We start from the raw sequence: 55,212 nt of genomic DNA, 5'->3' as shown, positions 1-55,212 counted from the left end.
TCGCCCGACCAATTGACGCGTATCGAGCGCGAAGAGGAATCACAACACCTGCATGACTGCCTCGACGCCCTGGATGAGCGCGCGCGCGACGCCATACGAACCGCCTTTTTCGATGGCGTCACTTATGCCGAACTCGCCGCGCGCAAGGGCATCCCATTGGGTACGATGAAAAGCATCGTGCGCCGGGGGCTCCTCCAGCTCAGGGGATGCGTCGATGGCGACTGACGCGCACGAGCCCGGCCTCGACATGACCGCCGCCGAACTTGCGCTGGGACTGCTCGACGGGGAGGAGCGCGCGGCGGCGCTGCGCCGCGTGCTCGCCGAGCCCGCCTTCGCGTGCGAGGTCGAGGACTGGCGCCACCGCCTCGCCGGATTGTTCGATGATTATACGGAGGTCGAGGCACCGGAATCGGTCGCCGGGCGGTTGGCCGCTCCCGTTCGCCAAAGCCGCAAATCCTGGCCGTTTATCACCATGCTCACCGCGCTTGCCGCAGCATTCGCGTTCTTCCTCGTCGTAAAGCCACAACCTTCGCCCGTCACGCCGCATCAGGTGATGGTCGCCTCGCTGTTGTTTAGCGACAAGACGGCAGCGGTTCCAGCGGTGGTCGATCTGACGACAGGTGAGATGCGGATCGGAGAGACGGCGGTAGCGCCCGGCGGCAAGAGCGCGCAGCTCTGGATGATCGGCGCCGATGGCGTACCGCAGCCGATGGGGGTGCTCGCGGCGACCGGCCCCTCTCGGATCGCGCTGCCCACCGATACGCGCGCCAGGCTCGCGGCAGGCATCACGCTTGCTATTTCGATTGAGCCTGACGGCGGATCGCCGACCGGCAAACCAACCGGGCCGGTGGTGGCCAGTGGCAAACTTTCCGTTGCGTAATGCGCATCCGGGGGTGAGCAGCGCCCGTATCTCCTGACGCACGCGCCATTTGGCGTGCCGTAGGAGTCAGGCACATGAAGGCAATCCGCAAACTGATGCTCGCGACCGCGCTGGTCGCCGGGGCGACCGCGAGTATCGCCGCAATGAAGGACCCTATGGTGGGTGGCGCCGCCATGTATCCAACCAAAAACATCATTCAAAACGCGGTCAATTCGAAGGATCATACGACCCTCGTTGCTGCGGTAAAGGCGGCCGATCTGGTCGATACGCTGTCCGGCCCCGGACCCTTCACGGTGTTCGCGCCGACCAACGAGGCCTTTGCCAAGCTGCCTGCAGGGACGGTCGACACGCTCCTCAAGCCCGAGAACAAGGCGCAGCTAACCGCGGTGCTGACCTATCACGTCGTACCGGGCCGCATCACCGCCGCCGCCATCGCGGCCAACGCTGCGAAGCATATGGGCAAGGCCACCTATACGACGGTGCAGGGCGAACCGCTGACCTTCATGAAGTCGGGCCGCGCCTGGTGGGTGATGGATGGCAAAGGGGACAAGGGCAAGATCACCATCGCCAACGTCATGCAGTCGAACGGCGTGATCCACGTCATCGATGCGGTGATGATGCCGTAATATTCCGATCGCTCCGGCGCTGCGATCACGTGGCACCGGAGCGATCTTGTATAGTCCGATCGGCGTCCGATGAAAAAATGATTGTTCTCAAAGCCATGGCGCCCATAATCACGTCCGTATCTTTGACAGTCAGGACGTTATTGCGATGCGCGCGCCTTTACGGTCGAACCGCATGAGATGAGCGCAAACCCGGCGCCGCTCGTGCACGATCAACGTGGTAATCTGGCCCGCCTGACGATCGCGCCATTATTCTGCGTTGCGGGCATCGTGCACTTTCGGTGGCCCGACGCCTTCGCATCGGTGATGCCGCACGCCATACCCTACCCCACAGCGTTATTCTGATGACGGGCGCGGTAGAAATCCTCGGCGCTATTGGCCTGTTCGTGCCGGGAACCCGGGCTTTGGCGGGAGGGATGCTCGCGCTCTATGCCATGTGCGTTTACCCGGCGAACATCAGCCACGCTGTCCACGACCTGTCGACGGGGACCGGCCTGGGTTGGGCTTATCATTATCCACGGCTGTTCGTTCAGCCGCTCATCCGCTGGTGGGCCTTGGTCGCGGGCAGGTGTGTTTCTTTGCAGATTTCCGCTACCCGCCGCCGCAATTGATTTGAGGCCGAATGCTCGATCATAGGTTTCCTGCCACCGCACTTGACTTCGATGGCTTTGAATCAACGAAGTTCTTGCGCGCCCTCGGTCAGTCTTGCTCATATCGAGCTATCGGTGCGACCGATCTAGCGATGTCCGGTCTGGACAGACGCTGCTATCCGAGCCGATCGCTCGGAATGACGGTTTAGTCCCCAGATGGCGCCGTTCAACAGAGGGCGGTGGGCGCAAGGTGGACGGGGGTTTTAAGGGACGCGGAGCACACTATTCCACGGCGAAGGATGAGCGCGGGAGGGGGCATATTAGTGGCTCGCGATTACCAATCTGAGCAATACGCCTCGCTGTCGGAGGCGACGATTGCTTCGACGTCGAGTTCGAGTAAACCGAAAAATGATTCACTTTCTCAGTTGGCGGCGTGTTGTCGGTTCTTTGGTTAAGAACGTGTCGTCGCGATAGATATCGCCAATTCGTGAGAAATAGTCCTATAGGAAGCTTGTTTCCAAAAAATTTTAAGCATTTGATGAGATAGGAAGATTAGGATGTCGGAGTTTGGATTATTTCCCGATCATTGGGGTAATTTTCCCGGCATCGGATTTACGCAATAGAAATCAGAGCTACGGAACTTCGGCGACATTGAATCCGGCACCGGCGGTACCCGCCGGCGTCGAATGGTCGCCGCAAATGCGGCGGTGTCTTTGTGGCCTCTCCCGGTGGCGCGGGAGGTGGCCGGCGCGCCCTGCTAGGCCCGCCGCGCCGGGCTGGCCAAGCCTGCGCTGTGCGCAGGCTGCTCCATTGCATTGCGCCCCTTCGGGTGTCGCCCGGCGCTCGACGCGGGCCTTGGCGGTCGCTGTGCCGCCCACCCCCCGCTTCCGGGAGCGGCCATGCGATTTTTGGGGCGGGGCAGGAGGCTTGCAATGCGATCCACCACCTCACGACGCGCGCGTGGCGCGCGCAGAAACCGGGCAATTGTCAATCGGCCCGCCGAGGTAGCGCCGAAGCCCGGCGGACGGCGCGCCGCGCATGGCAGCGCTCCGCGCGGTTCCGGCGGCGACCCGCTGAGCGAGCGCGGCAATCTCTATGACGAAGTGACGCGGCGGATCATCGCCGACCTCGAGCAAGGCCGCGTTCCGTGGGTGCAGCCTTGGGGCAGAACGGGCGGTGCGGTTGCCGGTCTGCCGCGTAACGCGCTCACCGAGCGCGCCTATTCGGGGGTCAATATCCTCATCCTGTGGGGCGCGGTGATAGAGCACGGCTATCCAAGCCAGGGGTGGCTGACCTTCCGGCAGGCGCTGCAAGCGGGCGGGGTGGTGCGCAAGGGCGAGCGCGGCACGACATTGGTTTATGCCGACCGCTTTACCCCCGAAGCCGAGCGCGAGCGCGCCCGCGCAGCCGGCGAGGAAGCCCGGTCGGTGGCGTTCCTCAAGCGCTTCACCGTTTTCAACGTGGCGCAGATCGACGGTTTGCCCGACGCGCTCGGGGCCGATCCTGCGCCGCTGCCCGAACGCGCAATCGTGCCGGTGGCGGAGGAAGTCATCGCCGCGAGCGGGGTGGCGTTCCGGATCGGCGGATCAAAGGCCTTTTACGCGCCAAGCCATAATGTGGTGCAGGTGCCGCCGCAGCCCGCCTTCTTCGACCAGATCAATTATTATCGCACCTGCCTCCACGAACTGACCCATGCGACCGGCCATCGGTCGCGGCTCGCGCGGAACCAGACCGGGGCGTTCGGCAGCAAGGATTATGCCCGCGAGGAACTGGTCGCCGAAATGGGATCGGCATTCCTGTGCGCCGCGCTCGGCATCGTGCCGACCGTCCGCCATGCCGATTATCTCGGCAGCTGGCTGGCGGTATTGAAGGAGGACAATCGCGCGATCTTCCGCGCGGCAAGCGCCGCCAGCAAGGCCGCCGACTTCCTGCTCGTGCTGCGTGATCGCGCGGTCGACGCGGCAAGCAGCGCGGCGATGCCGCACGCGGGTCGGGCGCTGCCCGACTGCGCTGAACAAACGGAGGCGGGGCGATGATCCTCCTGTCCCCCGATCTGCGCGCCGCGCTTGGTGCCAATCACGCCGCGCATCGCGCTGCGCAGACGGTAGGCGCGCCCGCGCCCGACCCGGCCCCGCTGGTCAAATTCTTCTCGCCCGTCGGTGCGGCGACATGGCTCGCGACCGAACTCGCGCCCGATGGCGACACGCTGTTCGGCCTCGCCGATCTCGGCTTCGGCTGTCCCGAACTCGGCTATTTCAGCCTGTCCGAAATTGCGCGCGTCCGGTTGCCGTTCGGCCTCGGCATCGAGCGCGATTTGACCTTTGCCAGCACCGTACCGCTGTCGCGATGGGCCGATACCGCGCGCCGCGCCGGGTCGATCCTGTGGGCCGAGCAGCTTCTCGGTTTGCGCAATCATCCGACACCGGCGCGCGCCGACCCGCCGGACCCCGATCCGCTTCCGCCGTTCGACAAGCGTGGCGGCTGACGCGCGGCGCGTGCCCGCCGCAACCACACCGGTCGCGCTTATCGATCTCCAAACAGACGCGACCGGTACGTACGAAGGAATTGTGCCATGAAACTCGCTTTTATCGCCCTGGACAAGCTCGTCCCGAGCCGCACCAACATGCGCTTCGCCAGACGCGCGCCCGACGTGTCCGATATCCTGCCGAGCGTGCGCAAGCGCGGGGTCATCCAGCCGGTCGTCGTGCGCCCTAATTGCGCGCCAGCCAATGATGAAGCGGGCGGGTTCGAGATCGTCGCCGGGCTGCGGCGGTTTGCCGCCGCGCGCATCGTCGCCGACGAACGCCGCGCCGCTGGCGGCGATGTCGAACCGATGCCTTGCGCGATCCTCGACGACGCCGATGATGCCGATGCGGTCGAGGCCTCGCTGGTCGAGAATATCGGACGGCTCGATCCCGATGAGGTGACGCGCTGGGCGACCTTCACCCGCCTGATCAAGGAAGGCCGCACGCCCGACGATATCGCTGCGACCTTCGCGCTACCCGACCTCGCGGTCAGGCGCATCCTCGCGCTCGGCAATCTGCTCCCGCGCATCCGCGCGATGTACGCCCGCGAGGACATCGACGCGGCGACGATCCGCCATCTGACCTTGGCGAGCAAGCGTCAACAGCAGGAGTGGCTCGCATTGGTCGATGATGCCGAGCAACGTGCGCCGATGGGGCATAGCCTTAAGGCATGGCTGCTCGGTGGGCAGTCGATCCCGGCGAAACTGGCGCTGTTCGACGTAGGCGCGAGCGGGGTCGCCACCGTGGCCGATCTGTTCGGCGACGATTGCTATTTCGCCGATGCGGCGACGTTCTGGGTGGCGCAGGACAACGCGATCGCCGCGCGGCGCGACGCCTATCTCGCCGAGGGCTGGGGCGAGGTCGTGATCGTGCCCCAAAACGAATATTTCCAGACATGGGAATATGAAAAGACCAGCAAGCGCAGGGGCGGGCGGGTCTATGTCGACGTCCGCGCGACCGGCGAAGTGACCTTCCACGAAGGCTATGTCAGCCGGAGGGAAGCCGAGCGCGCCGCACGCGGGGGCAGTGCCGTCAGCGAGAAACCCAAACGGCCCGAGGTCACCTCCGCGTTGCAGACCTATCTCGATCTGCATCGCCATGCCGCCGTACGCGCGGCGATGACCGGACATTCCGGCGTGGCGCTGCGCCTGATGATCGCCCATCTGATCGCCGGATCGCCGCTCTGGACGGTTCGGCGAGAACCCCAGACATGCCGCGACGACGCCACGCGCGAGAGTGTCGAGACGTGTGCGGGCGAAACGCTGTTCGACGAACGCTGCCGTGCCGTGCTGGCGTTGCTCGGGATGGACCCAGAGCGCGCCACCGTGACCGGGGGTAGCGGCGACGACGAAGATCTGGTGCGGTTGTTCCTGCGGTTGCTCGATCTGCCCGACGCGGCGCTCGGCGACGTGATCGTGATCGCGATGGGCGAGACGCTCGCCGCCGGCGGCGCGGCGGTCGAGGCGGTCGGGCTGACGCTCGGGATCTACATGGCGGACTGGTGGCAGCCCGATCCCGCATTCTTCGATCTCGTCCGCGACAAGGAAGTGCTGACCGCGATGGTCGGCGACGTGGCGGGGGCGCAGATCGCCACCGCCAACGCCAAGGAGAAGGGCGCGACGCTCAAACGTATCGTGACCGATCATCTCGACGGTGCGGGTGGGCGGACCCAAATCGAGCGCTGGGTGCCCAAATGGCTGACGTTCCCACCGACCGCTTATACCACGCGCGGCGGGGTCGGCACGGTGCGCGCGAACGCATTGGTCGTTGCCGCCAAGTGTGAGCCGCAGCCCGAGGACGATCCCGATCCGGCTGCGCCCGGCGCGTCGGCGTTGCCACCGGACCCCGACAATGGTGCGGGTGAGGGCGATGTCGAGACGCTGGAGATTGACGCTCTCGCCGCGCCGGAGGCGCTCGCCGCCTGACCTGAGAAGGGCGCGCGGGAGAGAAGTCCTTGCGAGTCCTGTCGGGTGATGGACCCGTTCCAGACCGTCGGAATCCGACCGCGCGCCCGATCCCTCGCCCGGAGGGACTCGGGCTCGGGCGCGCGGTTTTTGTCATGTGCAAGGGTCGTCCGATCGGGGAGCCAGCCGACCAGCCGCTGCCGGGCGCGATTGCTTGAATCCGAGTTTACCGGGCTCCGGATGGCCGAGCCGGCTGAGGCTGGCTGAGCGTTTCGAGCGTGCGGCGACGGAACCGCCATTCTCCGCTCGGCAGGGGGGCGAACGCATCGTTCACCCGGGCGATGATGGTCGGGGCCAGCGTCTGCGGCTGGTCGGTAAGGATCACGACCGACAGCGTTGAAAGTGCGGTCAACTCCCCGGCGCCGCCGCGGCCGAACTGGACGCTCGCGCAAGTGTGCACCGTCCGAAGGTTGGCGGCGGTTCGCCGCCGCATACCAGCGCGTATCGCCTCGATACCGGCCATTTCCTCTCCATTGGCGTTGAGGATGGCGTCTTCGGCGAAGAGATCGGCGATCAGGACATGCTGACCGGTGTCGGCGAGATTGTTGTACGCATGCATGAGGTTGAGGCACGCAAGGCGCGCATCGGCCGAATCATCGGCGCCCACGGGTTGTTGTTCCATCATGCATCCTCCTCGCGACAGCGCCGGCGTGGCCGAGCCACCAGCCGCGCTGATTTTCGTGCCTCACCGATCGCCATTTTCCTTAAAATGCTAAGTGCCAAGCTGGCAAGCACAGCGAGTCCGGGCGCGATCTGCGTCGTGGAATCCTCAAGCGTTGGGTCAGCCAGGCTGGCGCGACCACTGGGGCTCCTGGTCCGATCGGCCGACTATTCCCCACCATGCCTCCGGCGCCGTCGAGGCGCAGGCGGATATGCGCCTCAGGTTTGTCGCGTCACCAGTTTCTCGCCATAGCAGATCGAACAGATGTCGCGCCGGCGCTCGAACCCGTTGGCGCCGGCAAGTTCGCGCGTCTTGTGGTTGGCGTGCTGCGGCACCGACAGATTGAGCTTCTCCGCGACGCAGCTGTCGCAGATCGGGGATGGCGACAATCGCGTGATCAGCGCGCGCACATCATCCAGCACCGTCATCGAAAAATCCCCATCTCAGCGGCGACCCGCCGGGCACCAATTGGGCTTGCGCGTCCCGCGCGGCCACCATCGCGCAGCGCCCGTCTCTACCAGCTGACCCGCGAGGTCGCGACCCTCGATCGTTACGCGCGCGACCGTGCGGCTGTAGCTGCGCCCGACCCTGACAAGGCCGACGGTGTGCCCATCGATCAGCGTTCGCAGCCGGGCGGTAGCCGCTTCGCCCTGGACGATTTCCGCGCGGCATTTCGCCTGATCGGCATGGGTTTCCGCCGCGTCAATTCCCGCGATCCGAATGCGTTCGCCGCTGGTCAGGCGGAACGTATCGCCATCGATAACGGTGCGAACGCGCCCCTGATCCGGCGCGGCGGCGGCAAGCGCAAGGAGTGCGATCGGTACGAAAAGGGCGCGTCGCGTAGCACTTGCAGGTCCTGTCGTCATCCGCACCGTTGCTTTCCCCTGTACGCGCCCCGCCCGTTCATCACGGCGATATGACGGCGGGGCAGGTCTGGCAAATTGGGTCCGCGCGACGGGCGGCGGGCAGGGCGGACACAGGCCCCGGTCGCCGGCTGCCCTGGTTCTCGCGAGGCGTGCGTGCGGTCTCGATGCATGGCGCGCCGCACCGTTCTCGGCTCCTTGGGCGCATGACCTGGGACGGCGCCGCCCTCCCGAAACCATCGCCCGCAGGCTTATTTCCCCGCCCGTGTGCCACGGCCTCCTCGCGGCCGCTTCGCGGTCAAATAAGCCATTGGCTCCGGTCCGCCGCTTGGCGCTCCGGCCTGCCGGTTCGGGTGGTCGTCTGGGCCGTCCCTGTGGTCCGCCCATCGCCCGGAACGGTTCGGGCGAGCATTTGAAGGAGACCTGCAATGTCCGCCATCGGTTACGTCACCCGCGAAGCAAACGGCTTCAAGGGCGAGCTCCGGACGCTCTCGATCCGTACCGGCATCACGATCGTGCCCAATGGTCGCAAGACCGCCGACACCCAGCCTGATTATATCGTCATGGCGGGTGCGGTAGAGCTCGGCGCGGGCTGGAACCGGCGCGGCGAGATGTCCGGCAAGGACTATGTCTCGCTCAGCCTCGCCGCCCCTGAATTCGGGCCGCGCCGCCTCTATGCCAACCTCGGCCGCGCCGCCGGCCAGGACGATGACGACGCCTTCGTCATCATCTGGAACCCGGCCGACTGAACCGGCCCTGCGACCCGCGCCCGGTTCGGGTGCGGGTCGCGAGGCCGGCAGGGTCGAAAACAGACAGGTGCGTTTTCGACCCTGCCGGTGACGGCGCGGAGCGTTCAATTGGGTGTCCGGGCGGCGCGATCCGGCGACCGCCGCGCACGGATACACGAACATGGATGACACCGACGACATTGCGGTTCGCGCGCGCAAGGCGCGCGGGGCCTGCCCGTTCCTCACCACCAAGCAGACCGCGTTCCATCTCGGGCTCGCGCCCGCGACCCTGAAGGGCATGCGCGCCGAGGGACGCGGCCCGATATGTCGCCGCCACGGCCGCGCCTGGTATTATCATATCGACGACATCGAGGCCTGGTCCAACGCCGATCGCAAGGGCGGCGGCCATGGTTGAGCGCCGCGATCTGCCGTTGTTCGCCTGGGGCGACGCGCTCGGCGCCGCCCGCCGCAGGCGCCGTCTGCTCATGTGCCGGGGCGCGGTGACCACGCTAGGCTGCGCGTGTGTCGCGGCAACGATCATCGCGCCGCCGCTGCCCCGGCTGGTGTGGAATGCCAGCGCCAGCGCACCGATCGGTCTGTATCGCATCGTTCCCGGTGCGCGGATCGCGCGCGGCGACATGGTGGTCGCGCGGATGCCGCAACGATCGCTTATGCTCGCCGCGCGGCGGCATTATATCCCGGCCAATGTCCCGCTGGTGAAGCGAGTGGCGGCGCGCGCGGGCGACCGTATCTGCGCAGCCGGGGCGACGATTACCATGAACGGCAACCCGCTTGCGACACGGCGCGCGGTCGATATGCGCGGGCGCCCATTGCCATGGTGGAACGGTTGTCGAACGCTTGGGCATGGCGCGCTGCTGCTGTTGATGGCGGACACGCCGGACTCGTTCGACGGGCGTTATTTTGGTCCGACCCCGGCGGCCGATGTGATCGGCAAGGCGACATTTTTATGGCGCGGTTGAGGGCAATCACGGTCGCCGCGCTGCTCGCTATCGCGTCCCCGGCAAGCGCCGAAACCGTGGCCGACTGGCGGCCGCTCGTCGTCGAGGCCGCACGCCGGTTCGATGTCCCGGTCGACTGGGTCGAACGCGTGATGCGCGCCGAGAGCGCCGGGCGAACCATGGTCGGCGGCCAGCCGATCGTCAGCCGCGCGGGCGCGATGGGCCTGATGCAGCTGATGCCCGGAACCTGGCACGAGATGCGCGCGGCGCTCGGCCTGGGGAATGATCCGTTCGATCCGCGCGACAATATCCTTGCCGGCACCGCCTATCTGCGCGCGATGTACGACCGGTTCGGTTATCCCGGGCTGTTCGCCGCCTATAATGCCGGACCGGCGCGCTACGCTGCCTGGCTTGCCGGCCGGCAGCGCCTGCCGGGCGAGACCCGGGCCTATCTTGCGTCAATCACCGGCGACACAGGCAGCGTGCGCCAGATTACGCCAGCGATGGGGCGCGCGCCGCGCCGCGATATGCTGTTCGTCATGCCGGGTACGACCGTGCGCGGATCAATGGCGGTGCCGCCCGACGCGCCGGCACCCGGCACGATGCTTCAGTCCGGCGGCCCGTTCGCGATCCGCAAACCCTAGTGGATCCTATCCGGCAAAAGCATCCGCCTTTGCCTGAGGGCCGATCCACTAAACCATGGATAAATAGTCTGATTATCCGAAATAGATGCGGGTGCATCTGTTTCGGTCAGACCACTGGGATATCCATGCCGGAAACGCCCGGGCCATCGCGACCGCTATCACGTCGCGCGACGCCTGGGACCGCGTTGCTCGCGCAGCGGCAGATATAATAGTCTGAAATAGTCCTCGGCGAGTTGACGCGCAGTGGCAGGCAGGAGCTTCTTGATGGTTCCGGTAAAGGCGCTGCCCATAAACAGCGGCTTGCCCGGGGCGCCCCTGGCCCGCGCCTGAAATAGCGCGAACAGGGTACGCCCCGGTTCGCGACCCGCATTGTCGTGCAGATAGTCTTCCTCGTCGCAAATCGACCGTGAAGCAATCTCATTGCAGTTCGGCATAGCGTCGCGCCATTCTGACCGTGATCATCGGCTGCCCCCGTTGCTCACAGAAATGATAATGCCGGTCATTGGCAGCGCGATCGCCGCGTTTGAAAAACGCAAATGGTGTATCGGATAATGTTGGCTCGGCGAGCGCGTCGCTGAATATCCCCGGCTCGATGGCACCATATCCGAGCGTCATCAGTCGCTGCGCAAAACGCACGGGATCGCCATCCGCGACAGCCGGTCGCCGGCCGGACGCGCTGGCGATTGCGTCACGAAGGGCGGCGTGCGTCTTGTAACCAAGGCCGAAGGCGATCGCCTCGCTAAGGTGTGTGGATCGGATATCGGGCATGGCGACGCGTAGCGCGGCCTTGGCAAGCGCGACATTCTGTTCGTTCAGGATCAATAAGGGCATGACAAACCGTCCTCGTGAGAAGGCCGCTTATCGCCGATTACAAGACGGCCCGAGGGTCGGTCGTGGCAGGTCTGACGCTATGCTCTGCTTTGACCCGGCGACAGGTCTGGTGAGAGGAACCGCGGCGACATCATAGCAATCGCCGGCGGTTCGGCAACATGGCGCGGAAGGGTCTGCTCGTCACGGGCGGGGAGGGGCTCGTCTCGGATCGTCCGAGCATGGCGGCTGCCGGCGCACCTGTACAAGGCCGGCGGCCCCTCCAATTTTGTTGACGATAAGGAGCGCGCTGCGCGCGCGCTTTGTTCGTCCCGGCGCAACAAAATCGGCTCCTCCGCCGCCGCTCGCGCGGTGCCGGCGCTGCGCGCCGGCAGCCCTGACAGGCACGCCGGCAACCGCCGTCGAGAGGCTGTCTTCGATGAGGAAGACGTGCATGACAGGAGGTTCTCATGACCATGTTCCAACCGGTTTCGGTGGCAGCGGATCGCGTGATGGCGGCGCTCGTGGCGGGGCTCGAACTGGAGTTCGGACGCGGCGCGGCGGAAGGGCTGGCGGCGCGGTTCATCGCGGCGGAAGAGTGCGATTTCACCTGGGATGCACGCATCGAGGAGCGTTGGCTGGGCGCTTACGAAACGCTTGGGGAGGACGATTTCGAACTCGATCGGGTGGCGATGATCGGGCGAATGGACGGCAAATGGATCGTCGCGGTGTGCGTCGTCGATGGCGATGGCCGGGCGCACGGGATCATCGGGCGGCGCAGTTTTTCGCAGGCGCGGGCGGCGCGGATGGCATTCGTGACGCAGCATTGAGGCAATCGTCACGCAGCCGGGTTGTGGTGTCGAAGCGGCATCGCGACCCGGCTTCTTTTGACCTCGGCGGATGGTCGGCGGCTGCTGATGGGGGCGCGTTGAGGGCGTGCAGCGGGGCGGAGGGGCTGGATGTGGAGGAGGGCGCGAAAGGCAAGATTAAGCTATGGCACTGTCGCTCCATAAGTTTTTGTTTGCACATCGTTTTATAGGGGTTTTGTTGGCACTGTCCGCGTCGCGCCAGTGCCGGTTGGCGTGGAATCGCCGCTTTTCCGCGGGTCTCGCCGGCACCGGTTTTCATGAGGCGAGCGGCGCGTCATGGTTCGTCCGAAAGCGTGATGGAACCATGCCATGATCGGCGACGACGAATTCGAACCGCGGCTTGGCCGCATGCGCGGCGCCGGCGGCAAGCGCGCGCGAAAGTATCTCGGCCGCGTGCTGGCGGCGACCAATCTCGCGCGTGGCGGCACAGGGAAAATCGGCGGGCGCGGCGGTGCGTTCAGCGGCAGCCGGATCGGCCGCGGCGCGGGGATCGGGTGCGTGCTTGCCGGGCGTGGTCATCGTGGGGCGTTCGCGGCGCGGCGCGTCATCATCAAGGTGAGCATTGTCAGGCTCGCGGGCAAGGGCGCGGCGGCGGCGGGCGCGCATTTGCGGTATCTCCAGCGCGACGGCACGACGCGCGACGGTGAAGCGGGGCGGCTCTATGGCGCCGATGATGACAGCGTCGATGCCAGGGCATTTCGCGCGCGCGGGAGCGGCGATCGCCATCAGTTCCGCTTCATCGTCAGTTGCGAGGACGGTGATCAATATGAGGATCTGAAGCCGCTGACCCGGCGATTGATGACGCGGGTCGAGCAGGATCTCGGCACCAGGCTCGACTGGGTCGCGGTCGATCATTTCAACACCGGGCACCCGCACACGCATATCATCGTGCGCGGCAAGGATCATCGCGGCGCCGATCTGATCATCGCGCGCGACTATCTCACGACGGGCATGCGCGAGCGCGCGTGCGAACTGGTCGATCTCGACCTCGGGCCGCGCTCGAGCCGCGAGCTCGAGGCGGGGCTGCGCGCCGAGGTCGGGCAGGAGCGGCTGACCTCGCTCGACCGGTCGCTGCTGCGTGACGCCGGCGACGATCGCATCGTCGCCACGACCGGCGCGGATCCGTTCAGCCAGGCATTGCGCGCGGGGCGGCTCGCCAGGCTCGGGCAATTGGGGCTCGCCGAGCCGATCGATGGCACTAGGTGGCGTCTCGCCAGCGGCCTTGGCGAGACGCTTAAACGCATGGGCGAGCGCGGCGACATCATCCGTACGATGCAGCGTGAGTTTACGCGGCGCGGGGTCGCGTGCGCGCCGGTCGATCAGGTGATCTACGATCCGGCGGCGCCCGATGTACGATCACTGGTCGGAAAGCTGGTCGGTCGCGGGCTCGCCGACGAGCATGCCGATCGTCATTATCTGATCGTCGACGGGGTCGACGGCCGCGGTCATTATATCGGCGTCGGCAAGGGCGCCAATCTCGAGGCAATGCCCGAAGGCGCGGTGGTGCGCATCGACGCGCTGCGTGCCGACGTGCGCGAGGCGGACCGCACGATCGCGGCGGTCGCGGCCGCCAATGGCGGGCGTTACGATGTGGACGCGCACCTGCGCCATGATCCGAGTGCGACCGAAGCGTTCGCGCAGGCGCATGTCCGCCGGCTCGAGGCGATGCGCCGGGTGAGCGGTGGCGTGACCCGTGAACCATCGGGACAATGGGTCATCGCCGACGATCATCTCGCGCGGGCCGCGGCGCATGAGGCAAGGCTGGTGCGCGATCGTCCGGTCGCGGTCGAAATCCTGTCGTCGCAGCCGCTGGCGAGCCTGGTCGGCGCCGAAGCCGCGACCTGGCTTGATCGCAATCTCGTGGCGGGGGAGAATATGCCGCTGCGCGAGGCGGGGTTTGGTGGCGAAGTTCGTGACGCGCAGGCGCGGCGCCGGCAATGGCTGATTGCACAGGGGCTCGCCGATGAGGTCGGAGCGGTGACGCGCTATCGTGCGGACCTGCTCGCGACGCTCCAGCGCCGCGAACTGCTGCGGGTCGCGGGACAGCTGTCGGTGGAGCTTGGCCTGACGTTCGTCGACACCGCGCCGGGCGGGCGGGTCGAGGGTATCGTGCGCCGCCCGGTCGACCTCGTCAGTGGGAAGTTCGCGCTGGTCGAGAAGTCGCGCGAATTTACGCTGGTGCCTTGGGCGAAGACGCTGGAGCGCCAGATCGGCAAGCCGGTGTCGGGCGTCATGCGCGGCGATGGGGTTAGCTGGTCGATCGGGCGGGGGCGATCGGGACCGGTAATCGAATGACGTCGTGGCCGGTTTGCGATCGGCGAAGGCAAGGGGTGCTTTCGGTCCGGTCATGACCGGGCGCTGCGGCGACGGATGTATTCGGAAAAAGCAACGACTGGCGTTTGGAGCATATCGCCGACTGTCCAGCGCGCGTTGCACCTTGCCGCATCGCGACTTGATATCGGTCCCGGGCGGCTAGAGCCGCGCGAGATTGGCCGCGATCCGCTCGATCAGCGCGGAAAATTCGGGCTGGCCGCGATAATAGAGCGCGCGGGTTTGACGATAGGCCGTCTCGAACGCGCGACGCACAGCTGCGTCCTCGAGCAGGAAGGCTGGGTTGCGCCGCAGGTTCTTCTCGTCCGCGGCGGGAAACCGCGCCTGTTTGTGGGCCCGATAGGCGTCGGTGCCGATGAACGCCTGCACGCTCTCGTCCGCGAGCAGGCAATAGACATCGTAATAATGGCGCATGAAGTTCTGCGGCAGCTCGCCCGTCGCCTGCCGGCGGCGGAATTTGGTCGAGATGGTCTGCAGCTTTTCGACCAAAGTATAACCGGGCTCGTAGCAATCGACCGCGACCGCGCGATTGTCGATCAGCGCCTCGAGTCTTGCGGCCAGTGCACGGTCATAGGCCCAGGACGAAATCAGGCATGGTCGGTTGGGCGCAACCTGGTCGAACCCTGTCTCGAGCAGGATGCCGGCTTTGACGCCGTCGGGGAGGGGGTTGATCGAGCGATAGTGCAGCCGGATGCCGGCGCTGCGCATACGCTCATCGTCGAAGGCGTGATCGCGTACGGCGCCTGTGAATCCGGGTATCGCAAGGCGCGGCGGCAGCCCATCGTAGAAGCGTCGCCGCGCCGCGATCTGGGCGGGCTTGTTTTGGTTCTTTCCCAACGGCAGATCCACCTCGGCGTGGATCAGTATGTCGATGTCCTCCGAGAAGCGATGGATCAGCTGATACCCCTTCGACAGCGAGGTCCCGCCTTTGAGTTCGAACCGAAACCCCAGTTGCTGCAGGCCCCACAGGGCGTGCATGATCCAATAGTCCTTCTCGACCAAGCCCGGATCGATCGCCAGATCGCGTGCGGTGATCTCGATCAGGTCGCGGAAGTCGGGGCTTTCATGCAACAGCATCCGGCGCGCGATCAGGCGGCCGTGGCGTGGAGCACTGGCGCCAGCAGCCGCTCGGCGCGCGCCGACCCGAAGTCGCGCACCGCACGGGCTAGGCGGCTCCGGTCCATATGGCGTGCCCGGTCGAGCGCGCGCGGCAGTATCGCCGCCTTGTCCTCGGGCAGCCGGTCGAGATTGTGGAGCAGGTCCACGAGCAGCACCTCTTCCGACAGCTGCGTGGGAACGCCCGCGCGCATGCGGAAGTCATACGTCCGGCCATCGAGTTGATAACGACCGTGGCGCTTGCGATTGTAGACGACCGGTTCGTTGTACAGCTGCGTCGTGCCGACCCCCAGGCTGTTGAAGGCGCTTGGCGAGACCATCAGGAAGTGATCGTCGCCGAGAAAGCGCCGTACGAGCTTCTCGGGCGCGGCGGGCGCATTGCCGAACCGCGTTCTGCGCGGCGCGAGATACAGGCCGGCGGACACCTTCTCGAGCCGGCCGTCGGTGACAAGCTGGCGGAGATGGCGATCGACCGCGCTCGACCAGCGCGCGAGATCCTTGCGCCGGTACACCTGGCCCGGGCGAAGTCGCTTGGTGAGTTCCGTCAGCGCCGACATGTCATCTTCCTCTCGAGCGGAGATAGCGACTGCCGTTATTTGTTCAAGTTTTTATTAAAAATTCATGCAAATATGCCGATCGAGCCGGTATCGACTCGAGGTCTCGGGGCGTGCTGTACAACGCCCCGGAACGAGAGCGAACGCGTCTGTCCATGGGCGCAGAGCCCAAGCTGTGGAACTGCGGGTAGCGGATATGGATGGCGCCGCGGTGACCGCGCCAAGGCGGTCAGGACCCATTGGTGTGAGATAGCCCGCTCGTCGTTCCTCTGCAACGCGCCGACGGTGCTGGTCCTGGGGGTGGGAACTCCGTTGATCGCTGCCGTCTGGCCGATGTGATGCGGAGCGGCGAAACGGGGGACTTTCCTGCCCTTACTACGCGCCGCGTCGAACGGCAGGTTTCGATAGGAGCGGACATCCAGCGCTTCCCCGACGAGCCATCGGAGGGCGACTGGAGATGCGCGTCGTCTGCCGCGGATGAAAGGTGGTGGAGTAGCCATTCACGACGGAGGGCCGCCCCGTTTTTGCCATGAACCAAGCCGCGACGCGGGAGCCCGCCTTCTTCAATAGGTCGGTGAAGTCCAGCATCAGAAATAGCTCCGCGTCGGTCGCTCGTATTGATGGTTCGACTATCGAGATTGGTTATACTGCCAGCATGGCAAATCACGAGCATCCGACCATCAACGATTTCCTCGACCGGCTCTACACGATCCGCGACGATGCCGGCGCCCGCGCGAAGGCGGAGGCGAATGCGATCTCGACGCGCAACGCCGCGCGGGGCTTGCTCCGATCGGGAGCTACGCTGAAGGCTATGGCCGAGCTAATCGAGAAGGAGTTCGATACGGCACTTAGCGAGATGCTGGCGACGCTCCGCCATATGAAATCGGTGCCGGACATCGACTATCAGACCTGCCGGGATCAGGCATTCCTGCGGGCACGCGACCTTCTTCCCGTGCTGCGCGGCGCGGCCGAGTTGGATAAATGGATCGAAATGATGGGGCGCGGCACGGCCGGAGATGTCATCAACAAGCGCGTGGAGGCCCTGCTTCCCAAGATCGATTACCGCTTCCGGCAATTTGATGTCGGCATGGATCAGGTCGGGGTTGCGAAAGCTGAGCCGGCGCCACCGGCGGGGTCGGCAGCGTCACCAGCGCTACCAGCCGACCCAGCAGTCGCCGCACTGATCGGACATGAGCCCCGCCCGTATCAGGTGGCGCTGTCGTTTGCGGGCGAGCAGCGCGAGTATGTGCGCGACGTTGCCCGCGCTCTCGTTGCCCGCCACGTCGCCGTCTTCTATGACGAGTTCGAGGCCAATGCCCTGTGGGGCAAGGATGGCGCCGAGCACTTCCACCAGATCTACTCGCGCGGCACACAGTATGTGGTGATGTTCATCTCGGCCGAATACGTCGCAAAAGCATGGACTCGTCAGGAGCGGCGCTCGGCGATCAGCCGTCAGATGAAGGACGAGGCCGAATATATCCTTCCTGTCCGGTTCGACGACACGGCAGTGCCTGGGCTCCCCGATACGATCCAATACCTCTTGGCGAGTCGCTACACACCCGCCGCGCTCGCGGTCGAAATTGCGAACAAGGTCGGGGTCGGGCCAACGTCGGGCAAGGCATCCGACGTCCCTCCTCCTACGTCCGGCGCCATGTCTGGCGAGGTGACGTTCGACTATGGCGCGTTCGACGGGCGGTACGTCATCGGCACCGACGCGTCGGCATTCGAAACCCAGTGGAGCAAGGGAAGCGACACCAGCATCCACCTCTACAACGATCCCCCGTCGATCCACGGCATCGCGGTTGCGCGCGGGGCGACCGCCATCGAGCAGATCACCGATGCGTCGGCTTATGACTTCACCTCCCGCTTACGCACCCTCCAGCCGGGAGAAATCGCTGTCCTTCGCAACACCAACGGCTTCTTCGCGGCGGTCCAGATCCTCGGGATCGATGACGACAAGCGGGGGTCTCCGAGTGATGCGCTGACCATGCGATATCTGATCCTTCCCGGAGGGGAACATGACTTCAGCTCGCGAATTGGCGCGGCCACGATGGCCTGAGCGGATGAGTGGAGAGCCACGCGCGATACCGCAGGCGTGTGATAATTGTGCAAAACAGGGAGGTGACGGGGGCAAACCGCGCTCAGAACTGTGATTGCCCTCTCGCATATCTCTGTCATTTTTGGGCCATAGGTAGTATCTTGCTCGTGGGGGGGTGATGATGCAGAGCAATACGCAGAACCGTTACTGGGATGTGTTCGCTACTATCAAGCGCGACGCGATATACATCAATCGATGCCACGGGAGTGTTGAGGCAACCGATCGCTGGATATCAATATTTTCCGCGGTCACGTCTAGTGCTGCGATAGCCAGCTGGGCAGTATGGTCGCAGTATTCATTTCTATGGGGAGTGATAATAGCGGCTTCGCAAGTTTTGAACGCAGTTAAACCCTATCTACCGTACAAGGCGCGTTTGAAAGCGCTCAGCAACTTTGGACCTGATTTAGATGCTCTTGCGCTGACCGCAGAGACGGACTGGTTTAAGGTTAGTCGTGGTATGCTGCGCGACGACGAAATCTATGGTCTTGCGATGACCCTCAAGAAAAAGTCGCAGCAGGCCCAGAACAAACATTGCAAGGGCCTGTCCATCCCAGAGAGCAAACGGCACCTTGCGTTTGCGAACAAGGAGGCTGAAACCTATATGACAGGTAGCATTCAGGAGAGCCAGTATGAAACCGCCAGTTTACAAGGGATCGATGGTCAAGCCGACGCGGATAGTGGAGGGTTCAGTCCTTCCAACGTCGGAGTTGCGTCCGATTATGCCGAAGGTGGCGGCTCCGAAACCCGCCGATAAAACCGGCAAGTGACGGGCAGTTTCATGAGCGGCGCGAAGAAGTCAGGTGAGCAATTTATCGGCAACGAAGGCTGGGTTGTACCAGTCAAGGAACTAAAGGTACCGATGCCGAAGGTGGTGCCTCCCAAACCTACTGACAAAGCTAGCAAGTGAGGGCGGAGAGAGTTTATGTCTGATCAGAACAAGGCTGACCGGGTAGTTCTAGCCAAAGACGGCAGGGTATTGCCAGTAGCGGAATTGAAGGTGCCAATGCCAAAGGTGGCGGCTCCCGCTCCGTCCACCCCCACTCCGAAAGCGAAGCCCGGCAACTGAAAGCGCTGGCCTGCCTCAGCGGCCATACGGCGAGCTTTATTTCACCTTGTACAAAGCAGAGTACAAGCGTGTCCGCGCTCGCAGAAAACCTTAGATTCCTAGCATTTGCTGCCAATCGTAAATTCCTCTTCTGGGCACAAGCCGTATGTCGGCTGTTGGACGGGGAGCCGCCAGCTCGGAATCACGATTTCAGGGCGCTACCGCCGATGGACGATTAGGGGTGCCAATGGCCGCTTTCGGCCCGAGCGGTCGTTCCCACCCGCTCATGGGAACGGCTTAAGTTGGTCGACTGCCGACAGACTGGGCTCAGAAAGCGGTCCGGCTGGAAAGCGCCCTAATTGTCGCCGTTCCACCGGGGTGCCGCTGATCCCGAAACCCGCCGTTTGATCAGCCAAGGAAACGCGCCGTCCTGCCGGCCGGACGGGGGTGGGGAGCAGGAAGGCAGCTCTCGTTGCGGCGCATGAACTAAGCTGTCATCATCATTCTGATGCGTGACGCATGAAGATGTTTGAGCTGCGACAATGGGCGGAAGAGCACTGGAATAGCTTCGCGGAGATGCAAAGCGATCCCGATGTAATGGCTGACCTCGGCGGTCCGTTTACGAGGGATGGTAGCAGAGAGAAATTCGATCGATATCGTAACGCTTGGAAAACCGACGGCGTGTCACGGGCTGTAGTCGATTGTGTCGGAGCCTTTCTTGGCTACGCTGGGATAATGACCCGCCGCGATGCCGATCATCCGCTCGGTGTCCACCATGAAATTGGATGGAGATTCCGTCGTGATGCGTGGGGCAAGGGTTTGGCGACCCAAAGCGCGCGGCGGGCGCTGTGTCATGCTTGGTCGGTCCTCGATGTGCCGGAAATCGTCTCGTACACAGCCATAGATAACTTGCGGTCGCAGAACGTGATGCGTCGCTTGGGCCTAAGAAGGGATCCGCGTCGTGATTTTACTGCTCGCTATCCAAGGGGCGACTGGTCCGGTCTTGTCTGGGTTGCTGAACGACCGGTTGCGGTAACAAACTCGTGGTAGCGAAATGGCCTGAATTGCAGGGCGTCAACAGCCCGACGGCTACGCGCCCTGATTGCGGTCGTTTGGCTCGTGAAATCGTGATCCCGATAGCCGACGTTCGTAACACGCGCGCGTACAGCTATATGGAACGATCAAGATCGTGGCTTTCCCGACACGCGCCCTCCTCGAGCGGATGCGGCACCCCAACATATCGGACGAAACGAGGGGCAGCGCCCAGTCGATCATGATCGATCGCGGCTATTCCTCGGCGGCGTCAATCCCCGTCACCCAGGTGCCGCAGCGATCGCTTTTTGACGTTGGGTTAGACAGGCGTTCTCTCCTTCCTTTGAGAAAGGAGGCCATGACATCAAAGGGGTGTGCCTTGGGATCGGCACCGGCCGGCTTCAGGACTTGAAATGGCCGGGATTTCGGATTCTAGCCGGATCATGGCCCCCTTCCTGATCCTGTTCCTGATTGTTCTGGGCGTTAATCTCCTACCCGCTTTTGGGCCGCCCACTTGGTCGATCATCGTCTTTTATGGTCTGAACAGTGATCTGCCGATCGCACTGATCGTCATCGTCAGCGCGTTTGCCGCCGCCATTGGGCGGCTGTTGCTCGCATATGGCTTCCGCTTCCTCGGCGGCCGCCTGCCGGAAAAGCAGAAGCGAAACCTCCGCGCTGCCCGCCAGGCGCTGGAAGCGCGGCCGCGCAATATAATCATCGGGCTCGGCCTGTTCGCTCTGTCCCCCTTGCCGTCGGCACAATTGTTCGCCGCAGCGGGGCTGGCGAAAATGCGATTACGTCACTTCACCGCCGCTTTCTTCGCGGGCCGTCTTGTCTCTTATTCGATTTACGCGGCGACCGCCAAAGGGTTACGCGGCACTAGCCTCGGCGATTCGTTCGTAAACACGCTGAAGAGCCCATGGGGCATCGCGCTTCAGATCGGCATGATCGGTGTGGTCATCCTGTTCGCACAACTCGACTGGAGTCGGCTTCTTCGCCAACCCGTCGACCCACATCCATCCGACACGCCGAAGTGACGCAGCCAGCAGGGTGTAAATTGGATACCAATGTTGGCCCTCGATGTTCTTTGAATTTAGTGGGTTATTCGTGCCGATCGGCGCCTAACGTCGAAGCTGATGCACACTTAGCGTCCCGAGGTCGGTGCAAGCCGCGGTCGCCGACGTTTATCGCGGCATCTTCACCCTGTCGTTCGAGACGTTTAAGGAAGCAACGCTGCGCCGTCTCCAGTTGGTATTGCCGTTCGACGCTGGTGTGTGGGGTTCTGGCGTCCATTCCACCAACGAGCTTTTCAGCCTTAGCTCTGTCGACTTGTCCTTCGACACGCTGATGACCTATGCAGCGAAATGGCAGGCCCACGACTTTGTCCGATCGGCAGCCGTCGCGAACCCGGGCCGGGCGCTGCGCAACGAAGACGTGATGCCGCTGGAACGCTACCACGACATCGAAATCTATCTTGGGTTCTCGAAGCCGGCCGGCATCGAGCACGCGCTTGGAATCGTAGAGCGCGACGAGGTCACCGACGTCGGAGACATGGTCTTCCTGTTTCGGGCGGATTCTCAACGCGCCTTCACCGCGGATGACAGCGCCCTCCTTGAATACCTCTCACCGCACCTGGTGGTGGCGTGGGGGCAATGTCAGATCGCGCATCACTATCGGGTCGCGGCAAGCGGCACCGCAGCTGGCTTCCACGACCGCGACGGCTATGCCGTGGCGAGCGATCAAGGCGTCATTCAAGCGGCCGGCGAGGACTTCCGCATCGCCATCCGCGCGGTCGCTCCAGCTTGGCGGGGGCCGAAGCTGCCGCCGGCATTCGACCCGCTGCTGAACGGCGCGCGCGCCGCCGTGGTCCTCGGCGACTATGAATTCACGGTCCAGGCCGCGAACGGGCGTCTTCTCTTCGCCGTCGCCACTCGCGCCGGGACGTTCGGCCTCACCCCGGCCGAGACGCGAGTCGCCCGCCTCTACGCCGGCGGCATGACCCAGCGCGACATCGCGACCCAGGCGGGCGTCAGCGCCTCGACGGTCCGCAACCAACTCTCGTCGGTCTACCTCAAGCTCGACGTCCATTCGAAGATCGGACTGGCCCGCATCCTGAACCGGTCGCGCGGCTGATCGTCACAACGGTCCCGCCTGAGCGCGACGGAGAACGCCTGAAGATGAGTGTCTGCTTCTAAGCGGCGCGTCAAGGTCCGCTTCTGGGGTGACAACGGCCCATCCGGTGCTGGCGGTCGGTTTCGGCGGTGCATAGATAACAGCGGACGATCCGGTTCGGCTATTCCGATCGGCGGTTCGCGACCAGCTATTGCCGTTTCGATGCCGCCCCGGGAAGGTCGGCTCATGCCGGAACCGGTCATTCCCGAGTTCGGCAGCTGCCGGGCAGCAACGCGCCCGACAGCAGTCATTCGATGCCAAAGACCGAAAACCCGACAGCTGTCATTATTGGATTTCTCTGTTAGCGCAGGCGCACAGTTCGATATGCTCAGGTTCATGCAGACACATCGCCACCAGACCAAGCAAGTCACGGCTTCCAGGACGTCGAGAGTCCGGTCCACCATAGCAGCCGTGGACGACGACGGGCGATCACTCCGGTAACGCCGGGTGAGCCGGTCTCATAATTCAAGGTATAGGCCGAACACCGCCGCGCCGAAGCGCGGCGGTGTTCAAGCAACATGTCTCAGTGTCCGATTAATACCATTTGGCGACGCCGCCATGACCGGCGCAGGTGCCCGAGCGATGTGCCGAATGGCTATAGGTGTTGTCGCGGCATTGCGCGGTGGCGCCGTTCGGGCCGCCCGGATTAGTGTTCTGGCCAATGGCTGCGGCCTTCGGCGCTGACTGCGGTGCTGCGCGCGGAGCAGCAGGAGCGGGTGCCCGCGTCGTCGCGGGAGCAGCAGTTGCCGCACTCTTGCACGCCGCCTTGTTCGCGTTGCCGGCCTTGCTGCAATCGTAATTGCGGGCGGCAGCTGGTGCGCGGCTCGCGGGGGCTGCGGCAGCGACCGTCCCCTTGCAGGCCGCCTTATTGGCATTTCCCGCCTTGGTGCAGTCATAGTTCCGCTGCGTTGCGGATGCCGCTGCGGCCGCTGGTTTCGCGGGTGCGGCAGCCACTGTTCCCTTACACGCCGCCTTGTTGGCATTGCCGGCTTTGGTGCAATCATAATGACGGGCCGCTTGTGCCGATGCCGGCACCGCTGCGGCCATTGCGACGATGAAGCCGGCGGCGAACATCCATTTCTTGACCATGAGTTATTTCCCCTTCGATCCATCCATGTCACGCGCCCGTGGCGTGCGGGCGGAAGTGTGCGCTGCATGATACTGATCGTCAAAGATTATCGGTGGGTGCTGTCGACCCAGCGCTCGTCATCAATTTCAAAGTGTAAGGGATACCGCTACGATGGTTTCGTAAGGGGTAATTGCGCCAGAACCTCGCGCCAGGTGACACGCTCACCAGCATGACCGTTGCGTTCTGCATCCGCGAGCTGCTGTTCGGCATATTGTTGCGCGAGATCACCATGGGTCGCGACCAGCATGATCGCCAGCGCCCGGAATTCCCAACGCGCTACCGGCGTTACATCGGGGTCGTTTACCATCTGGATCTGCTCCTGCATCGCCGTTGAAACGAAAAGGTTGCACAGCCACGAACGAGCAGGGGGCAGATGTGTAATCCTGACCTGTTGTTATCGCGGTGATCTCTCGACATTTTTCACTGGCAACGTGAAATTCGGCGCAATCTGCGTGCGTCGGGAAAGGGAAGGGGCCTGCGTTCCGCAACGGCCCGCTCCCCGGCCCAGGGTTATTTCACCGGCTTGGCGCCAGGTGCGCTGCATTTGGCGAACTTACCCTTGGCGTCACGACATTTTGTTGCCTTGGCTACCGGCGTGGTCGGGCATTTGACGAATTTTCCCGTCTTGGCGTCCTTGCACGGCGCGGCGAGGGCAGGCGCACCTGCGGCAACAAGCGTAACGGCAACAAAAGCGGCGACGATCGAACGCATATCCATCTCCTTGCCCCGCTATTCCGGGGAAGAAGCGAGATTATCGTCTCGCCGAAGCAGATCAACAGATACGTGTGCAGTTGCCCGGCCGTTGCAATCTATCCAATACTGCCGCAATCTCGCGAAAGCGTTCCACGCCATCTGCCTCGCCTGCAACGACAAGAGCACCGATACGTTCGGCTACGTAAAGCGCCGCACCCTCTCCATGAATACGCTCGATCGCCAGCGCTTCGGCCAATCGCTCCTGCTCGGATGTCATCAATTAGCTGTCCTTCACCAGCATTTTCTGGAAATGTTTTCCAATGCGAAGGCCCAACGCGATCGAGCTGGAATTTGCGGTGGTGACAATCATCGTCATCGCCGCATTGCTCAGCGGGATCGCAAGCTGGCTCATGGCCGGCTAGTTTCTCGCCTATCTGGTATTCGGCGCGAACAACCAGTTCAGATAGGCAGCGATGCGGATGCCGGCCTGTTTCAGCCGTTCGTCAAGTTCAGCTTGGTGCTGGTATACATAGCTCCATGAAAGTTTCGGGTCGGTGGGATAGATTTTCTCGCGCAAATGCACGCTCTCGGTAATCCACGTCCCCGGGCGCGGGTCGCTCCATGCGATCAGTTGTTCTGGCGTGGTCGAGCGGGCGAGAAAGGCGGCATATTCCGTGTAGGAAAGCTTGCGCTGCTCGATCAGCCCTGAATCCCATAATGAATGCAGGTTGGTCCGCTTGTTGAAGAAGGTGACATGCGTGTCGTTGCCACCGCGATCGTCGCGGCGCCCGGCATGAAGCGGTTGATGCAGATCGCCGATGATATGGACCACGAAGCGCAGCGCGAGCCGCTTGTCTTCCACCGATGCCTTGGGATCGCGCAAGACAGCGGTGAAGCGGGTCAGCGCCGTTATCGCGTCCCCTTCGGCAGGGGCAAGTGATGGCTCGTAGGTGTCGCCCGAAGGCACCGTGACATAATGCCACGGGCTTGCCGTCTTTTGCCAGAAGTCCGCTGGATCAGAGCGCATGTCATCGGGCCAGGTCGACGCTTCGGCCAGCGTTTCCGTACCGATCAACAAGCGGACATTGGCGCGGGTAAGACCGCTGAGATTATCGTCCGCGATCGCGCCGGTGATCCGATGTCCGATCGGTCCCCAGGCTGGTGCGGGAGCTGAAACAGCAAGAGCTGCGACGGTTGCCGCGGTGATGATGAAACTGCGCATCGGGTCTCTATCGCAATTACCACAGCAGATTGCACCTTGCGGGCCGGGAATTGTCACGACACACTCGCAAATGCCGCAGCGCTATGCGGTATCTCTCGGGAGCGCGGTCGATTGCATCACTCCGGCCGCGCTCCTCCTTGGTTGCGCCAATGAACGGAGCAGACAAACCACCTGCGGATTGTGACGAATAGAAAACCGCAGGCGCTATGCCGCGTGGACAAATTCGGAGCGGCTTCCGCCAACATGGCCGCCGTTCCCGGCGGCGAAACGAATCCCTGAAAGCTGCTCTCCGTTCCCCACAACACCGGCCATCGATCGACCGGAACTGGGGTTAACCGACCGGCAGGTTCCGAATGAACTGACTCGTATGGCTGCCTTCGACTACGGGTCCGGACACACGCGCTGGCCAGCATTGGTCGGTCGGACGCGCTTCGGTGACGTCGCAGCCGGCTCAGAGTTTTCGCGTGCCGAGCCACTTCACTTTCTCGGGATCGCGATGGTCGAAGAAGCTGCTGGCCTTCTGGTCGAGCGTCGCGATGGCTGGGATGTCCTCGTGATCCAGCACAAAGTCGAAGATCGCGAAATTTTCGGCCATGCGCTTCTTGCGCACAGACTTCGGAATGGCGACGATACCGCGCTGGTTCAGCCAACGCAGAACCACCTGCGCAGGACATGGTCGGCATCGCGTATCTGCCGGAGGATCATGTCCTGCCGCTTATTGACGATGGTCGTCTCGTCCGTGTGCTTGACGAGTGGTGCCCGCCGTTCCCGGGCTATCACCTCTATTATCCCAGCCGCCGGCAGCATTCCTCGGGTTTTATCGTGTTGATCGAGGCGTTACGCCACCGGGAATAGCCGGAAGTGGCGGCTCTCGGGGGCCGACCTATAGCCCGCGAATGACTGATTCCGGGCAGATTACGGGAAGCAAAAGTCGAATAGCTGGCCTTCCGAGGTGAGCGCAGCGGTGACGGCTTCCGCCAACAGAGTTGCATTCCCGACCCGGGTTCAGCGTTTCGGTAGCTGTCATTTAGTTACCGGTGAGCAGCGTCAGTCCAGGGGCGCGTGGCGCGACTTGCGGTTTTTCCCTCGGCCTGAACCGCGGCCATCGCGGTTGTCCCCATGACACCGCCCAACTGCATGGAATCTAACGCGGTGCTAGGGACAAGGACGATCGTAGAATTCTGTTTCAGTCCCTCGTAGAGCATGTTCATAGCGCGCAAGTGAAGCGCCGTCGGATTATCGACATAGCTCTTGGCGGCCTGCTCGAACTTCTCCGCAACCTGCCGTTCCGAATCGCCCAGAATGACGCGTGCCTGGCGTTCGCGCTCGGCCTGCGCCTGCATGGACATGGCGTCCTCCAGCGCTGGCGGGATCAACACGTCCTTGACCTCGACCGCGATGACGTTGATCCCCCAGGGAGCCGTGCGCGCATCAATGATCCGCTGCAATTCGCCGCTGATCTTGTCCCGGCCTTCCAGCATGTCCGATAGGATCGTCTTGCCAATGACGTCTCTCAGCGCAGTCTGCGACGCCCAACTGATGGCCGATTGATAGTCGGCGACGGCAAGCGCCGCTTTCTCGGGGTCGATCACCTTCCAGAAAAGCACGGCGTCGACATCGACCGGTACGGTATCTTTGGTCAGCGTCTTTTCCGCGTTGAAGGAGGTCGTGATCACGCGGACATCGATCCAATAGACGACCGTATCGACGATCGGGATGATGAAGCATAGCCCCGGCCCCTTCATCGCCAGAAACTTGCCCAGGCGCAGCACGATCAGCCGTTCCCACTGGTTGGGAACCTTGATCGCCAGCCCGGCAAGGCTCGCCAAGATGAACGAGATGACGGCGATCCCCGCGGCGCCGGAGATCGATGAGCCGACCTGGGCGCCGGCAACAGCCAACCCTGCGGCTAAGATGATGAAAAAAATCAGGGGCGGGATCGCACTGCCGGACTTCATCGCTTACTCCCTTCGTAAAGGGTCGCGCCAAGACTATGATTGGTACCGGCCTAGCATACGCCCTTCACGGTTTGCGGTCCACGGATGGAGTGATCGCTGTCGGCGATCGGATCGGCACGCAACAACGCACGCCTATGTCAATGCCCAGGGAGCCGCGCATGAATCACACCGGACGCAAACGCGGCTGCCGCCAACATAGCCGCCGTTCTCGGCGCCAAGCGCACGCATCAAAACTTGCCATACATTCAGGAGCGGTCGGGGCCACTCGGAAGGTCAGAAGTTGGGGACAAACCTGCCTATTCGGTGCGGCAATGGAACGTCCGCTTTAGCCAAGAGTGGTCGTTCGCCCGTCAATTCGGTCGCGATGCAAATCCGCCGCCGAGCAGCGCGCCCGGTCTTCACCGCGCCGGGCGCTGAGCCCCGGAAACGAAAGCACCTATTATCGGATCGCACCACTCTCCCGTAGACTTCTTACCCCAAGCCGGCCAACGATCAGATGATCGACCACATGAATTCCAAGCGGGCGACAGGCGTCAATTAGGCAATTTGTTCGAGAAATATCATTGCGGCCTGGTCGAGGATCGCCAGATGGATGATTGTGGACAACGATGATCTTGGATGCCCCCAGCTCTAGGGCGCGAACAATAATTTCTCGAACATGAAATTCAACGGAATCGATAGATCCTCTATTTTCTATTTCATCACGAACTACACGATCTCCGCCATTAAGATATAGCAATCTTATATGTTCCGATTTTTCGAAAGCCATCTGTATAAACAGGTAGTCACGAAGAGATTCGGTATTTGAAACAACGGGATTTAGGTATATTTCCGCTTTTAGCGCATGGCGAAATGCGGAATTTATTTGTCGAATGATAGATACGGCTTTGTCGCATTTTGCGACTCTGAGCTGCCGCGCATGAGATCCCGCCATCACCGCGCCAAGCGAGCCAAACTCTTCCACCAAGCGTTGCGCAATAACGTCGGCGTCGTCGATGCGGGCAGCAGCGAGTAGCGCCGAAAGATGCGTTACGCATTCCGATCCGGATTTTGTCGGGATCACGGACGGCAAAATCGCCTCCGCACCTGCGGAAATGTCACTGAATATCGGGAGGCGATGGATAGTTTCGCTTGTCATGTTTCATCCTTTGGATGGTCCATGAATATTCCGGGAACCCCCGGAATTTCCGCTGACGGTGTCGCAGTGTGCCAAGCAGCAGCACCATCAGCATCGGGTAGGCGATCTTCCCTGCAATTAACCAATATCCCAATGGCGGTAACGTTGGATCGTACGCGCGAATGCCATGGCTTGCGACAGCGACGAGTTGCAATGCTGCAAGCCACATTGGCCAAAAACGATCGGCGACGAGCGCCAATCCCGCGAGACAACCGAACAACCCGACGTCAATCCAGAATAGCGACCAGTTCAGTGCGCTGAAATGGTAACTGCCGCCAGAGGCCACCGCCATGGTTGCCAGGCCGGCCACGATTAGCATCGCCGCCGCCGAGCGTTCCGGTCCACCACCTCGTAAGAGCGCGAGCGCGGTGACGAGGAACTGGGTGATTGCGAAAAGGATAGCTGGTTTCACTTGAAAGCAAGAACACCTGCAGTTTGCGCCGTCGCCAATCGCTTCAACGACAGCTGCGTTATGTGCCGCGCTTCCGCGTTAGGCAAAGTCGAATTTGTCGCCATAGGCCGTGATATCGACTCCCATCTTGCCGGCCATGACTTCGAGAACACGGTGCCCTTCCGCGATTTTCGAGATGGCATCGGTGATCGACACATTGGCGTGCGAAATTGCCGCGAAAACCTGATGACCCGCGATGGGTGAAAGAGGCTGGCTGGCCTGGGCTTCGGCGGCGGCGGCAGCGACCCGGCCACCGGACGCGAAAACTGCGCGAAGAGAGCGTTCATAGGCGCGGTATTCGCCAACGAACAATGCGACCGGGTCAACCTGGGCGTCATCACAGGGAATGGGCGAGATCGGCGAGGACGCGGATGCCGACCGCGAGCATTCCAAAGGCGATGGCGATACCGATCGCGACGAGCGGAATCCAGATGACAAGACGGAGGACGAGGTTGAGGTCATTTCCGATAGCTCCCTGTTTGCGAACCGGCAGCAGAGCGAGCCAACGCCCTGCCTCTCGGTTTGGCCTTTCAGGGGCGGCGGGGGCCTGCTCGTCTGTCCCCCGGGAATTGTATCCACCTTCATGGGGACAGGATTCAGCGGCTATCAGCATGCGGGCGGCATCAGCGCGCCGGTTGACGCCGAGTTTGTCGCACGCCCGCTTGATGTAGGTTTTCACGGTCTCCGGGCTCAACCCGGTAGCGCGCGCGATCTCGGCCGTGTTGTTGAGGGGGACAAGCCGCAGGCAGGCACGTTCTTGCTCGGACAGAAGGTGAATAGGCGAATCATCCATGTCGGCAAGATGCCTAATAGGAAGGCTACCATGTCGCAACGAATGGGAAATTTTCTTACAACCGGGTCTTCGATAAAGTATGGCGCACCGCGCGTCATGGCCAGCCGATGATCTGCCCCCTTCGTGGTGGTCCGAAATCAATGTTATTTTGGACACGGAAGGGAAGAATGAATGCCGTCGAAGAAGCATACGACCGAGGAGATCATCGGCAAGTTGCGTGAGGCCGAGATTGCGCGGGCGCAGGGAGGGACGGTTGCGGATGCGTGCCGTCGGATCGGGGTTACCGAGCAGACCTATTATCGCTGGCGTAAGGAATATGGCGGCCTGAAGGTCGATCAGGCGCGACGGATGAAGGAGCTGGAGCAGGAGAATGCGCGGCTTCGGCGTGCAGTCTCGGATCTGACGCTGGATAAGTTGATCCTGCAGGAGGCGGCGCGGGGAAACTTCTGAGCCCCGCGCGGCGTCGGCGGTGTGTCGATCATGTGCGGCAGATACTGCCGGTGTCCGAGCGGCGGATATGCCGCGTACTCGGACAACATCGATCAGTTCTGCCGGCATTCCAGACTTGACGCTTGGTGGCGGTGGGTTCGGATTCAGACATCTCCATGATCGTTCTCCAATGGCCTGAGTGGCCGCCTGAAGAACGATTATCGGCCTGAAGGGAGAAAGCTGGGAGTTGTTCTCGGCCAATGCAGGTCATTCAGCAAAACTTCGATCGATCCTAAGACCGGTTACTGGGTTCGACTGTTCACATTCGCGCGCCCTGGGACGGTCCTTGGGTGTGACAGCCGTGTCTGAAGCGATTTCGCGTCGTCGATCGCTCCCAGTTCGTATGCGGTCCAGTCAATAGCCGTATCGACCGAGTGGTTGCTCAGGGCACGCTGTCTTCGCGAAAGCGATCCATCTGGTGCATCCGCTCGTGCAGGATCGTCACGATGCCGACCGTGCCATCGGCAAACTGGCGCCAATAGATGTAATGATGCGCGTGCCGGCAGTAGAAGCCATCCACACCGAACTCGGCCGGCACCGCGCGCCAGAGTTGATCGCGGCGCACGATACGGTCGAAGCACCCGAAAAGTTTCCGCACATAGGTTTCCGCCTGCGTTTTGTTCCAGGTGTCGCGGGTATAGACGTAGATCTCGTCGAGGCGTTGTCCGGCAATCGCCGAGACCGTGAAGCCGGTCATATCAGCCCCGATGGTTGCGCGCGATCACCGCGTCCGCGTCGAGCGGCGCATAGCTGGATTGGGGCGCGGCGAAGGCCCGGGTCAGCTCGGTCTTAAGCCGATTGAACTGCTCGGCTTCGGCTCGCTCCTTGTCGCGGCGGATCAGGTCGCGGACGTATTCGCTGACATTCTCATAGGCACCTTGGTCGCCGACATTGGCGGCGACGAAATCGCCCAGCGCGCCGCCGATGCGAACATTGAGGGTCATGGGCTTGTTCATATGTCTCAATATAGTGGAAGGATGTGGACGTGCAAGCTGCTTCGCACGGGGCGAGGCGAACCGTCGATCAGTCACTCAACCGTGCAGCAGCGGCCGGACGCGACCCACGCCCAGTCGTTCAAACTGGCAGCGGTGAACGACCGGTCGCGGGAGAAGCCGCCGTTCAGGCTCGGCGAAGCGGACGATCGGCAACGCGCCCTAAGATCGGTCGTCTGCGGTGCTTTTGTATGATCCCCCTAGCCGCCGGTCGGCTTCTCTCGTGCTAATGCCAGCAATGGTATCCACCCGTTGTCATGAAGCTGCAAAGAATTTCATGCAGCTCGGCGAATCCATGCGCGGGTCGCCGCCCATTGCGGATCACAGCGCCCGTTCAGCCGTTCGTGTCCCCAGCAATACTGCATCTGTGATCGGGACGGATATGTGCGGGACCAAGGCCGATTGACCGACGACCCCTCGATCACGCCCGCGCGTAGCCAGCTGATGGCCCGCATAAGGCGCTCGGACACGAAGCCCGAGCGCATCGTCCGCTCTGTGCTCCACCGGTTGGGCTATCGGTTCCGCATCCAGTTCAAGGGTGTGCCCGGTAGGCCAGACATCGCCTTCCCCGGGCGCCGCCAGGCGATCCAGGTCCATGGCTGCTTCTGGCATCAGCATTCCGGCTGCCGGCACGCCCGCATACCCGCGACCCGCCGCGATTTCTGGGAGGCCAAGTTCGCCCGCAACCGCGAGCGTGACGACCGTCTCCTGGCAGAGGCCCAAAGCCAGGGTTGGGAGGTGCTGACGCTATGGGAATGCGGGATCGCCGACGATGCCGGTCTCGAGCAGACGCTCGTCGCATTCCTTGGTCCGACCAACGTCGTATCGGGGAGCCGAAGGCTTCCCAAAGAGGCTGGCGCACCCTAAGGTCGGAAGGATCGGAGGGCAGGACATCGCTGCCCGGATTGTTGGGGCATGGCTTGCGCGCGATCGACCTTTACGCTGGTGTGGGCGGTTGGAGCCTAGGCCTGCGCCTGGCCGGTATCGAGGTGGTCGCTTCTTACGAATGGTGGCAGCCGGCCATCGACACCCATAATGGCAATCTCGGCGGTGATCTCGTGCCCGTCGATATCCGCAAGCTCGACATCGCGGGCCTCCCTGAGGATATCGACCTCGTCATAGGCAGCCCGCCTTGCACCCAATTCTCCTATTCCAACCGAGGCGGGAACGGCGATATCGCGGACGGTCTCAAGGACCTCGTCCGGTTCTTCGAGGTCGTCGAGCACCTGCAGCCGACCTACTGGGTGATGGAGAATGTCCCGCGGGTGGCGGATGTCCTGCGGCGGGGATTCATCGACCCCAAGCATCCCTTGTACCGCTTCCGCCATCTCGATCCCGAGGTCCACGTCTACGACATGGCGACGTTCGGCACACCGCAGGCGCGTAAGCGGTGCATCGCGGGCATCTTGCCCTTTAAGCTGCTCGAGGCCTACCGCTCGCGATTGCCGCGCCTGACCTTGGGGGAGGTGGTCGACGGCCTGTGCGCGGATCATGTGACCGACCCTGTCTGGGGTGTGGTCCTCGACCGGGCGGTCGTGACCGAGATGGAGCGCGAGCCGCGTCTCACCGAGGAGGAGGGCCGCATGAATCGGGAGGCCAAGGTCTACCACCCGGTCTACAACAACATGTCGTTCCCCGATGATCCGAGCCAGCCCTCGCGGACCGTGACCGCGACCTGCACCCGCGTCTCGCGCGAGAGCATCGTCATCGAGGACCCCGCGGCGCCTGGCGATTTCCGTCGCCTGACGGTCCGCGAGCGCGCCTCGCTCCAGGGTTTCCCGATCACCTACCAGTTCTTCGGTAAATCCTTCGCGGAGAAGAGGAAGATGGTGGGGAACGCGATCCCACCCTCCTTCACCTATCTTGTCGGCAATGCCGCCAATGGCACCGCGGTCGAGGACCTCGTGCTGCCGCATGACGCGGGCAGGGACCTCCGATTGCCCGAGGAACGTCCCAAGGTGACCCGGCCCGATGCCGAAGGGGCGACCTACCTCCCCAGTCGTCGCTTCCGGGCGGCACTCCCGGGCTTGCGGTTCAAGAGCGGCATGCGCTTCGAACTCGCCAACCATGGCGAAGGCGGCTGCCAATGGCACATGCGTTTCCTCTTCGGGCCATCCCGGGACGTGCGCGAGATCGATCTCGACGCCCTGCTCCTAAGTGAGCTCAGTGCGTCGACCTTCATCCAAGGCCTGCGCGCAACACTGCGGCGGGATTTCCTCGAGGTGGAGGCACTGCTGGCGAGCACGAGCCCGGCGCGTCTCCAAGCCGCGTGGACGCGGCGCGGAGACGGGATTCGTCCCTATGCGCTCTGCGACGCATTGGGGGCACTGGCCGGTGAGGTTTGCACATTGCTTGGCCGGGCACCCAGTGACGTGAAGCATGCCGCTGTCGGATATGTGCTCGAGGCTGCGGCCCAAGGCGATCCTGGGGAGATCGTCGGCGCGAAGAAACTCACGCTCAATGCGTTGGCCGTGTTGAGCGGCCTTCTGGTTGGCAGTTGGTTCAACACGCTCGATTGGCATGGGGCCCAACGCCTGGCAGCCTGATCGATGTCCCCCTTGCAGTTCGGACAGCCACAGAACTGCATCCAGGTCGATTTCGCACTCGAGGCCAAATGCCATGCGATAGCCTCGGGACTCGGCGTGAAGGTCCTGTCGCGGCTCATCTCACGCCTCCGGCACCGCCAATTCGGCATGCTGGTGACGACATCCTTCCTGACCGACCAGGCCTATGGCGAACTCGTCGAGGACGGCCATCCGATTGTCGTCTGCGCGGGCGGGGACATCGCGCAGCTGCTCATCGAGAAGGCGAACCTTGCCTCGGCCTCGCAAGCCTCCCGTATCGCTCCGGTGAGGGCCGCCTTGCAGTGATCAGGTGATATTTTGAGATGGCACCGGTGCAAGCGCCGGTGTTTGCACCGGTACAAGGGACGGTGCGATGAGCCAGATCACGATAATTTCGGGGCCGGAGCGGCGGCGTGTGTGGACCGCCGAGCAGAAGCGGCAGTTGGTTGCGGCGATAGCAGTGCCTGGAGCGAACGTGGCGGAGATCGCGCGCCGTGCAGATCTGCGACCCAACCAGCCTCCCTATGGCTCGACCGGAACTTCCCGCTGGATGTCGATGCCGAGCCGATCGACATGGTGTCGGCCGGTCTTGACGCCGCTGGGTGAGGCCCGATCAGATCGGCTGGAGTTGCTGCTCGAAACTGCCCACGGGTATCGTCACCTGTTCCCAGCGGCCCCGTTCCCGATCGAGCGGGACGTGGGCCCCGATCGCGTCGACACCGAGGCAGGCGAGCCGGGGCGCGTCGCTGCGGGAGACGTCCCATATGTCGAAGCGATGCACCGCAGCCATCCTCGCGGTCTCCCATTCATGCCGCGTCAGGATGAGATCGCCGGCCACGCCGATGGTCGTCGTCTTGACCTCGATCGAGAGCGGGCGGGGATCGTCTGCAGCGACGATCGACAGGATATCGTACCCGTCCGCGTTCGAGTCGATCGCCGCCCAACGCGGTGTCCGCCCCGTCCGCTCGGCCTCCTGCTCGAAGGTGAGCCTCTCGCCGAGACGACCGATCGCGTTCAGGCGCTCATCGCGTTGGCCGCGGGCGAGCGCCGCCAATCTGTCCCAGAAGGCGATCACATCCTGACCTACGCCCTCCGCGACACCTGCTTCGACCAGGACCTGCTGGATTCCCATCGGCGCGAAGGACAGTGTCCGTGAGCGCCCAGCGCGGGCGTTCTGCACCCAGGGTGGAGACAGCAGCATCGCATGGTCGAGCAGGGCCAGGCGCAGCCGCGCGGCATAGTCACCCGCCTCTGACAGCCTGATGCCTGCTGCCGTCGATGCCAGCATCCCGTCCGTGTCGACTTGGATCCAATCGAGCGATTGGGTGAGGGTCAGTACGTCGCGGGTCGGCATCGCGCCCACGCGGCCAAGTCCCTCCAGCATGTCCTTGATGGTGAGACCTTGCCGTCCGATCATGCCCAGGAGCTCGAAGCCCGCCTGCGCAAGGCCTGGTGACAGATCGATCATCCCCCACCGCCGAGTTCAGCGACCAAGGCACGGATGTCATCGAGTGCGAGGCCGGTCGTGAAGTCCTCGCGATCCTCGGCATTGTCGGCCTCGATGGGATCGATCGGGATCGGATCGGGGGCGAGCGATGAATCCTCGAGCGCCTGGCCCATCTGCGTGATCTTGAAACCCAAGCGGAGCCGTACCGTCTCGTCGACGGTCCCGGTGCATTCGACGATCTCGATGTCCGTCGACTGGTCCTTGGGGAGACCGAAGCGGTGGATACGATCCTCCGATTGGAGGTAGTGCGCCGCGTTGAAGGTCCGGTCCAGATAGATGGCGTGGTGGCAGATGCGGTGCAGGCTGACGCCTTCGCTCGCCGCAGCCGGATTGGCGACCATGACCTTCACCGTCGGGTTGTCGTGGAAGAGCTTGATCTTGCCCTCCCGTGACTCCGCATCGTCGTCGGCCCCGGCATCGACACCACCGTGGATGTAGACAGCGCCCAGGTCCGCCAGGCGCGCGGCGATATACTCGACGTTGCGCACGAACGACGACCAGATCAGCACCTTATGCCCTTGTGCGCAGAGCTGCCGGGTCCGGCGCAGGACATAGTCGAGCTTGGGCCCGTCCCCCTCGGCCAATACCGCTGCGAGCAGATCGGGATGGGCGAACCCGATTTGGGCTGCGAGCAGAGAGGGGTTGGAGACATATTGAAGGAGGCGCGACACCGAGCGCCCCAGCGAGCGGAAGGCCTGCTTGCTCTGCATGCTGAGTGCGGTCGCTGCCTCGCGCGCGACCTCGTGCTTCATGAGCTGGTACAGTTCGTGCTGTACGGGCGCCATCGGCAAGCGGATCAGGTGCCGATCGACAGCGGGGAGGTCGAGCTCCTTCTTGTTGGTGCGCACGAAGACCGGCCGGATGAGGTCGATCACATCCTCCTCGCGCGCCGGAATCTCCGGGTAGAGGAAATTGAATTGTGGGATGAGGTCGCTGACGGCCTGCGGCATCGGCGTGCCGGACATGATGAGCTTGCCGATCGGCAGATGGGAGAGGCTGAGCGTGGCTCTCGCGCTCGCAGCCCCGACGCCCGATTTGATGCGATGGCTCTCGTCGAGGAAGACGAAGGCGGGGTGCGCGGCCAGGTGGTTGGCGACGAGGTCGGAGACCCGCGTCAGCTGCTGATAGGTGATCAGCATGAAGCGGGGGTCACCGACGAGCAGCCATTGGATCTGGTCGCGACCGCCCCGTAGGCGGGTGAAGCCCCCCTTGATGAACGGTACACATTCACTGATCTGCTCGTCCCAGGCGGCGAACGCGTTCTTCGGGGCGACGACGAGGAGGCGATCCTTGGGGCCGGAGCGCTGGAAGAACCAAGCCAAGGCCTCGGTGGTCTTGCCCGCACCCGGCACCGAGAAGGTCGCCGCCGCCGGCAGCGACGCCATCCTCGTGACATTGCGGACCTGCATCGCGGAGAGGGCCCGGTCGAAGCCCCGCTCGTCCAGACGCGAGCGCAGTTCGTCCTCAGCGAGCGGTTCCGCGGTCGTCGCCCTCTGGTAATCGTCGGCGACCCGTCGGGAGCGACGGAGCAGGTCGGCTGCCGTCTCGCTGATGGCGAGCCCCGCCCCGGGACGCAGCTGATGCGCCTGGAAAACCTGCAGGAACTGCGCGCGGGCCCCGGCGAACGCCCACCAGGGCATGGACAAGGACGTCGCCGTGTCGAGCGTCATGTCCTCGCTGTGGTCGGATGCGACCCTCTTGAGCAGCGACACCCATGGCGCCGCCTGATCTTCAGCATCCCAGCGTAGGACCGCGCGCGCGCCGTTTGCGGTGTAATCGACCTCAAGCATGTTGCGCGAGGAACCGCCTGATCGTCGCCACATGCTCCTCGATCGCCGCGAGTTGCCGCTCCACGCCATTCGACCTGGACTCGGCGCGGAGGCCGTCCTTGACGGCGGCCTCGAGTGCGGCGCGCGCCTTGGCGCAGGTGTCGAGCAGATAGCCCGCGGCTTTCCGATCCTTCTTGAGCTGCCGTTGCGCCTCAAGGACATCTGCGATGATGTCGCGCGCCTGCTTCCTGCTGTCCTCGTCCTGCAGCACGGCGACCAGCGCAGTATCGATGGCCTGATCGTCACCCCCCATTCCGCCACCGAACAGCTCATCCAGTTCGCTCGATGTGCTGGCGGGTTTGACCGGGAACTCGGCTGCGAGGCGATTGCTCACCTCCTCGATATTGTCCGCGAGCGCCGGGATCGCCTCGTACAGGCGTCCGACCGCCGTGGGATCATCGATCAACGCGAAAGTCGCCTCCTTGAACATCTCCTGCCTGGCGACCCCCGACACCTTCTTGCGCCATTGCACCAGCCGGCGGAATGCGAACTCATAGGTGGATACCTGGGACCACAGGTCCGGTTTCCCGCGCGATCTTAGATACTGGGCCGCATAGTCGCGCATGTCGAGCAGCTCCTCGACCTCATCGGGCTTCATGCGGTAGAGCTCGGCGAGTTCGGTCGGGGTGAAGCCTGTGTCCAGCTTGGCGACCATCATGTTCGCCTGCGCGTCCCAATAATAGTCGGCCCGGATGTCCTTCTCGATCTGCAGCATGGCCTCGATGCGGTCGATCTGACGATCGGTGCAGTGGGGCAGCACCGCGACATCGATATCGGTGAAATGGCCATAGCGATTGCGATCGGTGTTCAGGAGCTCGCGCCAGGTCGACAAGCGGCGGTTGCCGTTGATCACGAAGCCGTTCTCATCGAGGAGGATCGGGCCGACCTGCTGGTTCGCCGTATCCTCGAAATATTTCGAGAGGTCGGCGACCTTGCCGAGTTGGAGGAGCAGGCCGTGCTGCACCTCCTGGGCGTCCCACAATTCGGGGTCACCCTTGAACAGGTCCCGACGGACATCCGGATGCTTTGCGAGGTATTCGACCTGCAGCGAGGCCGTGCGGCCATTGGCCATGCGGTACTTTGGGAGATCGATCGGCACCCGGATGATCGGGATGTCCTTAGGCTGTCCCTGGATCACTACGCGATGGGTGGGAAGCCCCTTCGCCTCGAGGAGCGTCGCGAACTCCTCAAGGCGCGCAGGCTTGGGCCAGCCGAAGCGCGAGCCCTTGGGGGAGGTGGGAAGCGGCGAGATACTCATGATCACTCCAGCGCGTACAACAAGGTGGGGACGTGGTAGGCCTTGCGGAAGATCTCGAGCTCCCGTTCAAGCCGGGGGGCCTGGGCGATGTTGCTGCCGAGCGCGAGCGCGAGCGGTTGCGAAGGCACGATCAGGACGGCCGCCGAGATCGCATTGTCGAGGTAGAGGGTCTGGAGCTTGATGAGGTCCGCGTAGACCCGAGCCATGTTGCCGGTCTGCAGGCAAAGCCCGACGCGATCCTGGATCGACGTGATCGTCATGTCCGACCCACGGGCGACGTCGACCTTGCCCGACCATCCGCACTCCTTCAGCTTGATGAGGAGCGGATCGCGGATTTGCTTCACCGCTCCTCGCTCATACTTCGCCGGCACGGTTGCGATGATCTCCCCAAGCTCCGCCTGGAGCCTGGGCGGGACCCGTTCCGCACCCGCACAGTGTGAGTAGGTCGTGTACCTCATTCCGGTTGCCCTTCCGCGCTCCGCCATCCAGTGATCGTCACAGGGCCCCGCGGGGTGGCGCGTAGGTCACCGTGCATTGCCGGCCGACGTCATACAAGGCCAGGACCCCGCGTCCGATGGTCAGCTCGTGGCGGGCGGACGTGCCATCGGCCCCACGCACATCGATCTCGATGAAGCGATCATGGAAGTCATCGCCACCGCCACGTTTGTGGCGCCGGACCAGGGACAAACGGGGGCCGCTGCCTAGCAGGTGCGCGGCATAATCTGCTCCGAACGCGCGACGGTCGGCAGCGTCGTTGGAATGCCTGTCGATCTCGGGGGCATATTCGATGAGGACCCCATCGATCCCGGCCGCGGCCGCGGCGAGCTCAGCCACGAAGCGTGCTTGCGCTCGACGTGCGTCGTCATCGACCAGGGCGTAGGGGTCACGTATCGCCAGTTGGGTGATGTGTTTACCTGCGAACAAGGCGAGAATCTCGTCCGTGGGACGTCCTTCGCCGGGCGCGCGACGCCAGAGCCGTATCCCGGCATCGGCCATCATCGCTGCCGGGACCGGCACGGAGGGCTCCATCGTCGGCACCGGTGGTGCCTCCGGCGTCGCAACCGACTGATCCCCGTCCTCGGCACCGGCCTCGAGTGAGACCTCCCGGAACAGGTTGCTGAGCTCCGCCTCACCGACCTCGGGGGGCAGGAACAAGTCACGTGTGAGGGCACGCTTACGGTTGATCAGGGCGTCGAGGCGCCGGTCGAAGCTCGATGGGGCGAGGTCGACGTCGGGATGGATCGCGAGTGGCAGATGGACGTGGACGTCGCGTGTCTGGCCGATCCGGAAGACCCTGTCGGTCGCCTGGTCCTCGACCGCGGGATTCCACCAGCGGGAGAGGTGGATCACATGGTTGGCGGCGGTGAGCGTCAAGCCGACCCCGCCGGCCTTGGGCGACAGGATCATGACATCGAAGCGCCCGTCCTCGGCTTGGAAGGCGTTCACCATCTCCTGGCGCTTCGGCCCGGCGACGGAGCCATTGATGCGCATCGGCCGCCTCTGGAGCTTGAATCGCGCCTTGATCATACCGGCGAGGCGGTCCTGCATGGCGAGGTCCTCGACGAAGATCAGCGCCTTCTCCCCTGCGGCTGCGACCCGGTCCAGCACTGTGAGCGTTTGGGATAGACGTGCCGACCCAGCAGCATATCCATCGAGATCATCGGGTGCCTCGCGCGGATCAACCGGGTGCAACGAGACACCGCGCATCCGCGCCAAGACGCTCAACATGCCGCCTTGCCCGAGATTGCCCGCGTTCCCCGCCGCCGCCGCATGGAGAACGAGGTCCCGATAGGCATCCGCCTGGATGCCGGGCATATCCTGCTCCAACGTGTGGATGGTCTTATGCGGCATCGCATCCAGCGCATCGGACTTCATCCGACGCAGCATCGGTTGCGGCCCCCGTCCATGGGGTTCGGAGAGCAGTGCCTTGAGCCTTGCGAGCGCCTCCTTGTCGACCGGGTCATGGCGGGCCTCGAAGTCGCGGCTCGCCCCGAGCAGCCCGGGCGACACGACGTCCATGATGGCCCATAGGTCCTGGAGACGGTTCTCGACGGGCGTCCCGGTCATCCCGAGCACGAAATCCGCATTCAACGCCTTGGCTGCACGACTGACCTGGCTCGCCGGGTTCTTGAGCTTCTGGATCTCGTCATAGATGATCAGTCCGAAGCGCGTCTTGGCGAAGCTGAAATGATAGTCGCGCATGGTCTCATAGGTCGTGAGCACCACGCCCGCATCCCGCCATTCGGCGGCGTTGAGGGCGGCCTTGCCCGTCTCGATATCCCGCGCGCCGAACCCGTCCTCCTCGCGCAGGAGCTTGAGGTTGGCACCGAATGCCGGAACGAGCGTGCCGAGGCGGGGCAACGCGAGATGCTTGGCGATCTCGTCACGCCAGGTGCCCAACAGGCCAGTCGGGGCCACGATCAGGAAGGGCTGGTGATCGCGTCGTTCTAAGGCTGCCCGCTCTTGGAGATAGGCCATGAAGGCGATCGCCTGGAGGGTCTTGCCAAGCCCCATATCGTCGGCGAGCAACGCACCCGGACGCCCGCAACGGACCGCGTGGACCAGCCAGCCGAGGCCCGCGGTCTGATGTGGTTTCAGGCTGCTCGTCAATATCGCAGGCGGATCAATATCCGTCGCAGGCGGGAGGTCCGGCTCATCTTGTCCCGCAAAGGGCGCGTAGTCGACCTCCTCGAAATTGTCGCGCACGACGAGGAAGAGCTTGCCGCGCGTCGCATCCCAGGCTGGGTCGGCGAGATCATCCTCCGCCGCGTCGGCGGTCACCGAAGCGAAGGGGGCGAGCGCATTGAGGGCGGCCCGGCACTGGTCGTTGACGGGCAGTCGATCCGGCGGGGACGGAGCATCAGGTGTGGCTGGCTCCAGCAGTCCAGACACGTCGGCGCTCGCTTCACCGGCGGCGGCCGATGCTTCAAACCGCTCGATCACGGCCGCGACATTCTGGGCCGGTAGCGCGAAATAATCCTCGCCGACCCGCAATCCAAATCGTTCGGGCAACCAACTGTTGCCGCCCACGCCCGCCAACCAAGGAAGCACAGGGGTGCGCCAGACGTCGACCCCAGCGACGCGGGCGGAGAACTGCTCGGTGTCGATGAAACGATCGTCGAGCCCGACCGCATCCGATGCATCATCGCCCAACCGCTCACGGAACACGCGGCGTGGATTGAGGATGAAGTCGCGGCGTTCCACCTCTGGGGCCTCTTGGACCTGGCGGATCACATCCAGAAGCGGACGCAAAGACGGATCGATGAAGACATATTCGCCGTCACGCAGCACATAGGCTGGACGTGCCGTCGTCTCGCGACGGAAGCGATCCTCGGCGAAGAGGCGCTGCGACGCTGGGGGCAGGATGTTGTCGACATCCTCATCTACACCGGCAGGTCCTGCTCCGACGATGTCCTCGGCGACATCCCGGACATTAAACAGCACCGGATCGAAAGCCGTATGCTCAGGCGTGAGCGTCGTCAGCTTGAGCGAGACGCCAGCCGCATAGTGGATGCGCAGGTCCTTGAGGTATCCGTCCGATTCGACCGGCGTCCGCGGGTCCTCCGGCCAGACCCCGCGCAGCCTCGCAAGCGCCTCGAACCGCGCCGCGGTGTCGAGCGGCTGGGTCAATGGGGTCGAGGCCTGCAGGAGTTCGAACAAGGGCTGGGGGATGCGCCTCGGTCCAACCTCGGACTCCAGGATCGCACCGCGCGCGGTCGCGCGAACGGGTTGCCCTCCAGGTCGTACCCATCGCATGCGTACACGGAAGCTGTCCTGGTCGATCCGATCGATCGGATGGAGATCGAGCGCGAAGGCGGTCGCCGCCGGGAGGCCCAGTGCAGACGCCTCCTCTCCGTCCAACCCCGCGACCAGCGACGGCGCGAGTTGGAGTCCGTCCTCCCCTATGCTGGATCCCAGGCTTTGATCGTGGCTTCCCGCTTCGATCCTATCCCGGACCCGATCCAGCACCGGCGCCAATGCGGGCAGTGCGGCGCCCCATTCGTCGACGGGCAGCCGTCGTCCGGCGCGTTCCAGCCATAAGAGGACCATGTCCCCCTCGCTGGTCCAGCGGAGTACGGTCTGGGCGGTCGGCTTCCGCCGGAAGGCATCAAACACGACGCGGCCTCCATTCCGGCTTCTCGGTCCAGAAGGTCCGGCCTTCGATGATGCGCGCGAGCTTCTTCTGCCAAGCGTAGTTTGCGGGCGCCGAATGGCTCTCCTGGAGGGGCGCGCTGTAGAGTTCGCCCAGCCGATATGCCTGCTTGAACAATGCGGGGACGCCTTTCTCGCCCTTGCGCCACACATTGTATTTCGCGTTGTGGCTCCAATCGACGATCGTGAGGTCCCCGATCCGCACGATCAACGCAGCATGTTGGGGAGACTTGTCCTCCTGGCGGCCGAAGGCGGCGAAGGACCTGTCCCCACTCTCCCGCGCGGCCTGGGTGGCGAGACGCGCCCCGTCGTCGCCGAAGGCGACCCAGGCGGCATCGATCTGCGGCCCACCGCCGGTCCCCATCAGGTAGGAGGTCCAGAAGGCCCGCCGATAGGACCACATGCGCTTGACGTCGCTCTCTCGTAGGGATCGATCGACGATATCAAGGAACTGCAGGACGGACGCGCGGGTCAACCAGCGCAGGAGCAGTCCATACGCATCGGGGAAGCGTTCGACGACGGAGCGCCAGCGTTCTGGACGGACTCGGGGATCCCCGCCACCGAACCGTTCCAGGGTCTCGATCAGATGGACCTTGTGCTCGTTGTCAGGTTCGTTGGTGGTCCATGGGGTCAGGCAAGCGTCGACCAGGTCGGGCCACGCGCGGGCGTAGGCCAGTGCTCCTGATTCATCGCGGGCCCATCCGATCAGCCGCCGCTGTCCGTCCACCGCCTCGCGCCCACGCAACCGCGAGACGGCGCGGCACGCTCGAATGAAAGCCTCAGTGACGAGTCCCCCTTTGCGGCGCCCAGGGGTGGCCAGCCCCCAACGGTTGAGCACGTCGAGTGGCGACGCGCCGCCGCCTAGCACGAGGTCGGCCAGCTTCGCGGGGGCCCTTGCCGGCGCGAACAGGTCGAGCGCGGCGATATCGGTTGGCCAGTGATCGCCTTCGCGCCACCGCCATGCCCGCGCGGCGAGTGCGAGCTGTTCGGCGGTCGCCGCGATATCCTCATCCCCCTCATCGAACGCATCGATATAGCTGTCGATCAGGGCGAAGAAGGCGGCTCGACGCTCAAGCGAACGGACCTCGCCGATCAGCGCATCGCGGAGGTCCGGTTCCCGACCGGGCGGATCGGGGGGAAGCAGGAACGCCTTGCACCCCTCGCGCAGGTCACGCCGGGACAGGCGTCCCACCCCGCCACCGCGCACCGTCGCGGCGATCCGCGACTGGAGTATCGCGAGCGCTTCGACATCGCCATCACCCATCGCCTCCCCCTCGATCGCGGCGACCGCCTTGCGCAGCGCCGCAGGACCAGGCGCCTTGACGCTGAGGCGCGACAGCAACGCCTTGGGTTCGGAAAGGAGCTCCTTGAGTGCGCTCATCGCTTGTCGAGCCTATCGCGCAGTGCCTCCACCGATGCACCGGCATCCGGCGTCACCATGATCAGCCTGACGTCGATCCGGCGATTGAGGCGCTTGGTGGCCTCGTCGTTCGCGGGGCCCATGCTGACGGGGCGCTGCGGACCATAGCCGCTGACGTTGAGGACCGGCTCACATCGCGGGCCCTTGTCGACACACAGCGCCCCGAGTTCGGGCTTGATCTCGGTGAGCGCCCGATAGGTGTTGGTCGCGCGTACGACGGAGAGGTCCCAATTGTCCTTGAGCGCACCGGAGCCTGCATAGCGGTCGGCATCGGTGTGCCCCTCGACATAGATCGATTCGATACGGTGGTTGGTCTTGGGGCAAGTGGGTGCCCGTGGGGCGCCACCGTCGACATAGCAGGGCAGGACATCGCGTAACGCCTCTGCAAGATGGCCGACCGCTGCATGTCCCTCTGGCTTCAGCTCCGCCCGCGCGCTGTCGAAGAGGATCGAATCCGGAAGGCGTAGGACGCCGTTCTGGGTGTCGATCGAGACCTCGACGCCCTTCTCGTGGAGGGATTGCTGTAGCTGCTTCAGGATTTGTGCGCGCGTACGATCGGCTCCTGACAATTCCTCGGTGACATCGCGGAATTGCAGGGCGAAATACATCAGCAGGATGATGAACACGAATACGAGGCCGACCATCATGTCGGTCATCGAGACGAAGTAATTCTCCTCCTCGACGACTTCTGTCTCGTCCGCATGCTCCGCGATCATTCGGCCGCCTCAGCATGGGGAGCGCGCATCTCATTCACATATTCGTCGAGCGCCTCGGCATATTCCTGCACCTGTGTGAGCGTCCCCGAGAGCCTGCTCACGGCCGAAGCGAGTTCGCGATCGGTGTCTTGGGCGAACCGACGGAATTCGGCGAAGCTGTCGCCGAGCGTCTCGGCGAGCTTGCCCGTCGTCGCCGCCAGGGCGCGATCGACCTCTTCGAAGCGGCCGCGATATTCCCGCCACGCCACGTCTGCTGCCGCGTGCGTCTGTCGCATCGTCTCGGCGAGGGTGCGCATCTCGGCGATCGCGGCATCGTCTGCACGACGGTCCGTCTCGATCGTCGTTGCCAGGCGGTCGACCGCGGCGTTGACCGCTTGAGCGGCACCCGCGACTGGAGCCGCCGCATTGGAGAACCCCTTAGCGGCATCGTTGATGGACACGGCGACGGAGCGGCCATTGTCAGCCACTTCGCCCATGGCGACGGCAGCGCGCGCTGCGTTGTCCCCGCTCCTTGAGAAACCTTGACCCGCACGCTCCACGGTCTCGGCCGCTTGGCCGATCGCGCGGGTAAGGTCGTTCGCGGTACCCTTGAGGCCCTCAGCGGACTCCTCGACGGCCACGCGGAAGGTGCGCTGGCTTTCCGCCACACCATCGGCGAGGGCCTGCCCGACCTCACGCTGCATCGTTGTGGCGGCCTCTGCACCAGCGTGCTGGAGGCTCGCCACGATACCGGCCACCATCTCGGACGTGCGCGCCTGCGCCGCCTCGATGCCGGCGACCATGCCCGCAAGGCTCTGCTCTTGGGCACGTTGTGCAGCCTCACCCTGTTCGCTCAACCGGGCGCCCATATTGTCGACCCGACCGGTCAGGGTCTCGAACGCGTCGCGGATGTCGGTCGCGGCCTTAGCGAAATCAGCGCCGGCGAGACGGATTTGGTTGGAGGCGTCCTGGCTGGAACCTGCGACCGATTGGCTCACCACGTCGAGCCTCTGGCTGAGGGTGGCGAGGGTGTCGCTCAAGCCCCGCAATTGATCACCACTGACCTTCTCGATCGCCTCCTTCGCGCCCGCGCCGATCCCCTGGGTCACTGAGACCATGTTGTCATTCAAGGTGGAGAGGGAATGTGCGACCGGGGCGATCGCCTGTTCGAACTGCTTTCCGATCCGATCGGAGAGTTGCATCGCCACATCGGTGTTGAAGAACTTGAGCTGGTCGCGTTGTTCCTTCATCACCTCGAGCTGTTCGGCAGCGTAACGCTGCGGCGGGACATAGAGGAGACCCCGCTCCAGGAGCTGACACAGCAACTCGGTCTCGTGCCGTACGCGCCTCGCGAGGCCATGTTCGGCGAAGCGCAGCCAGATCGAGGCGCCGAGGCCGGCGACGGAGGTAAAGAACTTCGCTCCAGCGACCGTCAGTAGTCCGACAAGCGACAATTGCGCCGCCTGGACATCACCGCCGGACATCCCGCCCGCCGCGGTGTTGAGCGCGACGATCAGGCCGAGGAAGGTGAGGATGAGCCCCGCGGCGACGAAGATGTTGGATGCGAAAGTGAGCGTCGTCTGACGCGGCGCGGCCCGCTGGAAGAAAACATTCGGGCGGTTGGTGTTGCGGATCGGCGAGCTGGTCTCGTCGATGATCGTCTCCTGGAATTCACGCCAGGCCTGGACGAGCTCGTGCGCCCCTTGTCCCTCGGCGTTCATCGCTCCGCCGACCCGTCCGAAGGCATCGGCGAACGCCGCCCGCTCCACAACCGGGTCCGAATCCCCTCCAAGCGCGCTCTTCAAGGCATCGACCCGCGCGCGCGCGGCCTTCAGATAGGGCTTCGTCTTCCGCCAAGCTTGGAGGTGGATCCAACCGGCGATGCCGAACATGATGGGTAGCAACACCAACGGAGCCACCCACCGTTCGCGGTACACAAGCCCTAACGCCCACAGGATGACGTCGAGAATCCGATCCATGATACTCACCCCCTGCGTCGCGACCCTGAGGCCCCCCCACCTGGCAGACAGTCGTGAACGAATCGTGCAATATCAAAAGGCAGACCGCACGTCCAAGTCGACTATTATGCTGTCAGCGGGTTGGCAGATGTCGTCGATGAAGGATTGGTCAGGAAATCATTCCCAAATCCAGGGCATATCTCCAAGACCTGCCCATTCCGGATGTACTTATGCTCAGTCATTCCGGCCGCCGCTGAGTTGCCTCCAGCGCAGTGGTATGACGGAGGGAGAAGCGACCGGTGGCTCTAAAGGGCCACCCTTGGACCAGATAGGGGCGCCGGCGATCATGGAGGCGTTCGGTGCGATGCACTGGCGTTCGCATGACGAGGGCCAAAGGCGATCATCGAGCCGGCCCGTGCGATGGCTCCGCCCCGATTGTTGGTAGCTTCTGGCTCCATGATCAGCCGTCAACAAGTGACCCGCAGGTGCGCAAAATGACGTCGGAAATGCATCATAAGTAAAATTCGGAATGCCTTGACAAATGAGCCAGTGCGTACGGTATTAATGACGTTATATAATGATATTAACCTCTAAAGTATTGCGATGGTACTAAATTTATCCAGTAATTTCGGACTTTCCAAACTTTGACCGAAGGGTAGTCGGTCGCAATCGACATGAGCTGAGCTACGTCCTAATTCTTAAAAATAATCGTGTACGAGCGTGGACAAATCCGGACATTTTTGGCAGAATAACTCTAACCTGTTGGAAGATGATGAGGCACGGGTGGGATTCGACGTGGTATAGTGTTTGAGCGGAAGTAAGGTGTATATTTAGATCAATGTGTTAACATTGACATTAATACTTCCTCCCGCGCGACCGCTTGGGTCGGCAGCGGTCTGCTTACGCCGGGCCCTAAACGGCCGCTTTCCGTGGATCGCTCCCCGAAACCTGTCAGTCAGCAAGCGGCCCAGGAACTGCCGAACCGGTTGGGGGTTACTCGATGGAAATAGGCGCCATCTCGGTCGCGTTGGATCAGATTGATCGTTCCGCGACCTCGGCCGAGGTCGCGGCTAACCCGCGATCAGCGCCCATCCCTTCAATTGCAGGGTCGCGAGCGTGACCATGGCGGCAAGGTCGATCGACACATCCTTCGCGACAGCGGCCTTCTCGATTTTGGCGCCGGCGAGCGCATAGCTGCATACATGGATGATGACGCCGGCCTTTTGCAGTTCCTCGATCAGGCGGGTGTTGGGGTTGGCCTGGTGAAACCGGGCCTGATAGGCGGCATCGCTCAAGATCGACGTCGTTGCCGGCCCGTGGATCACGATTATGATGTCGCCGCGAGGCGGATGGACGCCCGACGCAGCCAGCAGGTTTACGAAACGAGCGACACGATCGAACGCGGGATTGATCTGCGCATTGTCGGATGCCGTACGTGTCACCTCAAACACGACGCGATAGCGTAGCGAGGGATCCGGCGGATTGCTGACATCCACCGCGGGCTGGATCGCGCCATAGCCGGCGATGACCGGATGACTGGCGTCCTGCGCTACCGCGCTGCCGGCCAATACTGTTCCCACAACCAGCCCGATCCCGGCCCGCTGGCACAGACGCGGGAGCGACAGAATTTTTCTTGATACCATGGTGTTATTGCCGCCTTTCCGCATCTTCGAACCGTATGGACAACCCGAAAGCCGTCTCGGGACCAATGGATAGGCCCCGGTCGTTAGCGGTGAAAGAGACATCGGCCGCAAGCAATCGCCTCGCTTCAGTCCCCAGGTCAGGAACGCGGACGGCAAACGAGCAGAGCTGGAGTTCGGCGTTGCCAGCACTATCCGGGGTGACGCGCAAACTCCCGTCATGCAGTTTGAACGACAAGCCGTCGGTGCCAGCCTCGGCCGATCCGCCGCTGAACCCGGACAGGAATTCCCGGTACATCTGTGGATCGCTCGCGGCCATGCCGACCTCGATGATGCCACTCGCCCCATTGGCGTGCCGCTGGAAAGCCGCGTTCCAGAAATTTTCCGGGAAATGCTGCTGGCAGACGAAAAAGCCGGCTCGAGGCGCCTTCTCGTGAGCGGCAAAAGCGAGCGTGAACGCGACATGCATCTCGCTACCGTCCGGCCTCTGGCCCTTGCGCTCGAAATAGAATGGCTCGAACGCTCCGATGCCAAGGTGGGCGAACCGCGCGGCGTCGGCCTTCGCGTCCTCGCTATTCAGCACCAGCATCGCGAGGCCCTCGCGCTGGGAAAGATAGTCACGCACGAAGGCGCCAAAACTGAACCGCCCAGGTGCATGATCAGGTATCGCGTCTGCATTGGGGCCGACCGTGATCAGTTCGATGAATGAATTGCCGAACTGGATCAGCCGGTTCTCGGTTCCCCACGGGTGGCGGTTGCGCGTGCCGACCTGAAAGCCGAGCTTTTCATAGAAGAGCCCCGCAGCGTCGAGATCATGGACGGCAACGACCAGATGATCGATCCGCCGCGGTGCATGGGTCATCAGGCCGATTTCCTCTCGTAAATCTCGATCCGCGAGGGCCGCGCCGCGCGCCAGACCAGCGGGACCAGCACCAGTGCGACCGTGGGCAACACCAGCCAATTGATCGCTTCCCAACCGGAGCTGTGGAGCAGCGATCCGGAAAAGAAGGAAGCGGTCGCGACCGTTCCGAACACCAGGAAGTCGTTGGCGCCCTGCACCTTGCTGCGCTCCGACGGTGTGTGACACGCCACCACCATCGCGGTCGCGCCGAGGAAACCGAAGTTCCAGCCGATCCCGAGCAATATCAGCGCGAGCCAGAAATGCGCGATGTCCACACCAGCAAGGGCGACCGCTGCCGACGCTGCGATGAGCGTCAGGCCGACAGCCGCGACGCGCTCCTTGCCGAAGCGCACCATCAACCGTCCGGTCACGAAGCTCGGCCCGTACATCGCGAGGATATGCCACTGGATACCAAGCGCCGCCTGATCGATTGAATGGCCATGACCGACCATCGCAACAGGTGAGGCGGTCATCACGAAGGTCATCAAGCCATAAGAGACGATGCCAGCGGCAATGGCGAGCAGGTAACGCGGCGTCGCCAGTATTTCGGCAAGGGGGCGATCCTGCGCACGGTCCGCGGTATAACCCGGCGGCGCAGGCGCTCGGCGCAGCGTCAGCAGGACCGGGATGGACAGTGCCGCCAGCGCGGCTTGGCTCAAAAAGCTGCCGGCGAAAGGTGTGCCGGGCAGTGCATCGCGCGTCCAAATGACGAGTTCTGGTCCAATCACTGCCGCGACCAGGCCACCGATCATAACCCGCGCAATCGCGCGCTGGCTGTGGGCACCGGTTTCGCTGTCCGCGGCTGCAAAGCGATAGCTTTGCACATAGGATGAGTAGAAGCCCGCGAGGCAGGTGCCGGTGCAAAAGACCAGGAAGCTCGCCCGCGCGATGCCAAGCGCGGTGACAAGCCCGGCGGTCAAGCCGATCAAGGCGCCAAGCAGATATCCCGACCGGCGCCCGAAGCGGCGCATGACCAGCGCCGCGGGTAGCGTCCCGAGCGCGAGCCCAAGGTTGAGGAGGCTGACGGGCAAGGTGATCAGCGCCGGATCGGTCGCAAGGCGTTGTCCGACCAGTCCGCCAAGCGAGATGACGATCGGCGAGTTCGCGCCGCCGAGCGACTGGGCGATCGTCAGGATCCAAACGTTCCGGTTCGCGACCTTTCGATCAGCGGTCACGCTATCCACGCGGTGAACCCGATCCGGCGAGCAGGGCCTCAACCGCCCGTCGTGCGGCAATCACCGCGCCAGCGAGATACCCTGCTTCCGAAGGGCTGGTTTCGCTCCCGGCCATCGTGAGCCGCTGGCTCCACGGTCCCGATACCCAAGGCGTGTCGCTCGGTGTGATATGGCCGGCTGCAGCGCGATCGGCCGGCGTCGCGGTCAACGGATCGGCCGCCCAATCCTTGAAGATCGTTGCAATCGGGGCGCGTGCTTCGTCGCCGAAGATGCGTGCGAACTGCTCTAGGCAGGCCTGGGCGATTTTCTCTTCGCCAAGAAGAGCGCGTTGATCAGCGGTGACGCCGAGAAAACCGAACAGAGCAGCGCCCCCCGATGCCGTCGTCGCGTCATGCATCTCGACCATCGGCCCGACCATGCTCTGCGCGGTCCCCGAGAGGCCGGCATTGCGCCAGAACGGGCGGTCATAAAGCGCAAAGAACTTGGCGTGCGGGGCCATCCAGGTCGCCGTGTCGCGCCAGCGCTGTGCCGTCTCTCGATCCTGCGGCGGCGTGAACGTGACCGTCGCATCGAGCAATCGCGGCGGCAAGGCGGCAATCACATGGGCGGCGGAGCGTTTCTCGGTCGTCCCGTCGGCACGCGCGATCGTCAGCTCGGCGCCGTGGCCGGTAAGCCGCATGGCGGTCACCCGCGTACCGAGCAAGATCCGATCGTCGGGCAGGTCCCGAGCAAGCGCAGTCACCAGCGCGCCGGTGCCGCCGAGGAGGCGCATCGACTGCTGTTCCTGAGCCTGCCCGCGATAGCGGTGTCGTCCTTCACGCGACATGCGCTCGAACACGACATCGCCGTCGCTGTTCTGGCAGTAGGACCGCAGCCCAAGGTCGGCCACCAGTTCCCCGATCGCGGGCTGCACCTGCGGCCAGTACCAGGACGGGCCAAGATCGAAGCCATCGTCGCTCGGCCTGCCGGCTTGATCGAGCGTAAGGATACGGCCGCCCAGTCGGTCGCGTGCCTCGATCACGACGAAATCAACCGCCGCGCGCTGCAGCAGGCGCGCGGCGTGGAGACCAGCAAGGCCACCGCCGACGATCGCGACATCGGTTTGGATCACGTCGCCAACTTCCTCAGGTCAGATGGCCAGCGCGACGAGGAAGCGCGACACCATGTTGTACGCCGCCACCGTCGCGACGGCTTCCACCGTCTGCTGCTCGCCGAAACGGTTGCGCAGGTTATCGATGACCTTTGCCTCGACCTCGACATTGCGGGTGGACTGGTCGGTCAATGTCAGCAGTGCGCGCTCCTCGTCGTCGAACAGCGGATCGATGCCGTCACGGCGCAGCGCGTCGCATTTCTTCTCGCTGCCTCCGGCGGCGAGATAGGCGGGCCTGTGGACATTCCACTCGAACTCGGCCCGGTTGAGCACCGCGACACGGCACATGATCAGCTCGCGGTACTCGAGGCTGAGCGCAAATTCAGCGCGCACGCGTCCGAGAAGGCCATTCCAGCCTGTCGCGAGCGGAAAGCTCTTTAGCAGCACGCGATCGATCCCGATCAGCTCGCCATTCGGCCGACGGGCCTTCATGCTAGCGAGGAGCTCGCCGGGAGCCGGATCGCCATCCTGCCAGGGAGTTACTCTTACACTCGTCATTGCACTCTCTTCTCACGGTCAAGAAGGAAGATTTGCCCGGCATATCGCTGATCAACCATCCGCCATTCCCGAGCCGGCCAGCACAAGGCCGGTCGCATACATGCCCAGTCCGAAGACCGAGTGCCCGATCACGCTCTTGAGCCGAGTCAGATTGGGGCTGGATGTCTTCGACCCGGCGGTGCCAGATCCCATGCCCGGCATCATGATGAAATATGGCGCCACGAGGAGCGCCCACGAAAGGATCAATGGCGGGAACAAAGTCGGCTGCGCGAACCATGAAGGTCCCCGAAGAGCGAGCAGTAACCAGCCGTAGCCGATGCCGATGGCATAGTGCGCGCTCCATCCGATCGCCGCTTCGCCCCGCACCGGCCGGGCGGTCATCATGTTCTGCTGGATGAATTGACCACGCGGCATGTTGCCGATCCAGCGGCCCACCATCGCCCAATTGATCGCGGGCATGTTCAGCATGCGCGCCATCAGCAGCGCCCACAGATCGAGTGCGACAGTTCCCCCGACTCCGATCAGGCTCGCGTCGATGAAGAGGTTTGCGCCCGTCATGCGCTTGACCGCGCACCCGAAGTTACATCCTCGAGCGCAACCACATCATCATGTAGCAGCGGCGCGAATTTGATCCAGACGCGCGCGCCCTTTGACCCGACCTGTGCATAAAGCGGCTCGCCCGCCGGCAAGCGGAGCCAGCTCCAGCGTTCGAGCATATCACCGCCCTCGACAAAGCATCCGTCGAGCACCAGCAGTTCGAGCCCGTCCGGGTTGTCCAGCTCGATGTCTGACCGCCATTCTTCTATCACGACACGCTCGTTCGCGCCGTCAAACAGAGTGCGGGACGAGGTGACTCCCGGCTGCCGCGGCATCGCCGTCCCCCCCTCCGGCGGCTGCGCGATGCGGGTGCGGTCGGCTTCACCAAATTGCCCGAGCTTGACGAAAATGGTGCAACCACTCGCGCTGCCGGGTGCGTGTCCAGTCCACGGCGGGTTGCGCACATAGGTGCCGGTCGGAAAGTCGCCGGTCTCGTCCTGGAATGTGCCCTCGAGCACGAGAAACTCCTCGCCGCCGGGGTGCTCATGACGCGCAAAACGGCTGCCGGGCGCGTAGCGCACGATCGAGGTGGCGCGCGCCTTCTCCTCGCCGATGCGGAACAGCATCCGCCGCTCGACGCCTTTTGCCGGGCTGGGCACCCAGCTCATTGCGCCGGCATGGACGACGGTGCGAGCGGAAAGATCGTCATTCAGCCGCATGGCTCACAACTCCGCCCGGCCGCCGTCGACGATGATCTCGGCGCCGAGCATGTAACTCGAGGCGTCGCTGGCAAGGAACAGCACCGCTGCCGCAATCTCCTCGGGGCGCCCCATCCGGCCCAGTGGCACTTGCGCGCCGACCTTCGTCGCATAAGCGCGGAACTCTTCCTCGCTCTGGTTCTTGCCGCGATGGATCGGCGTCTCGATCGAGCCCGGACTGACGGCGTTCACCCTGATCTTCCGATCGAGCAACTCCGCCGATAGGGTTCGCGCAAACGAGCGTACCGCGGCCTTGGATGCCGACAGCAACGCCCGGCCGGGTGCGCCGACCTGGTTGAGCCATGATGTATTGAGGATGATCGAGCCGCCCTCACGCATCAGCGGCAGGACAGCCTGCACCGTGAAGAAGACGCCCTTCACATTGACGTCCATCATACGGGTGTAAGCCGCTTCATCGGTCGTCGCGATTGGTGTCCCGAACGCGACCCCGGCGTTGGCGAACAGAATGTCGAGCGTGCCGAAGGTCCGGTGTACCACGTCGTGCATATGCGCGAGATCGTCGAATGAGGTGACATCACCGCGGATGGTCAGGACTTCGCCGCCGAGTTCGAGCGCGGCCTGATCGAGCCGGACCTGCGAGCTGCCCATGATCGCGATGCGCGCGCCGCTGTCGCGCAGCAATCGCGCAGCCGCCAACCCAATGCCGCTTGATCCGCCGGTGATCAGCGCCGTCTTGCCGAGAAGCGTCATCGAAACCTCGTTCTTTGGTCCGAAGATGGCCAGTGCATGGACAGACCGCGAGGCAAACGGGCGACACCGCAAAGAAAGAAAAACTTTGTCGTGGACGGTGCCTCAGATAATATGGGCGCCATGCGCTTCCTTACTCGCCTGAAATCCCTGCAAGCCCTGGAGGCCGCCGCTCGCCATGGGAGCTTCGTGGGGGCGGCGTCCGAACTCGATGTGACGCCGGCCGCGGTGGGCCAGCTTGTTCGGTCGCTGGAGGATTGGGTCGGTTACCCGCTGTTCCGACGTAGTCGCGCGGGCGCCGAGCGCCTGACGCCGGTCGACGAAGCGCAGGAAGCGCTGGACGATATCGCGCAGGGTCTCGACCGGCTGGAATCAGGGCTGAAGAAATTGCGCGGGCGTAAGGCGCGTTCGGTCGTGGTGGTGACCGCGTCGCAGGCGTTCGTTGCCAACTGGCTGTTGTCCCGGCTCAACGACTTCGCCGAAGCCTTTCCCACGATCGACGTCCGGCTCGATGTCTCGGATCGCATCATCGACCTCGCACAGGGCGAGGCCGATATCGGCATTCGCTGCGGCATGGGAACCTGGAAGGGCGTGAAGGCGACCCATCTTATGGATGAGGAGATCATCGCGGTCTGCCATCGTCGGCTTTTGCCTCAACACGATGAAATCACGGCGGGCTGGATTGCGGAGCAGACGCTGATCCATGATGGCACTCCGCATCCTGGCGGCGATTTTCCGAGTTGGAGCGAATGGCTGGCCCGATCAGGCGCGAACCAGACGCCGGCGGACCGCGGCCTCAAGATCAACTCGACCGCAGCGGTCATTCAGGCGGCAATCGCCGGACGCGGCGCGGCACTGGTGCGCAAGGCGCTTGTGACGCAGGAGATCGAGAGTGGGCGGCTCGTCCATCTGCTCCCGGAACAACGCTGGCCCGTGAAGTGGAGCTATTATGTGGTTGCCTCGCCGAAGGCACTCCGACGCTATGAGGTTGGTGCATTTCACGATTGGCTCGCGGGACAAGCGCGTCAGGAGCGCCTCTAAGGTAAGCGTGGTCTGCGGGCCGCCTTGCCCATCGAGCCGTAGCCGGGATGCTTGTC

The 55,212-nt window shown here is 63.6% G+C and carries 60 protein-coding genes and 3 pseudogenes (1 of these 63 only partly in view); 26 read left to right on the top strand and 37 right to left on the bottom strand.

Features of this window, described 5'->3' with window-relative positions; genetic code table 11:
- The 7 genes from Q0316_RS11780 to Q0316_RS11750 form a co-directional block, all read left to right on the top strand.
- Positions 1 to 225, top strand: the 3' portion of a protein-coding gene (locus tag Q0316_RS11780) for a sigma-70 family RNA polymerase sigma factor (RefSeq protein ID WP_298673066.1). Its footprint begins 381 nt before the window's first position; only the last 225 of its 606 coding nucleotides appear in the window; its start codon lies off the left edge, out of view; its stop codon occupies positions 223 to 225.
- Complete coding sequence (locus Q0316_RS11775) at positions 215 to 880, top strand: anti-sigma factor (RefSeq protein ID WP_298672630.1); 666 nt, start codon at positions 215 to 217, stop codon at positions 878 to 880. The genes Q0316_RS11780 and Q0316_RS11775 overlap by 11 nt, the downstream gene beginning before the upstream one ends.
- A 95-nt stretch (positions 881 to 975) precedes the next feature.
- Positions 976 to 1,506 carry a fasciclin domain-containing protein gene (locus Q0316_RS11770; RefSeq protein WP_298673064.1) on the top strand — a complete coding sequence of 177 codons (531 nt, stop codon included), beginning with the start codon at positions 976 to 978 and terminating at the stop codon, positions 1,504 to 1,506.
- 341 nt (positions 1,507 to 1,847) lie between these two features.
- On the top strand, positions 1,848 to 2,114 hold the full coding sequence (locus tag Q0316_RS19735; RefSeq protein WP_367179694.1) for a hypothetical protein: 267 nt from the start codon (positions 1,848 to 1,850) through the stop codon (positions 2,112 to 2,114).
- Positions 2,115 to 3,025: 911 nt separating this feature from the next.
- Entirely contained in the window at positions 3,026 to 4,129 is a 1,104-nt protein-coding gene (locus Q0316_RS11760) for a zincin-like metallopeptidase domain-containing protein (protein ID WP_298672627.1), read from the top strand.
- Positions 4,126 to 4,578, top strand: a complete 453-nt coding sequence (locus tag Q0316_RS11755; protein WP_298672626.1) for a DUF2958 domain-containing protein — start codon at positions 4,126 to 4,128, stop codon at positions 4,576 to 4,578. The genes Q0316_RS11760 and Q0316_RS11755 overlap by 4 nt, the downstream gene beginning before the upstream one ends.
- 87 nt (positions 4,579 to 4,665) lie before the next feature.
- Entirely contained in the window at positions 4,666 to 6,543 is a 1,878-nt protein-coding gene (locus Q0316_RS11750) for a ParB/RepB/Spo0J family partition protein (RefSeq protein ID WP_298672624.1), read from the top strand.
- 205 nt (positions 6,544 to 6,748) lie between these two features.
- Here the strand turns inward: Q0316_RS11750 and Q0316_RS11745 are convergent, their stop codons facing one another.
- From Q0316_RS11745 to Q0316_RS11735, 3 genes are all read right to left on the bottom strand, one after another.
- On the bottom strand, positions 6,749 to 7,207 hold the full coding sequence (locus Q0316_RS11745; protein WP_298672623.1) for a nuclear transport factor 2 family protein: 459 nt from the start codon (positions 7,205 to 7,207) through the stop codon (positions 6,749 to 6,751).
- A 254-nt stretch (positions 7,208 to 7,461) separates the two neighbouring features.
- A complete protein-coding gene (locus Q0316_RS11740) occupies positions 7,462 to 7,671 on the bottom strand; it encodes a hypothetical protein (protein ID WP_298672621.1) in 210 nt (69 codons plus the stop codon).
- Positions 7,672 to 7,686: 15 nt separating this feature from the next.
- Entirely contained in the window at positions 7,687 to 7,950 is a 264-nt protein-coding gene (locus Q0316_RS11735) for a thermonuclease family protein (protein WP_298673061.1), read from the bottom strand.
- On the opposite strand from Q0316_RS11735, the gene Q0316_RS11730 reads away from it, so the two are divergent.
- The 5 genes from Q0316_RS11730 (at position 7,849) to Q0316_RS11710 (ending at position 10,437) form a co-directional block, all read left to right on the top strand.
- Positions 7,849 to 8,163, top strand: a complete 315-nt coding sequence (locus tag Q0316_RS11730) for a hypothetical protein (RefSeq protein WP_298673091.1) — start codon at positions 7,849 to 7,851, stop codon at positions 8,161 to 8,163. The two genes, Q0316_RS11735 and Q0316_RS11730, sit on opposite strands and share 102 nt — an antisense overlap.
- A gap of 371 nt (positions 8,164 to 8,534) precedes the next feature.
- Positions 8,535 to 8,855 (top strand): DUF736 domain-containing protein, encoded by a 321-nt coding sequence (locus tag Q0316_RS11725; RefSeq protein ID WP_298672619.1) that lies wholly within the window; start codon positions 8,535 to 8,537, stop codon positions 8,853 to 8,855.
- Between the two features lie 160 nt (positions 8,856 to 9,015).
- On the top strand, positions 9,016 to 9,249 hold the full coding sequence (locus tag Q0316_RS11720; RefSeq protein WP_298672617.1) for a helix-turn-helix domain-containing protein: 234 nt from the start codon (positions 9,016 to 9,018) through the stop codon (positions 9,247 to 9,249).
- Positions 9,242 to 9,814 (top strand): S26 family signal peptidase, encoded by a 573-nt coding sequence (locus Q0316_RS11715; protein ID WP_298672616.1) that lies wholly within the window; start codon positions 9,242 to 9,244, stop codon positions 9,812 to 9,814. Before Q0316_RS11720 ends, Q0316_RS11715 begins: the two co-directional genes overlap by 8 nt.
- The gene (locus Q0316_RS11710; protein WP_298672614.1) at positions 9,802 to 10,437 is read left to right on the top strand and encodes a lytic transglycosylase domain-containing protein; all 636 of its coding nucleotides are present in this window, start codon (positions 9,802 to 9,804) and stop codon (positions 10,435 to 10,437) included. The genes Q0316_RS11715 and Q0316_RS11710 overlap by 13 nt, the downstream gene beginning before the upstream one ends.
- A 158-nt stretch (positions 10,438 to 10,595) precedes the next feature.
- Here the strand turns inward: Q0316_RS11710 and Q0316_RS11705 are convergent, their stop codons facing one another.
- Complete coding sequence (locus Q0316_RS11705) at positions 10,596 to 10,871, bottom strand: hypothetical protein (RefSeq protein WP_298672612.1); 276 nt, start codon at positions 10,869 to 10,871, stop codon at positions 10,596 to 10,598.
- Positions 10,855 to 11,205: a hypothetical protein gene (locus Q0316_RS11700; protein ID WP_298672610.1), complete on the bottom strand. Its 351-nt coding sequence runs from the start codon at positions 11,203 to 11,205 to the stop codon at positions 10,855 to 10,857. Before Q0316_RS11700 ends, Q0316_RS11705 begins: the two co-directional genes overlap by 17 nt.
- A gap of 509 nt (positions 11,206 to 11,714) precedes the next feature.
- On the opposite strand from Q0316_RS11700, the gene Q0316_RS11695 reads away from it, so the two are divergent.
- Both Q0316_RS11695 and rlxS read left to right on the top strand, forming a co-directional pair.
- Positions 11,715 to 12,074 carry a hypothetical protein gene (locus Q0316_RS11695; RefSeq protein WP_298672605.1) on the top strand — a complete coding sequence of 120 codons (360 nt, stop codon included), beginning with the start codon at positions 11,715 to 11,717 and terminating at the stop codon, positions 12,072 to 12,074.
- 348 nt (positions 12,075 to 12,422) lie between these two features.
- A complete protein-coding gene (gene rlxS / locus Q0316_RS11690) occupies positions 12,423 to 14,408 on the top strand; it encodes a relaxase/mobilization nuclease RlxS (RefSeq protein WP_298672604.1) in 1,986 nt (661 codons plus the stop codon).
- 177 nt (positions 14,409 to 14,585) lie between these two features.
- Here the strand turns inward: rlxS and Q0316_RS11685 are convergent, their stop codons facing one another.
- The gene (locus Q0316_RS11685) at positions 14,586 to 15,521 is read right to left on the bottom strand and encodes a nucleotidyl transferase AbiEii/AbiGii toxin family protein (RefSeq protein ID WP_298672602.1); all 936 of its coding nucleotides are present in this window, start codon (positions 15,519 to 15,521) and stop codon (positions 14,586 to 14,588) included.
- 11 nt (positions 15,522 to 15,532) lie between these two features.
- Complete coding sequence (locus tag Q0316_RS11680) at positions 15,533 to 16,117, bottom strand: hypothetical protein (RefSeq protein WP_298672600.1); 585 nt, start codon at positions 16,115 to 16,117, stop codon at positions 15,533 to 15,535.
- A 526-nt stretch (positions 16,118 to 16,643) separates the two neighbouring features.
- Here Q0316_RS11680 and Q0316_RS11675 point away from each other — a divergent pair.
- From Q0316_RS11675 to Q0316_RS11655, 5 genes are all read left to right on the top strand, one after another.
- Positions 16,644 to 18,173 carry a TIR domain-containing protein gene (locus tag Q0316_RS11675; protein ID WP_298672598.1) on the top strand — a complete coding sequence of 510 codons (1,530 nt, stop codon included), beginning with the start codon at positions 16,644 to 16,646 and terminating at the stop codon, positions 18,171 to 18,173.
- Positions 18,174 to 18,330: 157 nt separating this feature from the next.
- Positions 18,331 to 18,966 carry a hypothetical protein gene (locus Q0316_RS11670; protein WP_298672597.1) on the top strand — a complete coding sequence of 212 codons (636 nt, stop codon included), beginning with the start codon at positions 18,331 to 18,333 and terminating at the stop codon, positions 18,964 to 18,966.
- 810 nt (positions 18,967 to 19,776) lie between these two features.
- Positions 19,777 to 20,307: a GNAT family N-acetyltransferase gene (locus Q0316_RS11665; RefSeq protein WP_298672595.1), complete on the top strand. Its 531-nt coding sequence runs from the start codon at positions 19,777 to 19,779 to the stop codon at positions 20,305 to 20,307.
- Between the two features lie 395 nt (positions 20,308 to 20,702).
- Positions 20,703 to 21,326 (top strand): hypothetical protein, encoded by a 624-nt coding sequence (locus Q0316_RS11660; protein WP_298672592.1) that lies wholly within the window; start codon positions 20,703 to 20,705, stop codon positions 21,324 to 21,326.
- A 124-nt stretch (positions 21,327 to 21,450) separates the two neighbouring features.
- Positions 21,451 to 22,422: a LuxR C-terminal-related transcriptional regulator gene (locus tag Q0316_RS11655; RefSeq protein WP_298672590.1), complete on the top strand. Its 972-nt coding sequence runs from the start codon at positions 21,451 to 21,453 to the stop codon at positions 22,420 to 22,422.
- A gap of 573 nt (positions 22,423 to 22,995) precedes the next feature.
- Here the strand turns inward: Q0316_RS11655 and Q0316_RS11650 are convergent.
- From Q0316_RS11650 to Q0316_RS11620, 7 genes and pseudogenes are all read right to left on the bottom strand, one after another.
- Positions 22,996 to 23,550 carry a DUF3761 domain-containing protein gene (locus Q0316_RS11650; RefSeq protein ID WP_298672587.1) on the bottom strand — a complete coding sequence of 185 codons (555 nt, stop codon included), beginning with the start codon at positions 23,548 to 23,550 and terminating at the stop codon, positions 22,996 to 22,998.
- Between the two features lie 146 nt (positions 23,551 to 23,696).
- Positions 23,697 to 23,915, bottom strand: a complete 219-nt coding sequence (locus Q0316_RS11645; protein WP_298672585.1) for a hypothetical protein — start codon at positions 23,913 to 23,915, stop codon at positions 23,697 to 23,699.
- Positions 23,916 to 24,100: 185 nt separating this feature from the next.
- Complete coding sequence (locus Q0316_RS11640) at positions 24,101 to 24,301, bottom strand: hypothetical protein (protein WP_298672583.1); 201 nt, start codon at positions 24,299 to 24,301, stop codon at positions 24,101 to 24,103.
- A 61-nt stretch (positions 24,302 to 24,362) separates the two neighbouring features.
- Positions 24,363 to 24,560, bottom strand: a complete 198-nt coding sequence (locus Q0316_RS11635; protein ID WP_298672581.1) for a hypothetical protein — start codon at positions 24,558 to 24,560, stop codon at positions 24,363 to 24,365.
- Positions 24,561 to 24,563: 3 nt separating this feature from the next.
- A complete protein-coding gene (locus Q0316_RS11630) occupies positions 24,564 to 24,695 on the bottom strand; it encodes a hypothetical protein (RefSeq protein WP_298672578.1) in 132 nt (43 codons plus the stop codon).
- 18 nt (positions 24,696 to 24,713) lie between these two features.
- Positions 24,714 to 25,505 (bottom strand): S1/P1 nuclease, encoded by a 792-nt coding sequence (locus Q0316_RS11625; RefSeq protein ID WP_298672575.1) that lies wholly within the window; start codon positions 25,503 to 25,505, stop codon positions 24,714 to 24,716.
- Positions 25,506 to 25,956: 451 nt separating this feature from the next.
- Positions 25,957 to 26,172, bottom strand: a pseudogene (locus Q0316_RS11620) (aldo/keto reductase); the annotation flags it as partial.
- A gap of 5 nt (positions 26,173 to 26,177) precedes the next feature.
- Between Q0316_RS11620 and Q0316_RS11615 the strand changes: the two are divergent.
- Positions 26,178 to 26,360, top strand: coding sequence for a LysR substrate-binding domain-containing protein (locus tag Q0316_RS11615; protein WP_298672568.1), 183 nt, complete (start codon positions 26,178 to 26,180; stop codon positions 26,358 to 26,360).
- Positions 26,361 to 26,536: 176 nt separating this feature from the next.
- Here Q0316_RS11615 and Q0316_RS11610 read toward each other — a convergent pair whose 3' ends face one another.
- From Q0316_RS11610 to Q0316_RS11590, 5 genes are all read right to left on the bottom strand, one after another.
- A complete protein-coding gene (locus tag Q0316_RS11610; RefSeq protein WP_298672566.1) occupies positions 26,537 to 27,463 on the bottom strand; it encodes a slipin family protein in 927 nt (308 codons plus the stop codon).
- Between the two features lie 439 nt (positions 27,464 to 27,902).
- Entirely contained in the window at positions 27,903 to 28,601 is a 699-nt protein-coding gene (locus tag Q0316_RS11605; protein ID WP_298672564.1) for a RadC family protein, read from the bottom strand.
- Complete coding sequence (locus Q0316_RS11600) at positions 28,561 to 29,052, bottom strand: hypothetical protein (protein WP_298672563.1); 492 nt, start codon at positions 29,050 to 29,052, stop codon at positions 28,561 to 28,563. Before Q0316_RS11600 ends, Q0316_RS11605 begins: the two co-directional genes overlap by 41 nt.
- A 78-nt stretch (positions 29,053 to 29,130) precedes the next feature.
- Positions 29,131 to 29,403: a hypothetical protein gene (locus Q0316_RS11595; protein ID WP_298672562.1), complete on the bottom strand. Its 273-nt coding sequence runs from the start codon at positions 29,401 to 29,403 to the stop codon at positions 29,131 to 29,133.
- Positions 29,404 to 29,428: 25 nt separating this feature from the next.
- Positions 29,429 to 29,884: a helix-turn-helix transcriptional regulator gene (locus tag Q0316_RS11590; protein WP_298672561.1), complete on the bottom strand. Its 456-nt coding sequence runs from the start codon at positions 29,882 to 29,884 to the stop codon at positions 29,429 to 29,431.
- A 171-nt stretch (positions 29,885 to 30,055) separates the two neighbouring features.
- Here Q0316_RS11590 and Q0316_RS11585 point away from each other — a divergent pair.
- Positions 30,056 to 30,429 (top strand): annotated as a pseudogene (locus tag Q0316_RS11585) (transposase); the annotation flags it as partial.
- A 326-nt stretch (positions 30,430 to 30,755) separates the two neighbouring features.
- Here the strand turns inward: Q0316_RS11585 and Q0316_RS11580 are convergent.
- On the bottom strand, positions 30,756 to 31,070 hold the full coding sequence (locus Q0316_RS11580) for a type II toxin-antitoxin system RelE/ParE family toxin (RefSeq protein WP_298672558.1): 315 nt from the start codon (positions 31,068 to 31,070) through the stop codon (positions 30,756 to 30,758).
- A 1-nt stretch (position 31,071) separates the two neighbouring features.
- On the bottom strand, positions 31,072 to 31,329 hold the full coding sequence (locus Q0316_RS11575) for an addiction module antitoxin (protein WP_298672556.1): 258 nt from the start codon (positions 31,327 to 31,329) through the stop codon (positions 31,072 to 31,074).
- Between the two features lie 438 nt (positions 31,330 to 31,767).
- On the opposite strand from Q0316_RS11575, the gene Q0316_RS11570 reads away from it, so the two are divergent.
- The 4 genes and pseudogenes from Q0316_RS11570 to Q0316_RS11555 all read left to right on the top strand — a co-directional run.
- The gene (locus tag Q0316_RS11570; protein WP_298672554.1) at positions 31,768 to 32,232 is read left to right on the top strand and encodes a very short patch repair endonuclease; all 465 of its coding nucleotides are present in this window, start codon (positions 31,768 to 31,770) and stop codon (positions 32,230 to 32,232) included.
- 53 nt (positions 32,233 to 32,285) lie between these two features.
- On the top strand, positions 32,286 to 33,911 hold the full coding sequence (locus tag Q0316_RS11565; protein ID WP_298672551.1) for a DNA cytosine methyltransferase: 1,626 nt from the start codon (positions 32,286 to 32,288) through the stop codon (positions 33,909 to 33,911).
- A 12-nt stretch (positions 33,912 to 33,923) separates the two neighbouring features.
- A complete protein-coding gene (locus Q0316_RS11560; protein ID WP_298672548.1) occupies positions 33,924 to 34,235 on the top strand; it encodes a restriction endonuclease in 312 nt (103 codons plus the stop codon).
- Between the two features lie 67 nt (positions 34,236 to 34,302).
- Positions 34,303 to 34,434: pseudogene (locus Q0316_RS11555) on the top strand (transposase); the annotation flags it as partial.
- Between the two features lie 108 nt (positions 34,435 to 34,542).
- On the opposite strand, the gene Q0316_RS11550 reads toward Q0316_RS11555, so the two are convergent.
- The 16 genes from Q0316_RS11550 to Q0316_RS11475 all read right to left on the bottom strand — a co-directional run bounded on the left by Q0316_RS11550 (position 34,543) and on the right by Q0316_RS11475 (position 54,118).
- Positions 34,543 to 35,397, bottom strand: a complete 855-nt coding sequence (locus tag Q0316_RS11550; RefSeq protein ID WP_298672546.1) for a DUF3883 domain-containing protein — start codon at positions 35,395 to 35,397, stop codon at positions 34,543 to 34,545.
- Entirely contained in the window at positions 35,394 to 37,226 is a 1,833-nt protein-coding gene (locus Q0316_RS11545) for a DEAD/DEAH box helicase (protein WP_298672543.1), read from the bottom strand. Before Q0316_RS11545 ends, Q0316_RS11550 begins: the two co-directional genes overlap by 4 nt.
- Positions 37,219 to 38,523, bottom strand: a complete 1,305-nt coding sequence (locus tag Q0316_RS11540) for a hypothetical protein (RefSeq protein ID WP_298672540.1) — start codon at positions 38,521 to 38,523, stop codon at positions 37,219 to 37,221. Before Q0316_RS11540 ends, Q0316_RS11545 begins: the two co-directional genes overlap by 8 nt.
- Before the next feature lie 2 nt (positions 38,524 to 38,525).
- On the bottom strand, positions 38,526 to 38,867 hold the full coding sequence (locus Q0316_RS11535) for a hypothetical protein (protein ID WP_298672538.1): 342 nt from the start codon (positions 38,865 to 38,867) through the stop codon (positions 38,526 to 38,528).
- A gap of 151 nt (positions 38,868 to 39,018) precedes the next feature.
- On the bottom strand, positions 39,019 to 42,639 hold the full coding sequence (locus Q0316_RS11530; RefSeq protein ID WP_298672533.1) for a DEAD/DEAH box helicase: 3,621 nt from the start codon (positions 42,637 to 42,639) through the stop codon (positions 39,019 to 39,021).
- Positions 42,632 to 44,056 (bottom strand): EH signature domain-containing protein, encoded by a 1,425-nt coding sequence (locus tag Q0316_RS11525; protein WP_298672530.1) that lies wholly within the window; start codon positions 44,054 to 44,056, stop codon positions 42,632 to 42,634. The genes Q0316_RS11530 and Q0316_RS11525 overlap by 8 nt, the downstream gene beginning before the upstream one ends.
- Positions 44,053 to 44,811, bottom strand: a complete 759-nt coding sequence (locus Q0316_RS11520; RefSeq protein ID WP_298672528.1) for an OmpA family protein — start codon at positions 44,809 to 44,811, stop codon at positions 44,053 to 44,055. The genes Q0316_RS11525 and Q0316_RS11520 overlap by 4 nt, the downstream gene beginning before the upstream one ends.
- Positions 44,808 to 46,769: an anti-phage ZorAB system protein ZorA gene (zorA, locus tag Q0316_RS11515; RefSeq protein WP_298672524.1), complete on the bottom strand. Its 1,962-nt coding sequence runs from the start codon at positions 46,767 to 46,769 to the stop codon at positions 44,808 to 44,810. The genes Q0316_RS11520 and zorA overlap by 4 nt, the downstream gene beginning before the upstream one ends.
- A 1,049-nt stretch (positions 46,770 to 47,818) precedes the next feature.
- Entirely contained in the window at positions 47,819 to 48,415 is a 597-nt protein-coding gene (locus Q0316_RS11510) for a DsrE family protein (RefSeq protein ID WP_367179693.1), read from the bottom strand.
- Positions 48,396 to 49,250, bottom strand: a complete 855-nt coding sequence (locus Q0316_RS11505; RefSeq protein WP_298672521.1) for a VOC family protein — start codon at positions 49,248 to 49,250, stop codon at positions 48,396 to 48,398. Before Q0316_RS11505 ends, Q0316_RS11510 begins: the two co-directional genes overlap by 20 nt.
- Entirely contained in the window at positions 49,250 to 50,524 is a 1,275-nt protein-coding gene (locus Q0316_RS11500) for an MFS transporter (RefSeq protein ID WP_298672519.1), read from the bottom strand. The genes Q0316_RS11505 and Q0316_RS11500 overlap by 1 nt, the downstream gene beginning before the upstream one ends.
- Entirely contained in the window at positions 50,466 to 51,575 is a 1,110-nt protein-coding gene (locus Q0316_RS11495; protein WP_298672517.1) for an FAD-dependent oxidoreductase, read from the bottom strand. Before Q0316_RS11495 ends, Q0316_RS11500 begins: the two co-directional genes overlap by 59 nt.
- Positions 51,576 to 51,593: 18 nt before the next feature.
- Positions 51,594 to 52,046, bottom strand: a complete 453-nt coding sequence (locus tag Q0316_RS11490; RefSeq protein WP_298672515.1) for a carboxymuconolactone decarboxylase family protein — start codon at positions 52,044 to 52,046, stop codon at positions 51,594 to 51,596.
- A 117-nt stretch (positions 52,047 to 52,163) separates the two neighbouring features.
- Entirely contained in the window at positions 52,164 to 52,670 is a 507-nt protein-coding gene (locus Q0316_RS11485; protein ID WP_298672512.1) for a DUF2938 domain-containing protein, read from the bottom strand.
- Complete coding sequence (locus Q0316_RS11480; RefSeq protein ID WP_298672508.1) at positions 52,667 to 53,368, bottom strand: cupin domain-containing protein; 702 nt, start codon at positions 53,366 to 53,368, stop codon at positions 52,667 to 52,669. The genes Q0316_RS11485 and Q0316_RS11480 overlap by 4 nt, the downstream gene beginning before the upstream one ends.
- Before the next feature lie 3 nt (positions 53,369 to 53,371).
- Entirely contained in the window at positions 53,372 to 54,118 is a 747-nt protein-coding gene (locus Q0316_RS11475) for an SDR family oxidoreductase (RefSeq protein WP_298672505.1), read from the bottom strand.
- Between the two features lie 120 nt (positions 54,119 to 54,238).
- On the opposite strand from Q0316_RS11475, the gene Q0316_RS11470 reads away from it, so the two are divergent.
- Complete coding sequence (locus Q0316_RS11470; protein ID WP_298672503.1) at positions 54,239 to 55,156, top strand: LysR substrate-binding domain-containing protein; 918 nt, start codon at positions 54,239 to 54,241, stop codon at positions 55,154 to 55,156.
- Positions 55,157 to 55,212 lie beyond the last annotated feature (56 nt).

Origin of the sequence: uncultured Sphingomonas sp. (assembly GCF_937871615.1) — a bacterium.
GTDB lineage: Bacteria > Pseudomonadota > Alphaproteobacteria > Sphingomonadales > Sphingomonadaceae > Sphingomonas.
The sequence above is the reverse complement of the archived record's forward strand: the minus strand, read 5'-3'. Positions and strand labels throughout refer to the sequence as shown.

Excerpts from the sequence above, each read along its gene's own strand:
- Q0316_RS11755 (WP_298672626.1), top strand. The coding sequence starts at position 4,126 with ATGATCCTCCTGTCCCCCGATCTGCGCGCCGCGCTTGGTGCCAATCAC.
- Q0316_RS11700 (WP_298672610.1), bottom strand. The coding sequence starts at position 11,205 with ATGCCCGATATCCGATCCACACACCTTAGCGAGGCGATCGCCTTCGGC.
- Q0316_RS11615 (WP_298672568.1), top strand. The coding sequence starts at position 26,178 with ATGGTCGGCATCGCGTATCTGCCGGAGGATCATGTCCTGCCGCTTATT.
- Q0316_RS11540 (WP_298672540.1), bottom strand. The coding sequence starts at position 38,523 with ATGAGTATCTCGCCGCTTCCCACCTCCCCCAAGGGCTCGCGCTTCGGC.
- Q0316_RS11630 (WP_298672578.1), bottom strand. The coding sequence starts at position 24,695 with ATGAGCCAGCTTGCGATCCCGCTGAGCAATGCGGCGATGACGATGATT.
- Q0316_RS19735 (WP_367179694.1), top strand. The coding sequence starts at position 1,848 with ATGACGGGCGCGGTAGAAATCCTCGGCGCTATTGGCCTGTTCGTGCCG.
- Q0316_RS11590 (WP_298672561.1), bottom strand. The coding sequence starts at position 29,884 with ATGGATGATTCGCCTATTCACCTTCTGTCCGAGCAAGAACGTGCCTGC.
- Q0316_RS11635 (WP_298672581.1), bottom strand. The coding sequence starts at position 24,560 with ATGACATCCGAGCAGGAGCGATTGGCCGAAGCGCTGGCGATCGAGCGT.
- Q0316_RS11485 (WP_298672512.1), bottom strand. The coding sequence starts at position 52,670 with ATGACGGGCGCAAACCTCTTCATCGACGCGAGCCTGATCGGAGTCGGG.
- Q0316_RS11645 (WP_298672585.1), bottom strand. The coding sequence starts at position 23,915 with ATGCAGGAGCAGATCCAGATGGTAAACGACCCCGATGTAACGCCGGTA.
- Q0316_RS11470 (WP_298672503.1), top strand. The coding sequence starts at position 54,239 with ATGCGCTTCCTTACTCGCCTGAAATCCCTGCAAGCCCTGGAGGCCGCC.
- Q0316_RS11520 (WP_298672528.1), bottom strand. The coding sequence starts at position 44,811 with ATGATCGCGGAGCATGCGGACGAGACAGAAGTCGTCGAGGAGGAGAAT.
- rlxS (WP_298672604.1), top strand. The coding sequence starts at position 12,423 with ATGATCGGCGACGACGAATTCGAACCGCGGCTTGGCCGCATGCGCGGC.
- Q0316_RS11650 (WP_298672587.1), bottom strand. The coding sequence starts at position 23,550 with ATGGTCAAGAAATGGATGTTCGCCGCCGGCTTCATCGTCGCAATGGCC.
- Q0316_RS11760 (WP_298672627.1), top strand. The coding sequence starts at position 3,026 with ATGCGATCCACCACCTCACGACGCGCGCGTGGCGCGCGCAGAAACCGG.
- Q0316_RS11580 (WP_298672558.1), bottom strand. The coding sequence starts at position 31,070 with ATGACCGGCTTCACGGTCTCGGCGATTGCCGGACAACGCCTCGACGAG.
- Q0316_RS11775 (WP_298672630.1), top strand. The coding sequence starts at position 215 with ATGGCGACTGACGCGCACGAGCCCGGCCTCGACATGACCGCCGCCGAA.
- Q0316_RS11575 (WP_298672556.1), bottom strand. The coding sequence starts at position 31,329 with ATGAACAAGCCCATGACCCTCAATGTTCGCATCGGCGGCGCGCTGGGC.
- Q0316_RS11750 (WP_298672624.1), top strand. The coding sequence starts at position 4,666 with ATGAAACTCGCTTTTATCGCCCTGGACAAGCTCGTCCCGAGCCGCACC.
- Q0316_RS11670 (WP_298672597.1), top strand. The coding sequence starts at position 18,331 with ATGATGCAGAGCAATACGCAGAACCGTTACTGGGATGTGTTCGCTACT.
- Q0316_RS11475 (WP_298672505.1), bottom strand. The coding sequence starts at position 54,118 with ATGACGCTTCTCGGCAAGACGGCGCTGATCACCGGCGGATCAAGCGGC.
- Q0316_RS11695 (WP_298672605.1), top strand. The coding sequence starts at position 11,715 with ATGACCATGTTCCAACCGGTTTCGGTGGCAGCGGATCGCGTGATGGCG.
- Q0316_RS11625 (WP_298672575.1), bottom strand. The coding sequence starts at position 25,505 with ATGCGCAGTTTCATCATCACCGCGGCAACCGTCGCAGCTCTTGCTGTT.
- Q0316_RS11725 (WP_298672619.1), top strand. The coding sequence starts at position 8,535 with ATGTCCGCCATCGGTTACGTCACCCGCGAAGCAAACGGCTTCAAGGGC.
- Q0316_RS11640 (WP_298672583.1), bottom strand. The coding sequence starts at position 24,301 with ATGCGTTCGATCGTCGCCGCTTTTGTTGCCGTTACGCTTGTTGCCGCA.
- Q0316_RS11685 (WP_298672602.1), bottom strand. The coding sequence starts at position 15,521 with ATGCTGTTGCATGAAAGCCCCGACTTCCGCGACCTGATCGAGATCACC.
- Q0316_RS11490 (WP_298672515.1), bottom strand. The coding sequence starts at position 52,046 with ATGAAGGCCCGTCGGCCGAATGGCGAGCTGATCGGGATCGATCGCGTG.
- zorA (WP_298672524.1), bottom strand. The coding sequence starts at position 46,769 with ATGGATCGGATTCTCGACGTCATCCTGTGGGCGTTAGGGCTTGTGTAC.
- Q0316_RS11680 (WP_298672600.1), bottom strand. The coding sequence starts at position 16,117 with ATGTCGGCGCTGACGGAACTCACCAAGCGACTTCGCCCGGGCCAGGTG.
- Q0316_RS11770 (WP_298673064.1), top strand. The coding sequence starts at position 976 with ATGCTCGCGACCGCGCTGGTCGCCGGGGCGACCGCGAGTATCGCCGCA.
- Q0316_RS11720 (WP_298672617.1), top strand. The coding sequence starts at position 9,016 with ATGGATGACACCGACGACATTGCGGTTCGCGCGCGCAAGGCGCGCGGG.
- Q0316_RS11480 (WP_298672508.1), bottom strand. The coding sequence starts at position 53,368 with ATGCGGCTGAATGACGATCTTTCCGCTCGCACCGTCGTCCATGCCGGC.
- Q0316_RS11665 (WP_298672595.1), top strand. The coding sequence starts at position 19,777 with ATGAAGATGTTTGAGCTGCGACAATGGGCGGAAGAGCACTGGAATAGC.
- Q0316_RS11510 (WP_367179693.1), bottom strand. The coding sequence starts at position 48,415 with ATGCGGAAAGGCGGCAATAACACCATGGTATCAAGAAAAATTCTGTCG.
- Q0316_RS11505 (WP_298672521.1), bottom strand. The coding sequence starts at position 49,250 with ATGACCCATGCACCGCGGCGGATCGATCATCTGGTCGTTGCCGTCCAT.
- Q0316_RS11545 (WP_298672543.1), bottom strand. The coding sequence starts at position 37,226 with ATGCTTGAGGTCGATTACACCGCAAACGGCGCGCGCGCGGTCCTACGC.
- Q0316_RS11740 (WP_298672621.1), bottom strand. The coding sequence starts at position 7,671 with ATGACGGTGCTGGATGATGTGCGCGCGCTGATCACGCGATTGTCGCCA.
- Q0316_RS11710 (WP_298672614.1), top strand. The coding sequence starts at position 9,802 with ATGGCGCGGTTGAGGGCAATCACGGTCGCCGCGCTGCTCGCTATCGCG.
- Q0316_RS11525 (WP_298672530.1), bottom strand. The coding sequence starts at position 44,056 with ATGAGCGCACTCAAGGAGCTCCTTTCCGAACCCAAGGCGTTGCTGTCG.
- Q0316_RS11550 (WP_298672546.1), bottom strand. The coding sequence starts at position 35,397 with ATGATCGATCTGTCACCAGGCCTTGCGCAGGCGGGCTTCGAGCTCCTG.
- Q0316_RS11660 (WP_298672592.1), top strand. The coding sequence starts at position 20,703 with ATGGCCGGGATTTCGGATTCTAGCCGGATCATGGCCCCCTTCCTGATC.
- Q0316_RS11715 (WP_298672616.1), top strand. The coding sequence starts at position 9,242 with ATGGTTGAGCGCCGCGATCTGCCGTTGTTCGCCTGGGGCGACGCGCTC.
- Q0316_RS11605 (WP_298672564.1), bottom strand. The coding sequence starts at position 28,601 with ATGACAAGCGAAACTATCCATCGCCTCCCGATATTCAGTGACATTTCC.
- Q0316_RS11610 (WP_298672566.1), bottom strand. The coding sequence starts at position 27,463 with ATGAAGTCCGGCAGTGCGATCCCGCCCCTGATTTTTTTCATCATCTTA.
- Q0316_RS11675 (WP_298672598.1), top strand. The coding sequence starts at position 16,644 with ATGAACCAAGCCGCGACGCGGGAGCCCGCCTTCTTCAATAGGTCGGTG.
- Q0316_RS11745 (WP_298672623.1), bottom strand. The coding sequence starts at position 7,207 with ATGATGGAACAACAACCCGTGGGCGCCGATGATTCGGCCGATGCGCGC.
- Q0316_RS11705 (WP_298672612.1), bottom strand. The coding sequence starts at position 10,871 with ATGCCGAACTGCAATGAGATTGCTTCACGGTCGATTTGCGACGAGGAA.